52 protein-coding genes (1 of these 52 only partly in view) are annotated in these 57671 nt (G+C 65.4%); 30 read left to right on the top strand and 22 right to left on the bottom strand.

The features are described 5' to 3' along the window. From O5O53_RS09015 to O5O53_RS08960, 12 genes are all read right to left on the bottom strand, one after another. Positions 1-488 carry the 5' end (the start) of a pyridoxal phosphate-dependent aminotransferase gene (locus O5O53_RS09015; protein WP_269511489.1) on the bottom strand. Its footprint begins 754 nt before the window's first position, so the window shows 488 of its 1242 coding nt (coding positions 1-488); the start codon lies at positions 486-488; its stop codon lies beyond the left edge, outside the window. Positions 489-509: 21 nt separating this feature from the next. Next, the gene (locus tag O5O53_RS09010) at positions 510-1124 is read right to left on the bottom strand and encodes a DUF1707 SHOCT-like domain-containing protein (RefSeq protein WP_202032101.1); all 615 of its coding nucleotides are present in this window, start codon (positions 1122-1124) and stop codon (positions 510-512) included. Positions 1125-1179: 55 nt separating this feature from the next. Next, a complete protein-coding gene (locus O5O53_RS09005; RefSeq protein WP_269511486.1) occupies positions 1180-1377 on the bottom strand; it encodes a hypothetical protein in 198 nt (65 codons plus the stop codon). A gap of 20 nt (positions 1378-1397) precedes the next feature. Further along, positions 1398-3353, bottom strand: a complete 1956-nt coding sequence (locus O5O53_RS09000) for an ABC transporter ATP-binding protein (RefSeq protein WP_269511483.1) — start codon at positions 3351-3353, stop codon at positions 1398-1400. After that, positions 3350-5056 carry an ABC transporter ATP-binding protein gene (locus tag O5O53_RS08995; RefSeq protein WP_269511480.1) on the bottom strand — a complete coding sequence of 569 codons (1707 nt, stop codon included), beginning with the start codon at positions 5054-5056 and terminating at the stop codon, positions 3350-3352. The genes O5O53_RS09000 and O5O53_RS08995 overlap by 4 nt, the downstream gene beginning before the upstream one ends. Before the next feature lie 104 nt (positions 5057-5160). Beyond that, on the bottom strand, positions 5161-6399 hold the full coding sequence (locus O5O53_RS11770) for a DUF418 domain-containing protein (protein ID WP_194560601.1): 1239 nt from the start codon (positions 6397-6399) through the stop codon (positions 5161-5163). After that, positions 6396-7091 carry a hypothetical protein gene (locus O5O53_RS08985; RefSeq protein WP_194560602.1) on the bottom strand — a complete coding sequence of 232 codons (696 nt, stop codon included), beginning with the start codon at positions 7089-7091 and terminating at the stop codon, positions 6396-6398. Before O5O53_RS08985 ends, O5O53_RS11770 begins: the two co-directional genes overlap by 4 nt. A gap of 17 nt (positions 7092-7108) precedes the next feature. Beyond that, complete coding sequence (locus tag O5O53_RS08980) at positions 7109-7960, bottom strand: ATP-binding cassette domain-containing protein (protein WP_181889184.1); 852 nt, start codon at positions 7958-7960, stop codon at positions 7109-7111. Positions 7961-8042: 82 nt separating this feature from the next. Then, a complete protein-coding gene (locus tag O5O53_RS08975; RefSeq protein ID WP_038613169.1) occupies positions 8043-8705 on the bottom strand; it encodes a response regulator in 663 nt (220 codons plus the stop codon). Further along, complete coding sequence (locus O5O53_RS08970) at positions 8702-9838, bottom strand: histidine kinase (RefSeq protein ID WP_051952337.1); 1137 nt, start codon at positions 9836-9838, stop codon at positions 8702-8704. Before O5O53_RS08970 ends, O5O53_RS08975 begins: the two co-directional genes overlap by 4 nt. After that, entirely contained in the window at positions 9835-11001 is a 1167-nt protein-coding gene (locus tag O5O53_RS08965) for an alpha/beta hydrolase (RefSeq protein ID WP_038613168.1), read from the bottom strand. The genes O5O53_RS08970 and O5O53_RS08965 overlap by 4 nt, the downstream gene beginning before the upstream one ends. 19 nt (positions 11002-11020) lie before the next feature. Further along, positions 11021-12388, bottom strand: a complete 1368-nt coding sequence (locus O5O53_RS08960) for an FAD-dependent oxidoreductase (protein WP_269511477.1) — start codon at positions 12386-12388, stop codon at positions 11021-11023. 238 nt (positions 12389-12626) lie between these two features. Between O5O53_RS08960 and O5O53_RS08955 the strand changes: the two genes are divergently transcribed. Genes O5O53_RS08955 through O5O53_RS08920 form a run of 8 tightly spaced genes read left to right on the top strand, consistent with a single transcriptional unit; the run spans position 12627 to position 19708 of the window. Then, the gene (locus O5O53_RS08955; protein WP_269511474.1) at positions 12627-14291 is read left to right on the top strand and encodes a nitrite/sulfite reductase; all 1665 of its coding nucleotides are present in this window, start codon (positions 12627-12629) and stop codon (positions 14289-14291) included. Then, positions 14288-14548, top strand: coding sequence for a hypothetical protein (locus O5O53_RS08950; RefSeq protein ID WP_070472049.1), 261 nt, complete (start codon positions 14288-14290; stop codon positions 14546-14548). The genes O5O53_RS08955 and O5O53_RS08950 overlap by 4 nt, the downstream gene beginning before the upstream one ends. Beyond that, the gene (locus O5O53_RS08945; protein ID WP_269511471.1) at positions 14545-15324 is read left to right on the top strand and encodes a phosphoadenylyl-sulfate reductase; all 780 of its coding nucleotides are present in this window, start codon (positions 14545-14547) and stop codon (positions 15322-15324) included. The genes O5O53_RS08950 and O5O53_RS08945 overlap by 4 nt, the downstream gene beginning before the upstream one ends. A gap of 17 nt (positions 15325-15341) precedes the next feature. Beyond that, positions 15342-16256, top strand: coding sequence for a sulfate adenylyltransferase subunit CysD (gene cysD / locus O5O53_RS08940; RefSeq protein ID WP_070472052.1), 915 nt, complete (start codon positions 15342-15344; stop codon positions 16254-16256). After that, positions 16256-17551: a sulfate adenylyltransferase subunit 1 gene (locus O5O53_RS08935; RefSeq protein ID WP_269511468.1), complete on the top strand. Its 1296-nt coding sequence runs from the start codon at positions 16256-16258 to the stop codon at positions 17549-17551. The genes cysD and O5O53_RS08935 overlap by 1 nt, the downstream gene beginning before the upstream one ends. Positions 17552-17562: 11 nt before the next feature. Further along, positions 17563-18201 carry a sirohydrochlorin chelatase gene (locus O5O53_RS08930; RefSeq protein WP_269511465.1) on the top strand — a complete coding sequence of 213 codons (639 nt, stop codon included), beginning with the start codon at positions 17563-17565 and terminating at the stop codon, positions 18199-18201. 10 nt (positions 18202-18211) lie between these two features. Continuing rightward, entirely contained in the window at positions 18212-19135 is a 924-nt protein-coding gene (locus O5O53_RS08925) for a sulfite exporter TauE/SafE family protein (RefSeq protein ID WP_269511684.1), read from the top strand. A gap of 6 nt (positions 19136-19141) precedes the next feature. Then, entirely contained in the window at positions 19142-19708 is a 567-nt protein-coding gene (locus O5O53_RS08920; protein ID WP_181889176.1) for a nucleosidase, read from the top strand. A gap of 332 nt (positions 19709-20040) precedes the next feature. Here O5O53_RS08920 and O5O53_RS08915 read toward each other — a convergent pair whose 3' ends face one another. Continuing rightward, the gene (locus O5O53_RS08915) at positions 20041-20565 is read right to left on the bottom strand and encodes a type 1 glutamine amidotransferase domain-containing protein (protein WP_181889175.1); all 525 of its coding nucleotides are present in this window, start codon (positions 20563-20565) and stop codon (positions 20041-20043) included. Between the two features lie 45 nt (positions 20566-20610). Next, positions 20611-22014 (bottom strand): AI-2E family transporter, encoded by a 1404-nt coding sequence (locus O5O53_RS08910; protein WP_324196635.1) that lies wholly within the window; start codon positions 22012-22014, stop codon positions 20611-20613. Between the two features lie 142 nt (positions 22015-22156). On the opposite strand from O5O53_RS08910, the gene exaC reads away from it, so the two are divergent. The 5 genes from exaC (at position 22157) to O5O53_RS08885 (ending at position 28235) form a co-directional block, all read left to right on the top strand. After that, a complete protein-coding gene (exaC, locus tag O5O53_RS08905; RefSeq protein WP_269511462.1) occupies positions 22157-23677 on the top strand; it encodes an acetaldehyde dehydrogenase ExaC in 1521 nt (506 codons plus the stop codon). A gap of 245 nt (positions 23678-23922) precedes the next feature. Further along, positions 23923-25764 carry a molecular chaperone DnaK gene (dnaK, locus tag O5O53_RS08900; protein ID WP_181889173.1) on the top strand — a complete coding sequence of 614 codons (1842 nt, stop codon included), beginning with the start codon at positions 23923-23925 and terminating at the stop codon, positions 25762-25764. A 14-nt stretch (positions 25765-25778) separates the two neighbouring features. After that, entirely contained in the window at positions 25779-26474 is a 696-nt protein-coding gene (grpE, locus tag O5O53_RS08895) for a nucleotide exchange factor GrpE (RefSeq protein ID WP_269511459.1), read from the top strand. A 147-nt stretch (positions 26475-26621) separates the two neighbouring features. After that, a complete protein-coding gene (gene dnaJ / locus O5O53_RS08890) occupies positions 26622-27803 on the top strand; it encodes a molecular chaperone DnaJ (RefSeq protein WP_269511682.1) in 1182 nt (393 codons plus the stop codon). 21 nt (positions 27804-27824) lie between these two features. Next, positions 27825-28235, top strand: a complete 411-nt coding sequence (locus tag O5O53_RS08885) for a heat shock protein transcriptional repressor HspR (protein ID WP_239356038.1) — start codon at positions 27825-27827, stop codon at positions 28233-28235. 172 nt (positions 28236-28407) lie between these two features. On the opposite strand, the gene O5O53_RS08880 is transcribed toward O5O53_RS08885, so the two are convergent. Further along, the gene (locus tag O5O53_RS08880; protein ID WP_269511456.1) at positions 28408-28761 is read right to left on the bottom strand and encodes a hypothetical protein; all 354 of its coding nucleotides are present in this window, start codon (positions 28759-28761) and stop codon (positions 28408-28410) included. 282 nt (positions 28762-29043) lie between these two features. Here O5O53_RS08880 and O5O53_RS08875 point away from each other — a divergent pair, with 282 nt between their 5' ends. Further along, complete coding sequence (locus O5O53_RS08875; protein WP_269511453.1) at positions 29044-29463, top strand: hypothetical protein; 420 nt, start codon at positions 29044-29046, stop codon at positions 29461-29463. A gap of 25 nt (positions 29464-29488) precedes the next feature. Beyond that, complete coding sequence (locus O5O53_RS08870; protein ID WP_269511451.1) at positions 29489-29893, top strand: hypothetical protein; 405 nt, start codon at positions 29489-29491, stop codon at positions 29891-29893. A 154-nt stretch (positions 29894-30047) separates the two neighbouring features. On the opposite strand, the gene O5O53_RS08865 is transcribed toward O5O53_RS08870, so the two are convergent. The 3 genes from O5O53_RS08865 to O5O53_RS08855 are packed head-to-tail and all read right to left on the bottom strand — an operon-like array spanning position 30048 to position 33266. Further along, complete coding sequence (locus tag O5O53_RS08865; RefSeq protein WP_269511447.1) at positions 30048-31814, bottom strand: pyruvate dehydrogenase; 1767 nt, start codon at positions 31812-31814, stop codon at positions 30048-30050. Between the two features lie 58 nt (positions 31815-31872). After that, a complete protein-coding gene (locus tag O5O53_RS08860) occupies positions 31873-33018 on the bottom strand; it encodes an alpha/beta hydrolase (protein ID WP_269511444.1) in 1146 nt (381 codons plus the stop codon). Then, positions 33015-33266, bottom strand: a complete 252-nt coding sequence (locus O5O53_RS08855) for a hypothetical protein (protein WP_239356031.1) — start codon at positions 33264-33266, stop codon at positions 33015-33017. Before O5O53_RS08855 ends, O5O53_RS08860 begins: the two co-directional genes overlap by 4 nt. A gap of 91 nt (positions 33267-33357) precedes the next feature. Between O5O53_RS08855 and O5O53_RS08850 the strand changes: the two genes are divergently transcribed. Continuing rightward, positions 33358-34188, top strand: coding sequence for a carbon-nitrogen hydrolase family protein (locus tag O5O53_RS08850; protein ID WP_269511441.1), 831 nt, complete (start codon positions 33358-33360; stop codon positions 34186-34188). Here O5O53_RS08850 and O5O53_RS08845 read toward each other — a convergent pair. Continuing rightward, positions 34178-35191, bottom strand: a complete 1014-nt coding sequence (locus O5O53_RS08845) for a ferredoxin reductase domain-containing protein (RefSeq protein ID WP_269511438.1) — start codon at positions 35189-35191, stop codon at positions 34178-34180. The genes O5O53_RS08850 and O5O53_RS08845 overlap by 11 nt on opposite strands. 77 nt (positions 35192-35268) lie before the next feature. Here O5O53_RS08845 and O5O53_RS08840 point away from each other — a divergent pair, with 77 nt between their 5' ends. From O5O53_RS08840 to panC, 3 genes are all read left to right on the top strand, one after another. Further along, entirely contained in the window at positions 35269-36600 is a 1332-nt protein-coding gene (locus O5O53_RS08840) for a sodium/glutamate symporter (RefSeq protein WP_269511436.1), read from the top strand. A 1000-nt stretch (positions 36601-37600) separates the two neighbouring features. After that, on the top strand, positions 37601-40147 hold the full coding sequence (gene clpB, locus O5O53_RS08835) for an ATP-dependent chaperone ClpB (RefSeq protein ID WP_269511434.1): 2547 nt from the start codon (positions 37601-37603) through the stop codon (positions 40145-40147). A 415-nt stretch (positions 40148-40562) separates the two neighbouring features. Next, positions 40563-41357, top strand: a complete 795-nt coding sequence (panC, locus tag O5O53_RS08830; protein ID WP_269511431.1) for a pantoate--beta-alanine ligase — start codon at positions 40563-40565, stop codon at positions 41355-41357. A 23-nt stretch (positions 41358-41380) separates the two neighbouring features. Here the strand turns inward: panC and panB are convergent, their stop codons facing one another. Next, entirely contained in the window at positions 41381-42199 is an 819-nt protein-coding gene (gene panB / locus O5O53_RS08825; RefSeq protein WP_269511428.1) for a 3-methyl-2-oxobutanoate hydroxymethyltransferase, read from the bottom strand. A 70-nt stretch (positions 42200-42269) separates the two neighbouring features. Between panB and O5O53_RS08820 the strand changes: the two genes are divergently transcribed. From O5O53_RS08820 to O5O53_RS08785, 8 genes are all read left to right on the top strand, one after another. Further along, positions 42270-42692: a DUF4265 domain-containing protein gene (locus O5O53_RS08820; protein WP_035000158.1), complete on the top strand. Its 423-nt coding sequence runs from the start codon at positions 42270-42272 to the stop codon at positions 42690-42692. Positions 42693-42713: 21 nt separating this feature from the next. Further along, positions 42714-43556 (top strand): sulfurtransferase, encoded by an 843-nt coding sequence (locus tag O5O53_RS08815; protein ID WP_269511424.1) that lies wholly within the window; start codon positions 42714-42716, stop codon positions 43554-43556. A gap of 29 nt (positions 43557-43585) precedes the next feature. Next, positions 43586-44503 (top strand): TtfA family protein, encoded by a 918-nt coding sequence (locus O5O53_RS08810; RefSeq protein ID WP_269511421.1) that lies wholly within the window; start codon positions 43586-43588, stop codon positions 44501-44503. Positions 44504-44507: 4 nt separating this feature from the next. Next, positions 44508-45035: an orotate phosphoribosyltransferase gene (gene pyrE / locus O5O53_RS08805; protein WP_269511419.1), complete on the top strand. Its 528-nt coding sequence runs from the start codon at positions 44508-44510 to the stop codon at positions 45033-45035. Continuing rightward, positions 45028-45690 (top strand): TrmH family RNA methyltransferase, encoded by a 663-nt coding sequence (locus O5O53_RS08800; protein ID WP_269511416.1) that lies wholly within the window; start codon positions 45028-45030, stop codon positions 45688-45690. The genes pyrE and O5O53_RS08800 overlap by 8 nt, the downstream gene beginning before the upstream one ends. A gap of 259 nt (positions 45691-45949) precedes the next feature. Continuing rightward, positions 45950-47146, top strand: a complete 1197-nt coding sequence (locus O5O53_RS08795) for a glycoside hydrolase family 76 protein (protein ID WP_269511412.1) — start codon at positions 45950-45952, stop codon at positions 47144-47146. A 48-nt stretch (positions 47147-47194) separates the two neighbouring features. Further along, positions 47195-48229 (top strand): class II fructose-bisphosphate aldolase, encoded by a 1035-nt coding sequence (gene fbaA / locus O5O53_RS08790; RefSeq protein WP_269511409.1) that lies wholly within the window; start codon positions 47195-47197, stop codon positions 48227-48229. 91 nt (positions 48230-48320) lie between these two features. Then, positions 48321-49493 carry an FUSC family protein gene (locus O5O53_RS08785; RefSeq protein WP_269511407.1) on the top strand — a complete coding sequence of 391 codons (1173 nt, stop codon included), beginning with the start codon at positions 48321-48323 and terminating at the stop codon, positions 49491-49493. Positions 49494-49590: 97 nt separating this feature from the next. On the opposite strand, the gene O5O53_RS08780 is transcribed toward O5O53_RS08785, so the two are convergent. Together O5O53_RS08780 and O5O53_RS08775 are read right to left on the bottom strand one after the other, a co-directional pair. Beyond that, positions 49591-50469 carry a PRC and DUF2382 domain-containing protein gene (locus O5O53_RS08780; RefSeq protein WP_239356014.1) on the bottom strand — a complete coding sequence of 293 codons (879 nt, stop codon included), beginning with the start codon at positions 50467-50469 and terminating at the stop codon, positions 49591-49593. Between the two features lie 327 nt (positions 50470-50796). Next, positions 50797-51591, bottom strand: coding sequence for a hypothetical protein (locus tag O5O53_RS08775; protein WP_269511404.1), 795 nt, complete (start codon positions 51589-51591; stop codon positions 50797-50799). A 52-nt stretch (positions 51592-51643) separates the two neighbouring features. Here O5O53_RS08775 and O5O53_RS08770 point away from each other — a divergent pair, with 52 nt between their 5' ends. From O5O53_RS08770 to O5O53_RS08760, 3 genes are all read left to right on the top strand, one after another. Continuing rightward, the gene (locus tag O5O53_RS08770) at positions 51644-52933 is read left to right on the top strand and encodes an adenylosuccinate synthase (protein ID WP_269511402.1); all 1290 of its coding nucleotides are present in this window, start codon (positions 51644-51646) and stop codon (positions 52931-52933) included. A gap of 76 nt (positions 52934-53009) precedes the next feature. Continuing rightward, a complete protein-coding gene (locus O5O53_RS08765) occupies positions 53010-53396 on the top strand; it encodes a hypothetical protein (RefSeq protein ID WP_269511399.1) in 387 nt (128 codons plus the stop codon). Positions 53397-54845: 1449 nt separating this feature from the next. Then, positions 54846-57671: YPDG domain-containing protein (locus O5O53_RS08760; protein ID WP_269511396.1), on the top strand; the 2826-nt coding region annotated here is incomplete at its 3' end.

Here is a 57671-nt window from a genome sequence, read left to right as displayed (position 1 = left end):
TTCCAGTCATCCTCCTCGTCGCACATGTAGTGCACAACCTTGCCGCCGGCGAGGGTGGACGCGGCGGTCCACAGCGGGTAGTCGGGGGCGGGGATGAGGATCTCGTCGCCGTCGTTGAGCAGCGCCTGAGTGGTCATGCTGATCAGCTCGGACACGCCGTTGCCCAGGTAGACGTCGTCGATGTCGAAGGGCGGGAAGCCGTCGATCATCTCGTAGCGCGTGACCACCGCGCGGCGCGCCGAGGTGATGCCCTTGGAGGTGGTGTAGCCCTGGGAAGTGGGCAGGTTGGCAATCATGTCGCGCATGATCACGTCCGGCGCCTCAAAGCCGAAGACGGCCGGGTTACCGGTGTTGAGCTTCAAAATGGTGTGGCCGTCGCGCTCCATCTTCTCCGCGGTGGCGGTCACCGGCCCGCGGATGTCGTAGAAGACGTTCTTCAGTTTGTCCGCTTGGTCGAAATGGCGGTGCTTTTGCAGTGGCTCACTCATGCCACACCACTGTAGGCCTCTTTAGTTCTTGCGGAAGCGGTTTATCGTGTTTTGCGCGACATCGAGCGCATCCGAGGTCAGCTGGTTGAACTGATCCTTGCGCTGCACCCGCATCATGGCCTGCTGGTGCGCCTTGGCGGATTCGATCTCCAGCTGGCGGCGCTTGATCTCCTGGCGGCGCTGCTGCTCCAGCTGCCGCAGGCTGGGGGTGTACCAGGAGTCGGGGCCGACCTTCATCACGTACAGCAGGATGAACAGGGTGGGGATGATCAGCAGGAAAACCGGGTGCAAAGCGGTCAGCCCGAGCGCGCCGACCGTGCCCAGCCAGAAGACGCCTGCGCGCATGCGCTTGCCGGAGCGGCGCGCCTGCATGATCTCGCGGCCGCTGTAAAACACATCGCCCGAGTGCACTTCTTGCCTCTCGACGGCACCTCCGGCCGGCTGCGGCGGCAGATCCCCCAAAATCGGATCGAGGTCGGAGTGGACCTGTGCCTCGGCGACTTGCCGGCAACGGTCGTCGAACTCGCCCATGTTGAGCCGGCCCTCGCCGAGTGCGCGGCCGAGGGTGTCCATGGCGTCCATGCGCTCCTGGTCGCCGATTCTGAAGTTGCCGTATGGGGTGCTCACGCCGGACATACTAACGCCCCGGACGGCTGTCGTGCACGTCCGGGGCGCGGGGAGGGGATTGGGGTTAGTCCTGCGTGCGAGGCAGCTTGCCGTCGTTCCAGCGGGAGTCGTCCTCGTGGTTTTCGGCTTCCTCAACGGTGTGCACGCCTTCGCCGAGGGGCTTGGTGTCCATGTTCTGGTTCGGGTTGTCTGCGCCAGCGGCGGCTTTGTCGTCAGTTGGAGTCTCGATGTTGGTGTACAGACCTTCGTTTTCTGCAGTCATGCGCCCGATGCTACCCGCGTTTAGTCCCCGCTGAACTGGGATTTGTGCAGGCGCCAGTATGCACCTTGCTTTGCGACGAGCTCCGCCTGCGAACCTTGCTCCACAATCTGCCCGTTTTCCATCACCACGATCACGTCCGCGTCCCGGATGGTGGACAGGCGGTGCGCGATGACAAAGGAGGTGCGGTTGGAACGCAGCGCGTGCATGGCCTGCTGCACCATGACCTCGGTGCGGGTGTCCACCGACGAGGTCGCCTCGTCCAGGATCAGCAGGGCCGGCTGCGACAGGAACGCGCGCGCGATGGTGATCAACTGGCGCTCGCCGGCGGAGACGGACCCGCCGTCCTGGTCGACTTCCGTGTCGTAGCCGTCCGGCAGCGAACGCACGAAGCGGTCCACGTAGGTGGCCTTCGCAGCCTCGATGACCTCTTCGTCGGTGGCGTCGAGCCGGCCGTAGCGGATGTTGTCCATGATGGTGCCTTTGAACAGCACCGCGTCTTGGAGCACCATGCCGATCTGGCCGCGCAGGTCCTCGCGGGAGTAATCCCGGATGTCCACCCCGTCGAGGGTGATCGCGCCCGAATCGACGTCGTAGAAGCGCATGATCAGGTTCACCAGCGTGGTCTTGCCGGCGCCGGTGGGGCCGACGATGGCGGCGGTCTGGCCGGGCTCCACCCGCAGGTTCAGGTCCTGAATCAAAGGCTCGTCGGTGTAGGAGAAGGACACGTCGCGGAACTCCACCAGGCCTTCGGCGCGGCCGTCCATGCTGGCCTGGGAGCTGTCTGCGGGTTCTACTTCAGCGTCGAGAAGCTCGAAGACGCGCTCCGCGGAAGCGACACCGGATTGGAGCATCTGCATCATGCCGGCGATCTCGCCGAGCGGCTGGTTGAACTGGCGGGAGTACTGGATAAACGCGGTGGCGTCGCCGAGCGTGAGCTTGCCCGAGGCGACCTTCACCCCGCCGAGCACCGCGATGGCCACATACGACAGGTACGAGATGAACTGCATGGTCGGGTGCATCGAGTTGGCCAAAAACTGCGCTTTTTGCGCCGCGCCCGCAAGCTCGTTGTTGCGCTCGCCGAAGGTGCGGCGCAGCTCGTCGGTGCGGCCGAAGATGACGGCCACGTCGTGGCCGGAGAAGGATTCCTCCACGTGCCCGTTGACATCACCCGTGGCCTTCCACTGGGTGGTGAACTGTTTCTGGCTGCGCGTGCCCACCAGGCCCATGACCAGGCCTGTCAGCGGGATGGCCAGCAGCGCCACCAGGGCCAGCTGCCAGGAGATGGCGAACATCATCACCAGGATGCCCACCACCGTCAAAATCGCGTTGAACAGCGAGGACAGGGACTGCTGCAGGGCCTGCTGCACGTTGTCCACGTCGTTGGTGGTGCGCGACATCACGTCGCCGCGCTGGCGGGTGTCAAAGTAGCGCAGCGGCAGATTGTTGATCTTCGCCTCCACCCGCTCGCGCAGGTCGAACACCGCGCGCATGGTCAGCCGGTTCAAAATCGCGCCCTGGGCCCACATCAGCAACGACGCCGCCGCGTACAGCGCCACCACCACCACGATGAGCTGGCCGAGGCGGTCGAAGTCGATGCCGGATCCGGGGGTCAGTTCCATCGCCGAGGCCATGTCCGCGAACCGGTCCTGGCCCGCGGCGCGCAGGCCCTCGATCGCCTGTTCCTTGGTGGTGCCCGGCGGCATGTGCTTGGACATCACGCCGGAGAAAATCACGTCCATGGCCCGGCCCATCACGCGCGGGGCGTACACCGACAGGAACACGGACACCGCGTTCATGACGAACACGGCCACCAGCGCAACCTTGTACGGTGCGAGCAGCCCCAGCAGGCGCTTCGCGGACGGCCAGAACTGCTTGGCCTTGCGCGGCGCCTTGCTGGAGTAGTCGTCGCCCGCCATCTTCTCTTCGTATTCGGCGAGCTGGTCGTCGGTCAGCTCGGACCCGTTCTGGTTGCTCATGCGTCCACCTCCGCCTGGCTCGCCGCGATCTCCCGGTACGTCTCGCTGGCTTGCAGCAGCTCGTCGTGCGTGCCGCGCGCGACGATGCGCCCGGCCTCCATCACCAAAATTTGGTCCGCGTGCTTGATCGAGGACACTTTCTGCGCCACCACAATCACCGTGCGGTCCTGCACGATCTCGCGCATCGCCGCATTCAGGTTCGCTTCGGTGGTCGCGTCCAGCGCGCTGAACGAGTCGTCGAAGATGTACACCTTCGGGTCCGCCACCAGCATGCGCGCGATGCACAGGCGCTGGCGCTGCCCGCCGGAGACGTTGGTGCCGCCCTGGGCAATCGGCATGTCCAGATCCTCCACGAACCCGGCTTGCGCGACGCGCAGCGCCGCCCACAGCTCATCATCCGTGGCATCCGGGTTGCCGATTCGCAGGTTCGACGCCACCGTGCCGGAAAACAGCCACGGTTTCTGCGGCACCATCGCGACGGCCCCCACCAGGTCTTGGCGCGGGATGTGGGTGACCGGATGGCCGTCGATAAGCACGCGCCCCGAAGTCGGCGAGTACAGCCTGGGCAAGAGCCCCGCGAGCGTGGTCTTGCCGCTGCCCGTCGAGCCGATGATCGCCGTCGTCGTCCCCGGCGCCGCCTCAAACGAGATGTGCTCCAGCACCGGCTTCTCCGCGCCCGGGTAGGTGTAGGAGACATCCTCGAAGCGCACGGAGCCTTCGCCTATCGACGCCTCTCCGGTCGCCGACGCCTTCACCTCATGCCCGAGCACCTCCTCGATGCGGTCGGCGCAGACAATTGCGCGCGGCAGCATCATCAGCATGAACACGCCCATCATCACCGCCATGAGGATCTGCATCAGGTACTGCATGAACGCGGTGAGTGAGCCGACCTCCACCAGGCCCTCGTCCACGCGGTGGCCGCCGAACCACAGCACCGCGGCCGTGGCCAGGTTCAAAATCAGCATGATCACCGGGAACATGGTCACGAACACCCGGCCGATGTTCAGGCTCAGCCTGGTGATGTCGTGGTTCGCCTCCGTGAACCGCTCGGCCTCGTGGTCCTCACGGCCGAACGCGCGCACCACGCGGATACCCGCGATCTGCTCGCGCAACAGGCCGTTGATCGCGTCCAGCTTCTTCTGCATGCGCTTGAACAGCGGCATCAGAACCGCGGCGGTGATCCCCACCACGACCGCGAGAATGAGCACCGCGGTGACTACCAGCCACGACATGCCCGCGTCTTGGCGCAGAGCCATGATGATGCCGCCGATAGCCATGATGGGTGCCGCGACCATGAAGTTCATGAACAGCAGGAACGTCATCTGCACCTGCTGGACATCGTTCGTGCCGCGCGTGACCAGTGTGGCGGCGCCGAAATGAGCCATCTCCTCGCTGTCGAAATCGGACACCCGGTCGTACACGGCGGCCCTGATGTCCCGGCCGGTGTTCATGGCCACCTGGGAGGCGAACCACACCGCCGCGATCGCCGCCGCGATCTGCACCAGTGCCACCACCAACATCGTGCGGCCGGTGTGCCAGATGTACGGCACGTCCGCTTGGGCGACGCCGTTGTTGATGATGTCCGCGTTCAGGTCCGGCAAGTACAGCGTGGCCAGGGTGGTGATCAGCTGTAACACGATGACCAGCGCGATCTTGCCGGCGTAGGGTTTGCCGAAGCGCGCGGTAAGACGGATGAGATCCACGTATGCCCCTTCTTCTCGTTGCCCGGGGCAATCCTAGACTTCTGTCGCATCGCACACGGCTCGAGCGTGGGCACGGTGCCGTCCGGGCGCGTCTGCCCGGGCGCCTAACCGTTGTAGTGCTCAGGGAGGCCGTTTTTGCCGTACGACAGGCGACGGTGCAGCCATTCGAACGGCCCCGGCCTGCCAGCCCTCTCAAGTGCCCACGCACCAGCTACCGTGGCCAGCCAGATAAGCACCGCCCAGCCAAGCTTTCCGGAGATTGCTGCGTCGCGGGTCGCCCACCAGAACGCGGGCTGGGTTGTCAGGATGAAGAGGATCGTTTGCGCAAGGTAGCCGCTCATGGAACGTTTCCCCAGCGCCACGAGCGGTTGGGCTAGGTGCGGGAGGGAGCCGGAGGCGTTGATACGCGATTGCAACGGCCGGCACGCGAGGGAGATGGCAGCGAGGATGCCGGGGCCGGTGAGCATGCCGACGAGCTCGTTGGTGGCATTGAGCCCTGTAGCCCACCTGGGTTCGAGCGCGCCGATTTCCGCGCAGCCCCACGGGATGCCGACGGCCGCGATAACTACGGCTGCAAGAATCGCCCACCCGCGGAGCATCCGGGAGTTGCCGTCGACGTCGCCGAAGATACCGCGGCGGCCCCAGACGAACCCGACCACGACAAGCGGGAAGAAGGCGAGCATCTCGATCACGCCCATTGCCGGGTACACCCAGAAGTTGGTCAGGCCCGCGGCTATGCGGTCGCTGAGGTCGACGATGCGCGCGGGGCTGCCGTCTATTGGTTCCGCTGTCGACGAAAACGCGGCGAATACGCCAGGTGCCCGAAGCACCGCGTTCAGGGCGAACGCAGCACCTGCGAGGGCGTAGAGGGCCTTGTCGCTCCACCCGATGAACAAGCACAGGATGAGTGCCGCGATGCCGTAGGCCGTCATGATGTCGTTGGTGAAAAACAGCGTCTTATGCACCAGACCGAACAGAAACAGGAACCCGTAGCGGCGCGCGAGCACCATGCGCCGGGCGCGCAGCGGGTAGCCGCGCCGCTCGAGGCTGACAAAGATCATGCCGACGCCAACACCGAGCAGGGTGGCAAACATGGGCAAACCGCGCACGTGCACGAAGAGCGTCTCGAAGAAGACGAGCAGCTTCTCCAACACGGTGCCGTCACCGTTGTAGCCGCCGAGGCCCGCCGCGTGGTCGGCGCCCTCGGCAGGGTCCCAGTCAGTGACCATGTTGGCCATCGCGATGCCGACGAGAGCGAACCCGCGGGCGAGGTCGGGGGCCACGAACCGCTGGCGGGCCGCAGTGCGCTCACCGGTGTGTGTTGTGGTCCCTGTCGCGGTCACTTCACTGCCCTCCGCTGCACGGCAGCGTACGCGGCGGCGGCAAGGACCGCGACCCAGACCGCAAGAGTGACCACGCCGGCCGTGCCGTTCCCGGCCGCGCCGCCCGGCAGGAGCTTCTCCAGGGCCGCGGCCCACGGCTGGTTGATCGCGCCGAGGGCAGTCTCCACAATGAGCGACTCTACGACCCAGACGAAGAAGGACGCGGTGCCCGAACCGAGCAGTACGGCTGTCAGGGCCGCGAGGAGCGGGTACGCGATCCACAGCTCGGCCTGGCCGCGCACCATATCTGCGCTGTCGGCGCCTTCCAGAGCGACGCTGTCGACAAACACGTGCGCGCCGCCGAGCCCGATCGCCGAGGCGGCAAATGCCGTCAGTATGCAGGCGAGAGCTGCGATTCCGACGCGACATGCGAGCTCCCAACCGCGGTGGTTCGACGCGAGGTAGGCGTAGCCGATCGTGCCGCGCGAGTGCGCGCTGCCGGCGGGGAAAGCGCCCGCGGCGAACGCCACAGGGAGCATCAAAGCGGCCGGGATGAGCAGCATTGCAGGGTCTGCGGTGCTTGTACCGTTGGGGCCGAGGAGCATCGCGACGGCCATGGGCCCGAGAATGAGGGCGGCCGCGACAAACGCGAGCAGGATGCGCGTCGCGGGGCGGGAAAAGACTTCCCGAAGCGTTGCTTTCAGTGTGTGCATGGAAAACCTCCTACGTCCTATTTCGTCGACTCCAGGAACACTTCTTCGAGGCTTCGGCGGGATTCCTGGAGGGAGTACACCGTCACCCCGGCGCGCTGGGCGGCCTCGCCGACGTCTCGGGCGGTGGCGTCGTCGACGACAACGGAGTCGCCGATGACCTGGCCGCCGACGGCCTCAGCCAGCCGCGCCGGGTCGCTGCAGGTCGCCTCAACCCGGTTGGAGCCCAGGAAGTCTTCGAGCGGGCCCTCGCCGGCGAGGCGGCCGCGGTTGATCACCACAAGGCGGTCCGCGGTGAGCTGCATCTCGCTCATCAGGTGCGAAGAGACGACTACCGCACGGCCCTCGGCGGCCATCTCGCGGATGCGCCCCCGCATCCAGGCGACGCCCTGCGGGTCGAGACCGTTGACCGGCTCGTCCAGGATGACGTTGGATGGGTCCGCGATCAGCGCGCTGGCCACGCCGAGGCGCTGGCGCATGCCGAGGGAGTAGTTTTTCACTTGCCGTTTTGCTGCTTCCGCGAGCCCGAACGCCTCAAGCGCCTCGTCGGCGCGGGATTCCGGCACGCCGGCGTAATCGGCGACCATCTTCAGGTGGCCGCGCCCAGTCATGTGCGGGGCGATCCATTCCGGGTTGAGCAGTGCCCCGACGGCGCGTGCGGGCTGGTCGAGGGATCGGAAAGTGGAGCCGTCGATAAGCGCCTCGCCCTCGTCTGGGGTTTCTAGCCCGACGATCATGCGCATGGTCGTGGACTTGCCGGAGCCGTTCGGGCCCAAGAAGCCTGTGACGTCGCCGTCCGGCGCGGTGAACGACAGCGCGTTGACGGCGGTGGAGCTTGAATACCGTTTGGTCAGGTTGTGAACTTCGATCATGGTTCCCACAATCGCGCGTGGCGCAGGCGAAATCGTCCGCCCGCGGGTGTAAATCGGCGCGTACACCCTGGGGTGTAGGCGGCTAGTGGCCCAGCAACTCGCCGGTGCCCACCAAGCCCGCGCGGAACGCGAAGAGGACGGCGTGGACGCGGTCGCGGGAGTCAGTCTTGAACAGAATGCGGTGCACGTGCGTCTTCACCGTCGCGGGGGAGAGTGTCTCGGCCTCGGCGATCTCCTCGTTTGAGTAGCCGAGCGCCACCAAGCGAAGGACCTCCACCTCGCGCGGGGTAAGGCGCTCGAGCATCGCCTCGTTGCGTGCCGCCTCCTGATGCTCCGGGGCCTGCGCCGCGCCGATGACGTGGCGGGTCACCTTCGGCGCGAGCACCGCGTCGCCGCCGTCGACGGCGCGGATCGCGCTGAGCAGCTCGTCGGGGTCGGCGTCCTTGAGCAGGAAGCCGGAGGCGCCGGCATCGAGCGCGTCGAGCACCAGCTCCTGGTCGTCGAAAGTGGTGAGCATGATGACCCGGGTGTCGGGGTGCTCCGCAAGCAGCGCACGGGTGGCTTCGATGCCACCGACGCTGGGCATACGGATGTCCATGAGCACCACGTCCGCGGCCTCTCGGCCCGGCACCTCATCGCCGTCGCCGGCCTGCCACGCCACCTCCATGTCGCCCTGCGAGCCAACCAGCATGGAAAACCCAGCGCGCACGAGCGGTTGGTCGTCCACAAGCGCAACCGTGATCATCGAGGTACCTCCGCCGTCAGCACAAACTTGCCACCGTCGCGCTCGAAGCGTACCCGCCCGCTGACCGCGGCCACCCGCTCCTCGATGCCCACCAGCCCGAAGCCCCCCGTCGAGCTTTTGCTTTTTGATGCCGCGTTTTCCGCCTCCACCACAATCGAGTGGGCACCCACCACAAACCGGATCACGCCGGCGGGGGAGGACGCGTGCCGCAGCATGTTGGTCACTGCCTCCTGGCAAACGCGATAGAGCGTGAACTGCGTGAGCGCGGGCAGGTCGGCGGGCAGGTCGTCGAGGCCCTCGACGGTCAGGTCGGTCCCGCGGCGGCGGGCGTCGTCGAAAAGCGCCTCGAAGTCGTGCCGGCTCGGCGCGGTGCCGGCGGGGCGCTCGGTCTCGTCGCTGCGCAGCACGCTGAGCAGCCCGCGTATCTGGCCGAGCGCCGTGCGCGACTCCCGGCTGATGGTCTCCAGCGCCTCCTCCGCTACCTCCGGGTTGGACTTGGCGGCGTAGCGGGCGCCGTCGGCAAGCGCGGTGATGCCCGCGAGCGTGTGCGCGACGATGTCGTGCATCTCCCGGGCGATCTGCGTGCGCTCGCGCACGTGCGCGAACTCCACCTGCTGCTCTAGCTCCGAGATGCGCTCGCGGCGCTGGCGCGCCTGGGTGCCCAGCAGGTAGAAGAAGCCCAGCGCCAGCCAGCACAGCACGGTCGCGCCGACCCCGGCCTCCACCGCCTCGGTGGTGGTCATGCCGCTGGGCCACTCGGCGTCGAAGAACAGGTGGTGGGCGTAGAGGCCGGCGGTGGAGACCCCCAGCACCCACGCCACGAGCCAGGGCCGCTGCCTGCGCGGGGCGGACAGGCCCAGCAGGTAGGAGGCGAACGCCAGCGGCGGGGCCCAGTAGAGGAAGACGCTGAGGCTCTGCAGCGCCAGGGCGAGGGTGGCGCACGCGGCGATGCCGGGGACCCACAGCGCGGCGCAGGAGGCGGTCGCGCCCGCCAGGATGGCGGCCCCGGCCAGCTTTGCCGCCGCGCCGACCGGCGACTGCACTGTCACCCAGTCGACGATGAAGAGCGCGCCGAGCAGGATCGAGGCCACCGCCGCGCCGGTGCGGGCGCGCCCGGTCAGCTGGCCGCTCACGCGTCCGCCCCGTGCTCCGCGAAGAACGTCGTCATGGAGTCGAGCAGGTGCTGGTTCCACACTCCGTGGGCGCTCAGCGCGGAGGCGTGGTCGGCGTGCGGGCGTACCTGCTCGGTGAGCTCGACGCCGCTCGCCGCCGCGGCGGCGTGGAAACCCTCGTAGCTGCCGGGCGGGACGAGGCGGTCGTCCGCGCTGCGCACGATCATCGTCGGCTGCGAGCGGTCCGTGACGTGGTTCGCCGAGGTCACCGCGTCGGCGCGCGCCGGGTATTCGCCCGGGGTGCCGCCCAGGTACTTTTCCACCGTCTCGCGCGCGCCGCGGCCGGCGTACGGGTCGTCGCCGCCCCACACGGCCCGGGCGTCGAGAGCGGGGGAGTCGGCATAGACGGCGCGGGGGACGGCGGCGCGGCCGCCGCAGTCGGAGGTAAGCGTGCCGGCGGCGGCATCGTAGGAGGCGTCGAGAAGCAACTGCCCTCCGGCGGACTCGCCGTAGGTGAAGAACCTCGCCGGGTCCCCACCGTAGTCGGCGGCGTGCGCGCCCACCCACGTAAATGCGCAGCCAACCTCGCCGGCGGCGACGTCCCAGGTGGGCTGCTCACGGCTAGACAACGTGTAATCCATCGACACCACAACGTAGCCGCGGTCAGCCATCTGCCGCATGTTGTAGGCCTGGGAACGCTTATTGAGCTGGTCCCAGCCGCCGCCGTGCGTGTAGAGGAGGACGGGGCGCGGGCCGCCCTCCCGCGGGAGGTAGACGTCCATGTCCAGCTCGTCGGTCCCGAAGAGGTCGAACGGGACGGTCGCGTCGGGCCCCTGGGCGGTCTTGTCCAACCCCGCCCAGCTCAGCGCGGCCCACGCGTCGGCATCGGTGCCAAGCGCGCGGGCGGCGTGCAGCTGGCCGCCGAAAAGCGCCGCGGCGGCCGCGGTGGCCACCACCCCGAGGGCCGCCGGCAGAAGGTTCGCCCGCGAGGCGCGGGCGAGTGCGGCAGACGCCGCCGCCACGCCCAGCGAAATGAGCAGGAGCGGGCCCGCGTACTGCGGGCTGACCAGCGATGCCGCGCCCCAGTACGCGACGTGCGGGGTGAACGGCGCGAGCGCCAGCCAGGCAGCCAGCGCCGCGATCATCGCGAGCGGGGCGGCGAGGATGCGTGCGGGCCACTGCATGCTGTTGTTGCACTTGCTACTACTGCGCGCGGGAGTGGCCCAGCATCTCGTCCCACTCCACGATCTTCTTGCGCTCGCGCGGGAAGGTGGCGTCGGCGGCGCCGAGTGCGCGCTCGGCCTCGTCGAGCTTGTACCAGCCTTCCCAGGTGGCGTAGTCCACGCCGCGCTCGCGCAGCAGGTCGAAGATGTCGTCGGCGCCGGTGTGGGTCGGCGTGGCGAGCTTGCCGGCGTCGGCGTCGGCGATGAGCATGTCGGTGGTTTCCTTGGCGTCGGACTTGGTGTTGCCGATCAGGCCAACGGGTCCGCGCTTGATCCAGCCGGTGACGTAGAGCTTGTCCTCCGGTGCGGCGCCTTCCTCGGCGGTGACCAGGACGTGGCCGCCGTCGTTGGGGATGACGTGGCGCTCGAGGTCGAAGGGCACGCCCTCGACTGGCTCGGAGCGGTAGCCCACGGCGTGGTAGACCTGCTGGACCGGCCAGTCGGTGAACTTGCCGGTGCCGCGGATGCCGCCGTTGCCGTCGAGCTCCTGGCGCTCGGTGCGGATGCCGGTCACGGCACCGGAGTCGTCGGTGAGCACCTCCACCGGCTCCTCGAAGAAGTGGATGTGGATCTTGTGCGGGGCGTCGTCCGGCTCGCGCATGGCGTACTGCTCCAGCACCTGGCAGTTCAGGTCGATGGACTTGTCGGAGCGGCGGACCTGCTCGGACAGCTCGTCGTAGTCGATGTCCTCGGGGTCCACGAGCACCTGAATGGTGTCGGACTCGTCGAGCTCGCGCAGCTCCTTCGGCGTGAACTTCGCCTGGGCGGGCCCGCGGCGGCCGAACATGTGCACGGTCTCGGCCTTGTTGTTCTTCAGGGACTCGTAGACGTTGTCCGGGATTTCGGTGACCGTGAGCTCGTCGCCGGTCTTGGCCAGGATGCGGGAGATATCGAGTGCCACGTTGCCCACGCCGACGACGGCGACTTCCTTGGCCTCGAGGTTCCAGTTGCGCTCGAAGCGCGGGTTGCCGTCGTAGAAGCCGACGAACTCGCCGGCGCCGATGGACTTGTCGCCGCCCGGGATGAGCAGCTCGCGGTCGCGCACGGCGCCGGTGGAGATGACCACGGCGTCGTAGTAGTCGCGCAGGTCGTCGATAGTGATGTCGCGGCCGACGGTGACGTTGGCGATCAGGCGCAGCTTGTCCTTGTCCAGCACGTTGTGCAGGGACTTCACAATGCCCTTGATTCGCGGGTGGTCGGGTGCCACGCCGTATCGGATCAGGCCGAAGGGGGCGGGCATCTGCTCGAAGAGGTCGACGTGGATGTCGTGCTCTTCGTTGCGGATTAGCAGGTCGGAGGCGTAAATGCCGGCTGGGCCGGCTCCAACTACGGCGACGCGCAGGCTCATAAGTTTGTTGTCCTTTCGCAAAAGGGTGTGTTGATGTTGGACACTATAGCGTATAGACCGAGTGGTCTTAAACCTGCAAATATTTTCATTCGCAACCCCCGGAAATCCTTTACATTCACGGCATTAACCGGCACTTTCGATAGTCCGGTTGTTTCAGACCGAGCAGTCCGGCACTATTGGCCAGCAACAGCTCCGGGCCGCCCGGATGCGTACAGAGTTGTCTAGTTAGGGAGAGCAGATGAGCGCACCTACTAAGCCCAGGACACGCGCCAAAAAGCCGGAGGGGCAGTGGCTTATCGACGGCTCCACGCCGCTGAACCACGACGAGGAGATCAAGCAGGAGTCCCCGGTCCTGGACGTCAAGCAGCGCGTGATCGACGTCTACTCCAAGGGCGGCTTCGACTCCATCGACCGCGAGGACTTGTACCCGCGCTTTAAGTGGCTCGGCCTGTACACCCAGCGCAAGCAGAACTTGGGCGGGGAGTTCACCGGCGAGGACAACAGCGTGCTCGAAGACAAGTACTTCATGATGCGCATCCGCTTCGACGGCGGCATCTGCTCCACCGCGCAGGCCCGCGCCGTCGGCGAGCTCTCCCGCGACTACGCGCGCTCCACCGTGGATCTGACGGACCGCCAGAACATCCAATTCCACTGGGTGCGCATCGAGGACGTCCCCGTGATCTGGGAGAAGCTCGAGGCAAACGGACTGAACACCTGGGACGCCTGCGGCGACGTGCCGCGCGTGATCCTGGGCTCCCCGGTCGCCGGCATCGCCAAGGACGAGATCATCGACGCAACGCCGGCGATCCGCAAGATCCAGAAGATCGTCACCGACGACGAGTTCCAGAACCTGCCGCGCAAATTCAAGACCGCGATTTCCGGCAACGCCCGCCAGGACGTCGTCCACGAGATCAACGACCTCGCCTTCATCGGCGTTGAGCACCCGGAGCTCGGCCCCGGCTTCGAGTGCTACGTCGGCGGCGGCCTGTCCACCAACCCGATGCTCGCGCAGTCCCTCGGCGCATTCGTCACCCTCGAGCAGGTGCCGGACGTGTGGGCGAACGTGGTGCGGATCTTCCGCGACTACGGCTACCGCCGCCTACGCAACCGCGCGCGCCTGAAGTTCCTGGTCAAGGAGTGGGGCGTGGCGAAGTTCCGCCAGATCCTCGAAGAGGACTACTTGGGCTACAAGCTTGCGGACGGCCCAAAGGCCCCCAACAACCTGGTCGACCGCGACCACATCGGCGTGCACGAGCAGAAGGACGGCAACGTCTACATCGGTGTGAAGCCGACGCTGGGGCACATGTCCGGCGAGCAGCTCATTGCCCTGGCCGACCTCGCCGAACGCTACGGCGTGACCGACCTGCGCTTCACCCCGTTCAAGGAGGTGCTGCTGCTCGGGGTCGCACCGGAGGACGTCGAGAAGCTGCAGGCTGATTTGGAAGAGATGGGCCTGTACTCCAAGCCCTCCGAATTCCGCCGCGGCCTGCTCAGCTGCACCGGCCTGGAGTACTGCAAGCTCGCGCACGTGACCACCAAGTCCCGCGCGATCGAGCTGGCGGATGAGCTGGAGGAGCGCTTCGGCGACCTGGATTCCCCGATCACGATTTCGCTGAACGGCTGCCCGAACGCGTGCGCGCGCCACCAAGTCTCCGACATCGGCCTGAAAGGCCAGATGGTGGCGAACGACAACGGCGAAAAGGTCGAGGGCTTCCAGGTGCACCTGGGCGGCACCATCGGCGAAGGCGCGAATTTCGGCCGCAAGCTGCGCGGCCACAAGGTGCTGTCCACCGAACTGACGGATTACGTCACGCGCGTGGTGCAGCATTACGTGGACAAGCGCGAGGACGGCGAAACATTCCGTCAGTGGGTCGCCCGCGCGGACGAGGACGACCTGCGATGAGCTTTCGCCGAGCCCCGAATCCGAACCGCAATTTCCCCTCGTTTTGCCCTTATTGTGGCGGCGAGGACCTCTGGCCCAACGAGGAGACGGATTTTGCCTGGAAATGCGGGGAATGCCTGCGAATTTTCGAGGTGAAATACCACGGCCAGGACGATCCGGACACCCCGCACGCGCCCGCGCCGTCGACGGAGGAGGCGCTGCAGGCCTCCCTGGCGCGGCACGGGCATACCGCAGTAGTGAAGGAAGAGAAGCGATGACCAACCTGCTCAACCAGCCGGGAGGAAACTTCCGCGACCCCGAGATCAGCCCGGAGGGGCCGAAGGAGACGGCGGCGTTGCCGGAGGACGTCGCGAAGCAAAACGCCCAGTTAGTCGAGGAGTGGGCACCCAAGCTTTACGACGCATCCGCCGCCGACATCTTGAGCTGGGCCCACGAGCACGCCCCTGGCAAGCTCGTGGTGACCCTGTCCATGGAAAACACCGTGCTGGCGGAGCTGGCCGAGCGCCACCTGCCCGACGCCGACTTCCTGTTCCTGGACACCGAGTACCACTTCCCGGAGACGTTGGAGGTGGCCGACGCCGTGGAGGCGCGCTACCCGACGCACACGCTGGTGCGCGCGAAAGCCCAGCTCACCCGCCCGGAGCAGGACGAGGTGTACGGCCCGAACCTGTACCTGCGCAACCCCGGCGCGTGCTGCCGGATGCGCAAGGTGGAGCCGCTGGCGGTGCACATGAGCCCGTACGCCGGATGGATCACCGGCCTGCGCCGCGCCGACGGCCCCACCCGCGCTGAGGCACCCGCGCTGAGCCTGGATGGAACCGGCCGGTTGAAGATCTCCCCGCTGGTGACCTGGTCGCTGGAGGACACTGAGGCCTTCGAGGAGGACAACGACCTGATCATCCACCCGCTGACCCGCCAGGGCTACCCCTCCATCGGCTGCGCCACCTGCACCATGCCGGTGGCCGAGGGGGAGGACCCGCGCGCCGGACGCTGGGCGTTCGCATCCAAGACCGAGTGCGGCCTGCACGAATAAAAGGAGTGTTAGAGAAGATGACGCAAGCAACGACAACTGAGCTGTCGCCGCACCTGAAGGACTTGGAAAACGAGTCCATCCACATCATCCGCGAGGTGGCCGGGCAGTTCGACAAGATCGGCCTGCTGTTTTCCGGCGGCAAGGACTCGTGCGTGGTGCTCGAGCTGGCGCGCCGGGCGTTCGCGCCGGCGGCCATGCCGATTGAGCTGCTGCACGTGGACACCGGACACAACTTCCCGGAAGTGATCCAGTTCCGGGACGAGCTCGTGGAGAAGCATGGCCTGCGCTTGCGCGTGGCCGAGGTGCAGGACTGGATTGACCGCGGCGACCTGCAGGAACGTCCCGACGGCACCCGCAACCCGCTGCAGACCGTGCCGCTGGTGGAGACCATCGCAGAGGTCGGCTACAACGCAGTGCTTGGCGGCGCGCGCCGCGACGAGGAACGCGCCCGCGCCAAGGAGCGCGTGTTCTCCGTGCGCGATTCCTTCGGCGGCTGGGACCCGCGCCGCCAGCGCCCCGAGCTGTGGGACCTGTACAACGGCGCGACGCTGCCGGGCGAGAACGTGCGCGTGTTCCCCATCTCCAACTGGACCGAGGCGGACGTGTGGGAGTACATCGGCGCGCGCGGGATTGCCCTGCCGTCGATCTACTTCGCGCACGACCGCGAGGTGTTCGGCCGCGACGGCATGTGGCTGACCCCGGGCGAGTGGGGCGGCCCGCGCGAGGGCGAGCAGCTTGAGACCCGCCGGGTGCGCTACCGCACCGTGGGCGACATGTCCTGCACGGGCGCGGTTGATTCGGACGCGTCCACGATCGACGAGGTGCTCGTCGAGATTGCCAACTCCACCCTGACCGAGCGCGGCGCGACGCGCGCCGACGACCGTCTGAGCGAATCCGCCATGGAAGACCGCAAGAAGGAAGGCTACTTCTGATGACTACGACTACCGCTCCAGCCGCCTCCGCCGCAGCCGCTTTGGCGGACCGCGAAACGCTGCGCCTGTGCACCGCCGGCTCCGTCGACGACGGCAAGTCCACCTTCGTCGGCCGCCTCCTGCACGACACGAAGTCCGTCCTCGCCGACCAGCTCGCCTCCGTGAAGCGCACCTCCGCGGACCGCGGCTTCGAGGGCCTCGACCTTTCCTTGCTTGTCGACGGGCTTCGCGCCGAACGCGAACAGGGCATCACCATCGACGTGGCCTACCGCTACTTCGCTACCGACAAGCGCACCTTCATCCTCGCCGACACACCGGGCCACGTGCAGTACACGCGCAACACCGTGACCGGCATGTCCACCTCCCAGGTGGTCGTGCTGCTGGTGGACGCCCGCAACGGCGTGGTGGAGCAGACCATCCGCCACCTCACCGTGGCCAAGCTTTTGGGCGTGCGCACCGTGATCCTGGCGGTGAACAAGATCGACCTGGTCGGCTACTCCGAGGAGACCTTCAACGAGATTAAGGTGGCATTCGACGCCAAGGCCGCCGAGCTGGGCATCGAGGACCCGCACGTGGTGCCGATCTCCGCGCTCAAGGGCGACAACGTCGCGGAGCACAGCGAAGCGACCCCCTGGTACACCGGCCCGACCGTGCTGGAGCTGCTGGAGACCATCCCGGTCAACCACGGCCGCGCTGATGACCTGGACTTCCGCTTCAACATCCAGTACGTGCTTCGCGAGCACGCCACCGATTACCGCGCCTACGCCGGCCGCGTCAACGCCGGTTCCGTCTCCGTCGGCGACGAAATCCTCGCCCCGCACGGCCGCACCACCACCGTGGCCGGCATCGACTCCACCGACGGCCCGGTGGAGACCGCCCACGCCGGCGACTCGGTCGCCCTGCGCTTGGCCGACGAGATCGACCTGACCCGCGGCGACCTTCTGGCCTCGCAATCTCGGCCGGAGGACGTGCGCGAGTTCGCTGCCACCGTGGTGGGGCTGACCGAGAAGGAGCTGCGCGCCGGGCAGGCCGTGAAGCTGCGCATCGGCACCGCGTTCGTGCGCGCCCGGGTGGCCAGCGTGGACCGCGTCCTCGACATTGACAGCGCCGCCGGCGACAACACCTCGCCCGAGGCTGTCGCACTCAACGAGATCGCGCACGTGACCATCCAGACCGCCGACGAGCTGCCGGTCGAGCCCTACGCCGCCCGCGGCGCGGTGGGCAACTTCCTGCTCGTGGACCAGTCTTCCGGCAACACGCTGGCCGCGGGTCTCGTCGGAAAGCGCCTGCGCTAGGAGCACCCGCCATGACCGCGCTGATCACCCTCTCCCACGGCTCGCGCCACCCGCGCGCCAAGGAGGGCATCCGCGCGCTCACCGAAGCGGCGGCCGAAACGCTCGGGGTGGAGTGGGCGGACGCGCACCTCGAGTTCGACCGCCCCACCCTCGCCGAAGCAGCCGCCGCGCTGGACAGCCCGCGCGCTGTCGTCGTGCCGCTGCTGTTCACCCGCGCGTTCCACGCGAAAGTGGACGTGCCGGCCCACCTGGCCGAGGCGCGGGCCCACTGCGACCTCACCCTCGCCGAGCCGCTGGGCACCGGCCCCGACATCGCCGAGGTCCTGCACAAGCGTTTGCTTATCGACGCCCCTTCGGCGCCCCACGCCGCCCTCTTCCCCGTCGGCACATCAGATACCGAACAGGCGGCGAACTACACCCGCCTGGCTGATGACCTGGCACGTTTGGCCGGGATCGAGGTGTCGGTGGTGCAGGCGACTGGGGGCGACCGGAGGTTCGTCGATAGGCAAACGCACGTGCTGCCGCTGTTTGTCACCCACGGAACTTTGCTGGACCGGATCCCGGAGTACCTGTCAGCCTCCGGGCCACTGACCACTGACCTTGCGGAGGTTGTTGCCAACCGATTCCGCGTCGCCGAAAAGGACGCCTGAAATGTACAAGATTGAGACGCTGCTGCTCATCGCCGTGGCCGGCCTGGCCGCCCAACTTGTCGACGGCGGCCTCGGCATGGGCTTCGGCGCCACCTCATCCACCATGCTCATCGCGCTGGCCGGGCTCACGCCCGCCGCCGCGTCCGCCGTCGTGCACACCGCCGAGCTGGGCACCACGCTGGCCTCCGGCGTGGCGCACACCCGCTTCGGCAACGTGGACTGGCGCACCGCGTTCGCCATCGGCATCCCCGGCGCGATCGGCGCTTTCCTCGGCGCGACCGTGCTGGTGCGGCTGTCCACCGAAGCGGCACGGCCGGTGATGTCGCTGATCCTCGCGCTGATCGGGCTGAACCTGATGCTGCGCTTCGCGCGCGGGCTGACGCAGCGCAAGCTGGCTGAAAAGCCGCACTCGCGCGGGTTCCTGGCCGGGCTGGGCCTGTTCGGCGGCTTCGTGGACGCCACCGGCGGCGGGGGCTGGGGGCCCGTGACCACCTCGACGCTGCTGACCGCGGGGCGCTCCGAGCCGCGCCGCATCGTCGGCACCGTCAACACCGCGGAGTTCCTGGTCACCCTGGCAGCCACCCTCGGGTTTGCGGTGGGCATGTGGAACGACCTGATGGCCAACCTCGCCGGAGTGCTCGCGCTGTTGGCAGGCGGAGTCATCGCCGCGCCGATCGGCGCGTGGGTGGTCACCCGCATGAACCCCATCGCCCTCGGCGGGGTGGTGGGCACCCTGATTGTGTTCTTGAACCTGCCGGTGGTGCTGAAGTTCCTCGGCGTGGACTCCGGACTGTGGGCCGTGCGCGTTGCCGTCCTGATCGTGGGCGCGGCGCTATCCGTGCGCGGCGTGCTCAAGGCGCGCGAGAATTCCAAGGCGGCGGGGGAGCGCGAGGGCGCGACAGTGGTCGACCCGGAGCCAGCGCGCCTACGATAAGCAACCATGTCTGACTTGCTTATCGTCGCAGCCATGAAGGAAGAAGCCGCGGACATCATGTCCGGAGGCGACCACGAGGTGCTCATCACCGGCATCGGCACCCTGCCCGCCGCAATCGCGCTGACCCGCCGCCTATCCGAAGGCCCTCTGCCGTCGCGCGTGATCAACGTCGGCACCGCCGGCGCCCTGGTGGACTTGGAGCCCGGCGTCTACGAGGTTTCCGACGCCGTCAAGCACGACTTCAAAGTCGGCGGCACCTCCGAGATCACCGACTTTGTCTACCCGCGCTGGTTCTCGTTCGACCCGCTGACGGAGCTGCCCAAGGCCAAGCTCGCCACCGGCGACGCCTTTGTGAACCGCTCCGACCTGCGCGACGAGCTCGCCCGCGAATGCCAGCTCGTGGACATGGAGGGCTACGCCCTGGCAGCGGTGTGCTCCACCTTCGGCGTGCCGCTGACCCTGCTCAAGCAGGTCTCCGACTCCGCCGATGAGTCCGCCTCCGAGGTGTGGGAGGCAGCCCTGGAACGCGCCCGCGTCGAGCTGGAGCAGGCGTTGCGCGACCACCTGCGGTAATCCAATCACTTCGACGGACTCACCTATTTTTCAATCGCTGGCGCCGGCTTCCGATGGGCCTTTCCAGACTCGACTCCGTTGAGAATGCGGATCGTCTAGTAGCCCACCCAACGCTGCTAGACGATCAGCCAAGTCGGGTGGTGTTTCCACAGGTGATGTTGAAAACGATTGCCGGTATTGGCCTAATCGTCTAGCGTTTCGCTGAGGTTGCTAGACGATTCGAACTTTCGACAGCACTGAACCGGAGAATCGGTCCGCGCTGAAGCCAACTCCCACATCAGGCAAAGAAAACGCCCGCCGGGGCAAACCCAGCGGGCGGAGGGAACAGGGCCCTACTTCGCGAACTCCTCCACGATCGTGGCGTTGAACGCCGGCAGGTCGTCCGGGGTGCGAGAGGAGATGAAGCCGGAGTCGACCACAACTTCCTCGTCGACCCAGTTGGCGCCGGCGTTGGCCAGGTCGGTCTTGACGTTGGCTACGGAGGTGAGCTTGACGCCCTTGAGCAGGTCGGCATCGGCAAGGATCCAGCCGCCGTGGCAGATCACACCGATCGGCTTGCCGGCATCCTTGAACGCCTTGACCAGGGCGACGGCGTCGGCGTCGGTGCGGATGGTGTCGGCGTTAATGGTGCCGCCGGGCAGGATAAGCGCGTCGAACTCGTCGACGGAGGCGTCGGCAGTCTTGGCGTCGACAGCTACCTTCGCGCCCTTCTTGCCCTCGATCTCACCGGTCTCGGTGGAGACGACCTTGGTGGTCGCACCGGCGGACTCTACGGCCTCCTTCGGGGAGGTCAGCTCCGAATCCTCAAAGCCGTTGGTGGCGATGATCGCGATGTTCTTGCCGTTGAGGTCGGCCATGGTTTTCGTCCTTTCGTCGATGAGTAAGTGCGGCGCCCACCGTACCTATTCTTCGTCGTTGATGGCGTGGGTGCGGCCCGGGACGTCGGGCTCTCCCTCGGTATCGCCAAGCGGCACGCGGGTGGAGCCGAGGCCTTCCTTGACGGGGACTTTGGTGTTGGACTTTTCGCGTTTTGCCATGCGCATCATGTGGTTGCGCACGGCGAGGAAGGATTCCTTGGAGTCCATCGTCTGCGTTTGTTGTGTGGCCATGGCTATCTCGTCTGCGGTGATTTCGCCGGAGCGCAGCGAGACCATCTCGGCCCAGTAGCGCAGCCACACCGCGGCTACGGCGGCGACCGGCACGGCGAGGAACGCGCCGACGATGCCGAACAGCGTGCCTCCCACCGCGACGGCGAGCAGGACCACGGCGGCGTGCAGGCCCATGGCCTGGGACTGCAGGATCGGGGAGAGGACGTTGCCCTCCAGCTGCTGCACGGCGATGATGAGGATGAGCACGAACACGGCGTTCATGAACCCGTTGGACACCAGCGCGATGATCACGGCCAGGGCGCCTGCGGAGATCGCACCGACGATGGGGATGAAGCCGGCGAAGAAGGTCACCACAGCCAGCACGGGCCACAGCGGCACGCCCAGGAAGAGCAGGCCCAAACCGATGAAGACGGCATCCACCAAAGAAACGATGGCCTGGGTGCGGATGAAGCCGGACAGGGTGTTCCAGGAGCGCATGCACACCTCGGTGAGGTGCCAGCCGGCGCGCACGCCGGTGTACTTGCGGACCCAGGGCAGGAAACGGTCGCCGTCTTTGAGGAAGAAGAACAGCAGCACGAGTGTCAACGCGAGCGTCGTGCCTACCGACGTAATCGCGCCGATGCCGGAGAACACCCCGGAGGCGATGTTTGACGCCTGGCCCTTCACAAACGCGGTGGCCTGGTCCACGGCCTGCTGGATGCGTTCCGGCTCGAGGAAGGTGAAGTTCTGTTCCTTCAGCCAGGCGATGATCTGGTTGATGCCCTGTTCCGCCTGGTGGCCGAGCTCGGTGCCCTGCGACTTCACGGTCGGCGCCATCGCGGCGATGATGCCCCCGAGAATGCCGAAGGTGCCGATCAGCGTGATGAACACGGCGAGGGCGGCGGGGATCTTGTGGTTTCGCATCCAGCGCACCGGAGGCCACAGCACGGTGGCAAGGATCAGGGCGAGCAGGATGGGAAGAAGGCCCATCCAGACCCATTTGAGCAGGTAAAGCAGGATCGCGGTGGCGGCGACGATGATAATGAAGCGCAGTGCCCAGGCGGCGGCGGTGCGGCCGTCGGCGGCGATGATGTCGCCGCGGTCCACGGGCTCCTTGGAGAGCTCCTGGGCCGCGTCTGCCGGAGTGGGCAGCATCCGGACATCGTCGACGGCGGTGTCGAGCGCGCCGACGTAGTCGTTGTTTTCATGTGTAGTCACGCGCTCATTGTGCCAGAGATGCTGGTTAATGCATATGTCGTGGGAGCCGGATGGGCGTCGCAAAGCAAAATGCTCTAGACCACACTCGGAGATAAGTGTAGCGTGGGCCACAACCTGACCTCGATGTAAGAAAGGCCTGGAAATGACCATCTACCCGAACCCCGGAACTGAAGGCTCGAACGTCAAGTACCGCGAGCGTTACGACAACTACATCGGCGGCGACTGGGTCGCCCCGGTGGACGGCGAGTACTTCGACAACATCACCCCCGTCACCGGCGAGGTGTTCTGCCAGGTGGCGCGCGGCAAGGAAGCTGACATCAACCTCGCGCTCGACGCCGCGCATAAGGCCACGCCCGCCTGGGGCAAAACCTCCCCGGCGGAGCGCGCGATGGTGCTGCTGAAGATCGCGGACCGCATGGAGGAGCACCTCGAGGAGCTCGCGGTGGCGGAGACCTGGGAAAACGGCAAGGCGGTGCGTGAGACGCTCGCCGCCGATATCCCGCTGGCCGTCGACCACTTCCGCTACTACGCGGGTGCGCTGCGCGCGCAGGAGGGCCGCCTGAGCCAGATCGACGAGGACACCGTCGCCTACCACTTCAACGAGCCGCTCGGCGTGGTCGGCCAGATCATCCCGTGGAACTTCCCGCTGCTCATGGCGGCCTGGAAGCTTGCCCCGGCACTGGCTGCGGGCAACGCGATCGTGCTCAAGCCGGCGGAGCAGACTCCGGCGTCGATCCTGTACCTGATGGATTTGGTCGGCGACCTGATCCCGGCGGGAGTGCTGAACATTGTCAACGGCATGGGCGACGAGGCGGGTGCTGCGCTGTCCGGCTCCGACCGTATTGCCAAGATCGCCTTCACCGGCTCGACCGAGGTGGGCAAGATCATCAACAAGGCCGCGGCGGACAAGATCATCCCGGTCACGCTCGAGCTCGGCGGCAAGTCCCCGGCGCTGTTCTTCGAGGACATCTTTGAAAAGGACGACGACTTTAAGAAGAAGGCCGTCGAAGGCTTCGCCATGTTCGCGCTGAACCAGGGCGAGGTGTGCACCTGCCCGTCGCGCGCGCTGGTGCACGAGTCCATCGCAGACGAGTTCCTGGAACTCGGCGTGCAGCGCGTCAAGCAGATCAAGACGGGCAACCCGCTGGACACCGACACCATGATGGGCGCGCAGGCCTCCACCGAGCAGATGAACAAGATCCAGTCCTACCTGGAGCTTGGGCCCCAGGAGGGCGCGGAGGTGCTCACCGGCGGCGGCGTGAACACAATCGACGGCCTGGAAAACGGCCTCTACATCGAGCCGACCGTCTTCAAGGGCACCAACGACATGCGCATCTTCCAGGAGGAGATCTTCGGCCCGGTGATGTCCGTGACCACCTTCAAGGACTTCGACGAGGCCATCTCCATCGCCAACGACACCATCTACGGCCTGGGCGCGGGCGTGTGGGCGCGCTCCGGCACCACGGCGTACAAGGCCGGCCGCGCCATTCAGGCTGGTCGCGTGTGGGTGAACCAGTACCACACCTACCCGGCGCACGCGGCGTTCGGCGGCTACAAGCAGTCCGGCATCGGCCGCGAGACGCACCTGATGATGCTGGACCACTACCAGCAGACCAAGAACCTCCTGGTGTCCTACTCCGAGCAGGAGACTGGCCTGTTCTAAGCAGTTACTTCTCGACGTTTACGCCTCCGGTTGCCCTCGCGACCGGAGGCTTTTTCTTTGCGTTGAACTGCGGAAACAAAGAAAGTTGCGCGGGGTGGGAACAACTTTGCAGCGCGTGCGGTTGTTACCTATGAGTGCGACAGACTCAAGAACGTCGCCGCCGGTGTTATAGTGGTGGCCGTCAAGTTGAGTCGGAGCACATCAACTTACTGATAGACCACTTCTCAACAGGAGGAATAACTCTTATGGCACGTGCAGTTGGTATTGACCTTGGCACCACGAACTCGGTCGTCTCCGTCCTCGAGGGCGGCGAGCCGGTTGTAATCGCTAACGCGGAGGGCTCCCGCACCACCCCGTCCGTCGTCGCTTTCGCGAAGAACGGCGAGGTCCTGGTTGGCCAGTCCGCGAAGAACCAGGCTGTGACCAACGTCGACCGCACCATCCGCTCCGTCAAGCGCCACATGGGCGAGGACTGGACCGTGGAGATCGACGACAAGAAGTACACCCCGCAGGAGATCTCCGCCCGTACCCTGCAGAAGCTGAAGCGCGATGCGGAGGCGTACCTCGGTGAGGAAGTCACCGAGGCTGTTATTACCGTCCCGGCGTACTTCGAGGATGCTCAGCGTCAGGCCACCAAGGAGGCCGGCCAGATCGCGGGCCTGGACGTGCTGCGCATTGTGAACGAGCCGACCGCGGCTGCCCTGGCTTACGGCCTGGACAAGAACGAGAAGGAAGAGACCATCCTGGTCTTCGACCTTGGCGGCGGCACCTTCGACGTGTCCCTGCTGGAGATCGGCGACGGTGTCGTCGAGGTGCTGGCCACCGCCGGCGACAACGAGCTCGGCGGCGACGACTGGGACAACCGCATCGTTGAGTGGCTCGTGGACAAGTTCAAGTCCCAGAACGGCGTTGACCTGTCCAAGGACAAGATGGCGATGCAGCGTCTGCGCGAGGCTGCGGAGAAGGCCAAGATTGAGCTGTCCTCCGCGCAGCAGGCCTCCATCAACCTGCCGTACATCACCGTGGACTCCGAGAAGAACCCGCTGTTCCTGGATGAGACGCTGACCCGCACCGAGTTCCAGAAGATCACCTCCGACCTGCTGGACCGCACCAAGAGCCCGTTCAACCAGGTGGTCAAGGATGCCGGCATGTCCGTCGGCGACATTGACCACGTGGTCCTGGTCGGCGGCTCCACCCGTATGCCGGCCGTGTCCGAGCTGGTCAAGGAACTGACCGGCAAGGAGCCGAACAAGTCCGTCAACCCGGACGAGGTTGTGGCGCTGGGCGCTGCTCTGCAGGCTGGCGTGCTGCGTGGCGACGTCAAGGACGTGCTGCTTCTCGACGTCACTCCGCTTTCCCTCGGCATCGAGACCAAGGGCGGCGTAATGACCAAGCTCATCGAGCGCAACACCACCATCCCGACGAAGCGTTCGGAGACCTTCACCACGGCTGAGGACAACCAGCCGTCCGTGCAGATCCAGGTCTTCCAGGGCGAGCGCGAGATCGCGTCCGCGAACAAGCTGCTCGGCTCCTTCGAGCTGGCAGGCATCGCACCGGCTCCGCGCGGTGTGCCGCAGATCGAAGTCACCTTCGACATCGACGCCAACGGCATCGTGTCCGTGTCCGCGAAGGACAAGGCCACCGGCAAGGAGAACACGATCAAGATCCAGGACGGCTCCGGTCTGTCCGACGAAGAGATCGATCGCATGATCAAGGACGCCGAGGCTCACGCCGACGAGGACAAGAAGCGCCGCGAGGAGCAGGAGACCCGCAACAACGCGGAGACCATGGCCTACCAGACCCGCAAGTTCATGGATGAAAACGGCGAGAAGCTGCCGGAGGACATCAAGGGCCGCGTGACCGAGGCTGCCGACGCTGTGGACGAGGCGCTCAAGGGCGAGGACCTGGATGCCATCAAGTCCGCCGTGGAGAAGCTCAACACCGAGTCCCAGGCAATGGGCACCGCGCTCTACGAGGCTCAGGCGAACGAGGGCGCAACCCAGGCTGACGCCGCCGCAGGCGACGACAACGTGGTCGACGCTGAGGTTGTCGAGGACGACGACGCAACCGATTCCGACAATAAGTAGGGAGGCGACGTCTGATGACGAATCCGCAGAACGAGCAGATGCCGGACAACCCGGGCGCTCCGGAGGCCACGGACCCTGAGTACGTGTCCCCCGACCAGGCGGAAACGCTCGCCGACGAGGCCGCTGAGTCCGAGGCGCTTGCCACGGACGAGGACCCCCTCTTAGCCGCGGACGCCGAGCTCGAGGACGCCGCGAAGATCGCGGAGAACGAGATCGACCCGGACGCTGACGGCGACGGCGCAGTCAGCGACATTGAACTGCAGCTGGCGGAGCGCACCGAGTCGCTCCAGCGAGTCAGCGCGGAGTACGCGAACTACCGCCGTCGCACCGAGCGCGAGCGCGGCGAGCTGGCCAACACCGCGAAGGCGAAGTTTGCCACCCAGCTGCTGCCGCTTCTGGACGACCTGGATCTGGCCGAGCAGCACGGCGACTTGGAGCAGGGCCCGCTGAAGGCGTTTGCCGACAAGTTCCGCGCGATCGTCGCCGGCCAGGGCATCAAGGAGTTCGGCGCCGAGGGCGACGCGTTCAACCCGGAGATCCACGAGGCAGTGCAAGACCTGTCCCAGGGCGATACCAAGGCCGTGGGCACGGTGCTGCGCAAGGGCTACATGATCGGGGACCGCCTGGTGCGAAACGCCATGGTGATCATTGCGGATCCCGCCGATCCCGCCGAGCCGGCCGGCGAGCCAGAAGCCGACACCGCCGAGTAGCGAAAACGCTCGGATGCCAGGGCCGGGGAATGAGGTAGCGCGGAGACCCACGCGGCCTCGTCCCCGGCCTTTGTACTTAGATAAATTAGAGAACAAACTTTAGCGAGACAGACTCAACACTCTTTGTAGGAGAAAGGAGGGTGCGAGATAGCTATGCAGCAAGAATGGGCAGATAAGGATTATTACGGCGACTTGGGCGTGAGCTCGTCGGCAAGTGCTGCCGATATTAAGAAGGCATACCGCAAGCTCGCACGCGAAAACCACCCCGACTCGAACCCCGGCGACAAGAAGGCGGAGGAGAAGTTCAAGCGGGTGGCCGAGGCGTACGACGTCGTCGGCGACGAGCAGAAGCGCAAGGAATACGACCAGCTGAAATCCATGATCAGCTCGGGCGGCTTCGGCCGGTTCGGGCGGGGAGGAGGGTCCGGATTTCCGGGCGGGTTTCGCGGCACGGAAGCGGAATTCGACCTCTCCGACATCTTCGGATCAGCCGCTGGTGGACAAGCTGGAGACAGCGGCCTTGGTGATATCTTCGGTGGCTTCTTTGGCGGCCGCGGCGGTGCTGGCAGGAACGCTCGGCCGTCGCGGGGGGCCGACGTCGAAACGGAAATAACCCTCGACTTCCGCGAGGCAGCCAAGGGCACGACCATCCCGGTCGAGCTCACCGGCGACGCGCCGTGCACCACCTGCCACGGCTTCGGCTCCAAGGACGGCAAGACTCACACCTGCCAGATGTGTTCCGGTTCCGGCTTCATCCGTGAGAACTCCGGCGCCTTCGGCATGGCACGCCCATGCACGAACTGTGGCGGCACCGGCGAGATCATCGAAGACCCCTGCGCCACCTGCGGCGGCACCGGCACCGTGCGGCGCACCCGCTCGATCACCGTGCGCATCCCCGCCGGCGTGATCGACGGGCAGAAGGTGCGCCTGGCGGGCCAGGGCGAGGCGGGCCCGAACGGCACGCCCGCCGGCGACCTGTTTGTCACCGTGCACGTGCGAGGCGACGAGGTGTTCACCCGCTCCGGCGACGACCTAGAAGTCACCGTCCCGGTCGCGTTCTCCGAGGTCGCCCTCGGCGCAACCATAACGGTGCCCACCCTGGACAACCCGGTGAAGGTGAAGGTCCCGGCTGGCACCCCGAACGGGCGCACCCTGCGAGTGAAGGGCCGCGGTATCCCGAAGCGCTCCGGCGCCGGCGACCTGATGGTCACCGTCGAAGTGAAGGTGCCAAAGGATTTGGATCCGTCCGCCACCTCCGCGCTGCGCGCCTACGCCCAGGCTGAGAAGGACTCCGGCTTCGACCCGCGCGCCGGGTGGGCCGGGCTCTAGCCCAGGAAGGAGGTGTAGACAATGGATGAGAACCAGGAGTACTTTGTCATCTCCGTCGCCGCCGAGCTGACCGGCATGCACGCGCAGACCCTGCGCACCTACGACCGGCTCGGCCTGGTCACGCCGATGCGCACCAAGGGCGGCGGCCGCCGCTACTCGCGCCGCGACATCTCCATGCTGCGCCGCATCCAGCACCTCTCCCAGGAGGAGGGCGTCAACCTCGCCGGCATTAAGACGATCATCGAGCTGTCCCAACAGATCGAGGACCTCCAGGACGAGCTGGAAACCCAGCGCGGACACAACGAGGAGCTGCGCCAGAAGCTGCAGTCCGGTGGGCGCCGGGGCGGCGAGCTCGTGCACGTACCCCGCTCAACAGCGGTAGTCACGTGGGAGCCAGCTGCTTCTCGACGCCGCCGGCGCAGCGCACGGTAGGTGATACTCCTTACGGGCGTTGTGCTTGGAGCTCATCAACGCGTGATTGTCTGGTGTAAAGGCTTAAGGACAGTGGAGTAACTACATCTGCGTAGAAATCAAGCCTTAGGAAACTGCAAAAAGGGCGAGGACTTCAATAGTTCCTCGCCCTTTTTCGCTTAGCAAGCTCCCCCTACATCCTATCCATTTGCTTGTCGGTATCAGTACGCAAATCCGTTTCATTCACCGATCGGTACCCGTTGGCGAAACCCTTCAGAATTTTAGCTACCCACCAAATCACCGCAATTACGATGAAAGCCAGGATCGCATAGACGAGAAATTCCTGCATCGAGAAATTAATTGTCGGTCTCCTATCAGGTACAGCAATTACAACAAATTCACCGCAATGGTAAGGCGGCCAGTTATTTGATGCAGGACTGAGAAATCGTTTGTATCCAATCTGATACGTAGCGATCGGCACAAAGCCCCCAATGTCCCTTGACGCCAGGGTGGTCGTGAACGGCGAACCGTAGGAGGTTTGTTTCACGACCGATTCACAGTTGCTTCAGTTGGTGCCGTCGGCGTTGACGTCGGCTGCGGCCGTTGATGCCTTGGTGGCCACCAGAATAGTCAAGCCTAAGACGTCGCGCGAGGGGGTCGAGGAGGTCCCCTGTATACTCTCTCCCGAAAGCCCCGGAACGATCCCTGCGAAAGCACATCGCCGGGGTTACTGAATTTCCTTCTTCAGCGGTGGTCACGTGGGAGCCAGCTGCTTCTCGACGTCGCCGGCGCAGCGCGCAGTAGCGGTCGGGGTTTTAAACTCGGCCGCATGACGACTCAGGCTGGCGCTCCGCCGCTGCTCAAAGAGACCGGTCCGTGGCGGTTCCGTTTCCCGGAAGTCATCCTGTTGGTTGCGGCGTTGGCGTGGATGGTGGTTGAGGATGCGAACGCCGAAATCAGCGCCGGTTTTGGGTTTGCATTGTTTTTCGTCGCTCCGATGTTGCTGGGTGTCTTGCTGATGTGCATGGTGCTGGGCATTCCGCTGCAGCGCCAGCCGGTGAACAGGTTTTGGGGAGATGCCGCCTACGTCGTGGTGGGCGTTCTCGTCGCCGTCATTCTGGCCAAGAGCGACAATCCGTACGGCGCGCTGCCGGCCATCATGCCGTACGTTGCCGCAGCCATAATTTTGGCTGGGGTCTCCGCGGCGCTGCGGCGCGCAATTGCGCTCCTGGCGTGGAAGAGGAGGTGACGTACACGCTCGTATACTCGGCCGCATGGTGACAGGTGTCAGTGAGCCGCCGCTGCTGAAGGACACGCGACCGTGGGGTTTTCGCATCCCCGAGTTTCTGCTGCTCGCGATTCTGTGTGTCGCGTTTCCAGGCGTGGCGGCATTCGGCGGCTACATTGTCGTCCCCCTGCTGGGGATGCTCGCCGCAGCGCTGCTCATCGGGCTTCCCCTGCAGAACCGCCGGGTGAACGACTTCGTCGTTGACGCTGGCTACCTGGGTGTCGCGTACGTTGCCGGTCTCGTGCTGAGGCTGACCGGGTTTCCCTACGAGGATCAGTTTTGGCTCAACGCCACATTTGGAGCGGCGTCCATTGTGCTGCAGGTCGTCGGGTGGTCGGCGTTGATCCGGCGGGCGCTGGGGTATCGGCAGTGGAAATCGAATGCGGAATGACAAAACGCCCGCGCAATGAACACGTGAGCGCGGGCGTTTGTGATGTAAAAATTCGAAACGCTTCCTAGCCATGGAGGGCTAGGGGCTTTTTGAAGCCTCCACAACACTACATACGCCGATGTGTTTCCGCATTGAGGAGGCTACCGAGCCGGACTTAACCGCCGAACTCGATGGCCGCGGCACCGCCGATGTGGCGGAGGTTGGACTTGGCCAGGTTGAACAGGCGGCCGACGCCGCCCTCGAGGAAGGCGGTGCGGGCGCCGGACTTGGTGAAGCCCTTCATCATGTCCCAGGTGATTCCCGGCGGCAGGGAGAGTGCCTCCGGGTCGGTGACAATGTCCACGAGCACCGGGCCGTCGTAGGCCAGGGCCTCCTTGAGCACCGGCTCGAGGTCGTCCGGGTCCTCGATGCGGAAGGACTTAATGCCCACACCCTTGGCAATCTCGGCGTAGTTGGCCTGCTCGTGGTCGGTGCCGAAGTACGGCATGCCGGCCACCATCATCTCCAGCTTCACCATGCCCAGCGAGGAGTTGTTGAAGCAGATCACCTTCACCGGCAGCTGGTGCAGCTTGATGGTGAGCAGCTCGCCCATGAGCATGCCCAGCCCGCCGTCGCCGGACCAGGAGATGACCTGGCGGTCCGGGAACGCGGCCTGCACGCCGATCGCCATCGGCAGCGCATTCGCCATGGTGCCGTGAAGGAACGATGCAGCCTCGTCGCGCTTGCCGTTCGGGGTGAGGTAACGCGAGGACCACACGTTGCACATGCCGGTGTCGACGGTGAAGTACGCGTCGTCGTCCGCGAGCTTGTCCAGCACGGATGCGGCGAGCTCCGGGTGGATCGGCTTCTTGGACTCGAAAGCCTTGGAGGTGTAGCTCTTCACCACATGGTCCAGCAGCTGGTAGTGGCGCTTGAGCATTTTGTCCAGGAACTTGCGGTCGGACTTCTCCTCGATGTGCGGGAGGATGTTTTCGATGACGCTCTTCACGTCGCCGACGACCGGGTAGTCCACCTTGGTGCGGCGGCCGATGTGGGTGCCGTCGATGTCGATCTGGGCGACGTTCTCGTCCGGCAGCCAGTCGGTGTACGGGAAGTCGGTGCCCACCATGATGAACAGGTCGGACTCTTCCATCGCGTCCAGGCAAGCGCCGTAGCCGAGCAGGCCGGACATGCCGACGTCGTACGGGTTGTCGTACTCGAAGTACATCTTGCCGCGGAAGGAGTGGCCGATGGGGGACTTGATCTTCTCCGCCAGGGCGAAGACCTCGTCGCGTGCGTCGCGCGCGCCGTAGCCGCAGAACAGGGTGACCTTGTCGGCCTTGTTAATCGCCTCCACCAGGCGGGCAGCCTCGTGCGGGTCCGGGTAGACGCGCTTGTTGGCGCCGGTGGCGTATACGGAGTCCGCGGTGTGCGGGCCCTCGGCGGTGTCGGCGGCGAAGACGTCGCCAGGCACGATCATCACGGACACACCGTTGCCAGCGAGGGTGTTCTGCAGGGCGTTGTGCAACACACGCATGCCCTGGTCCGCCTCGTGGACAACCTCGCAGTAGGAGGAGCACTCCTGGAAGAGCAGCTCCGGGTGGGTCTCCTGGAAGAAGGCGGAGCCGATTTCCATGGTGGGGATGTGGGACGCGATGGCCAGCACCTTCGCGCCGTTGCGGTGGGACTCAAACAGGCCCTGCACGAAGTGGGTGTTACCCGGGCCGCAAGAGGCGCCGCACACGGCGAGCTCATCGGCGGCGAGGGAATCGGCGCCAGCGGCAAACGCTGCGGCCTCCTCGTTGCGTACGTGGACCCACTCGATATCGCTTTGACGCACGGCGTCGGACAGCGGGTTGAGCGAATCGCCCACCAGGCCGTAAATGCGCTTAATGCCTTGATCCTCTAGGCGCTTGACTACTTGTTCTGCAAAGTTGGGCATTGTCTACCTAATTCTCCTTATAGGTGGTTTCATTCAACGTGCGCCATGGTAACGACATTTACGCAGGCGGGTCGGCGCGCTGTTGCAAAGCAGACAAGAACGCGGGGTCTGTGAAGTAGTCGGTGTGGTCGCCTCTCACACCCAGCACACGCTCGCCGCCCCACCCGATGTACGACGGCGACGAGCCGAGCGCCGCCGTCGGCCCGGAGCGCAGCAGCAGGATCGGGTCTTCGGGGGAATCCACCACGTGCACCGTCGCCTCCGGCCCTGCGAGCGTCAGCTTTGAGACGTGCTCGCCAGACACGCCAGCGCTGCCCAGGATCCACAGGTCGTCCGCGAGCAACCCGTGCTGGTGCGCCGCCTTCGTGGCCAAAAGCGTGCCGTAGCTGTGGGACACCACGGTCTTTTGCGCGTCAGGGAAGCGCTCCTCCAGCGCGGCTTGGAACATGGCGAGGTCGTCCGCGCCGGCGTGGGCGCGGTGGGGTGAGGCAGCGTCCGTGAGTAGCGGGGGAGGGGCGTAGCCCTGCCACACCACCACCGCGGCCCCGGTTTTCTCCGAGAGCATCCGGGCCTTTTCCAGCTCGCCCGGCAGCTGTGAGGGTTTGCCGGTGGTGGCGCCGGCGACCATGGTGATCACGCGCGCCGGGTCCACCGCGTCGCCGACGAGCACCGTGCTCGCCGTCGGCCCGGCCTCCAGGAGCACACCGCCGGCGTCCTCCACCGCGCGCAGCGTGGAGGCCGGCACCGTCTGCGCGTGCCGGGCGTGCAGCGATTCGAAGGACTCGTCCGGGTGGTCGAACAGCGGGTCGTAGTCCTGCTCCTTGCCGGATGCGCCCAGCAGGGTCCGGGACAGCCGCAGGTCCAGCATCATGGACATGCCGTTGAGCCACAGCACGACGCGGGAATGGGAGTACATGCCGATGAACTGGGCGGCCTCGTCAAACTGCTGCTGCAGGGCGGCGGCGGCGACCAAAGCCACCGAGGCTTGCTCCAGCCGCTCCGCGCTGGCGCTTAGCGACGAGCCGTAGTCCGCAAACCTGGCCGCAGAGACCTCGAACGCGGGGCCGCGGAACCCGGAATCCGCAATCACAGCGGCTGAAAACGGCGCGTGTTCCGCGCGTTCCCGCGTACCCTCAGCGGCCAATCTGGTGGCGGCGGCCGCGGCGAACAATTCGGATGCGATCAGTGCTGGTTTGTATGTCATGGCGTTAGCTCCTTGCCGAATCGGGCATCTGCCTGCTCCACTTCGGACGCAAACGCGGCGACATCGTGGAGGTGGGTGTCAAGGCGGGACGTGGTGTCGTCGACAAGCAAATGCTCCGTGTCCTGCAACGTTGCGAGCGCGGATGCGGAGCGCGACGGGCTTAAGTGGGCGGTGGGAAGGGTGCCGAAGCTGCGGATGCAGCTGCGGGCGGCACGTGCGGTCTCTGTGGTCAATTGAAGAAATGTCATGCAACGAACCATCCGCGAACGCAACAAGCGACGCAATACCCCTTTTCAAATCTGTGGATAACTCCCTTGAGGCGCACCTAGAGTTATCCACATGAAGATCGCGCTATTGCAAATCGCCACCGGCAGCGACAAGATGGAAAATTTGGCCGCCATCGAACCACAGGTCCGCGACGCCGCCGCCCAAGGCGCAACGCTGATCGTCCTGCCCGAGGCCGCCAGCCAGGCGTTCGGGCAGGGGAGGCTGGATACGCAGGCAGAAGAGCTGGACGGTCCGTTCGCCACAGGGCTCAAAAAGCTTAGTGACGAGCTCCGCGTCACCATCGCCGCCGGCATGTTCCGCCCCGCAGACACCAACACCGTGGACGGCAAGGAACTCAACCGCGTCTACAACACCGCGCTGATCACCGGCGGCGGGGTGCATAAGGGATACGACAAGATCCACACCTACGACGCCTTTAATTACAGGGAATCGGACACGGTGCGCGCAGGTGGTGAGCTGGTCACGTTCGTCCACGACGGCGTGACGGTGGGGGTGGCCACCTGCTTTGACATCCGCTTCCCGGAGCAGTTCCAACAGCTTGCCCAACGCGGCGCAAAAGTGGTTGTGGTGCCCACGAGCTGGGCCGACGGGCCCGGGAAGGTGGAGCAGTGGCACATCCTCACCGCCGCGCGTGCGCTGGACGCCGGGGTGTTCATCGCGGCCGCCGACCAGGCCCGCCCGGACTACGAGACCAAGGCCGGCGAGCCCTCAGGCCCCACGGGCGCGGGGCATTCGGTGGTGGTGGACCCGTTTGGCAAGCGCCTCGCGGAGGTCGGCTACGGCCCGGAAACCCTGGTGGTTGAGATCGACCCAGCGGACGCCGCCGAGGCGCGCAAGCAGCTGCCGCTGGCGGCGATCCGGGAGCACAGCGTTATGCACTAAACCACTCCGGCGCCGCATCGGGGGCGACGGTCTGCACGTCCCGCGCCCCGGCCACCTCCAGCGCCGCGGCCAGGCTCGCCGCGCGCTCCTCATTCGCGCACACGATCACCTCGCGGCCCCACCACATGCCGGCGCCGGAAACCACCTGCTCCAGCGGCGCACCCACCCGCGACTGCGCAATCCACGCCACGTCCAGCCAGTCCTGCGCCGCGGCCAGCGCGTCCAGCGCCGCCGTGTCGTAGAACCCCTCCGGCCCGCTCGCGCCGACCACGAGGTGCACCTCCGGCGGATCGGTCTGCTCCAAATAGTGGAAGACCAGCGCCTTCGCCGCCGCGAACCCACCCTCGGCGGCAACCAGGAGCAATTGCCTATCGACGTCCCCGTGCACCCCGCCCCGCGCCGCCCCCAACGTCAACCAGTCGCCCGGCTGCAACTGCATCTCGTCGGGAACGTGGAACTCCAGCTGCCCGAGCTGGTTGGACGGCAGCGCGGGGACCAGGCCGGTCCACTCGCCGGGGCGATTCGGCGACATCACCGGGATGACCTGTCCGGGGGCGTAGGGCACCGGCGTGCCGGCCTCCAGGCGCACGACCTGCACCCCGCCGCGGCGCTCCACGCTGGTCACCTGCGCGGCGGTGGCGGCAGGCACGCCAGCAACGTCCGCCTGTGAGGCGGCATTGCGCATGAGCTCCGCCGCCTGGATCAGTTCGGGCGCGTCGGCCCCGGCTTCGTCGATAAGCATCTGCACAGCGTTGGGGTACTCCTCGGCCGGAAACCCTGTGCGGCGCAGATCCAGCGCCAAGGCCTTCAGCTCGTCGCGGACCTCCACTGCGGGGCGCTCGAGCACGGCGAGGGCGGCGCGCATGAGAATGGGCGGCATCTCCTCGCCAGGCGGCAGCATCATCTCTGCCTGCGGGTACGCCTCGGAAAAGCGGGTACGCCACGCGCGGCTGACCTGCGGGCCGCGGGTGCGCAATATCTCGGCAAAGTGGGCGGAAGGCATAAAAACAGGTTACCTAGCGGCTGTGGGCTAAAGTTGCACCCGGCTTGAATGTGATAAGTGGATAGAAAAGAGGTGCTGTGGCGGAATTCACCCCGTATACGTTGCTCACGGACATCGGCTGGATTTCGGTCCTGCTCATCGTCGGCAACATTTTGCGCAACCGGCTGAAGGTGCTGCAGGCGCTGCTGCTGCCTGCCCCGATCACCGCGGGGCTGCTCGGCCTGCTGCTCGGTGACGAGGTCCTGGGCGTCATCCACTGGTCCGATCAGGTGGGCACCTACACCACGCTGCTCATCGCGGTGGTGTTCGCGTCCATGGCCTACTCGATGGAGCTCGGCGGCTCCGTCGCCTCCGGCGCCCGCAACATGTGGGGCTACTCCACCGCCATGTTCATGGGCCAATGGGGCCTGTTCGTGCTGCTCGGCGTGTACCTGTTCGCGCCGGTGTTCGGCACTGAACCGTGGTTCGGCATGATGCTGCCGGTCGGCTTCGTCGGCGGCTTCGGCACCGCGGCGGCCGTGGGCTCCGCGCTCGAGGAGATCGGCGTGGAGGGCGCGTCCTCCATCGGCTTCACTTCCGCCACCGTGGGCACCCTGGTGGCCATCGTGGGTGGTGTGATCATGGCCAACTGGGGTATCCGCAAGGGCAAGGCCTCCCAGCTCGCCGGCACGCTTCCCGACGACCTGCGCACCGGCTACATCCACAACGAAGACGAGCGCCCCTCCATCGGCAAGGCCACCACCAACCCGTCGTCCATCGAGCCGCTGGCGCTGCACGCCGGCTTCATCGTCTTCACCGTGCTCATCGCCTACATGGTCAACAGCGTGATCAAGGGCCAGTGGCCGAACGTGTCCATCCCGCTGTTCGCCATGGCGTTCGTCATCGGGCTCATCGGCCGCCTGCTGCTCAAACTCGCGGGCCGCCCGAACTACTTGGACAGCTCCACCATCAACTCTGTTTCCGGCGCCGCCACGGACTACATGATCGCCTTCGGCATCGCCTCCATCGTGCCCGCAGCGCTCGCCGGCTACTGGCAGGCGCTCGTGCTCATCTTCGTGCTGGGCACCCTGTTCTGCGTGGTGTGGATGTTCTGGGCCGGCCCGACCTTCTTCGGCGACAAGTGGCTCGAGCGCGGCCTGTTCGGCTGGGGCTGGGCCACCGCCGCAGTGGCCACCGGCATCGCGCTTTTGAAGATGGTGGACCCGAAGCTCAAGTCCGGCACGCTCAACGAGTACGGCGTGGCCTACGTCGGTTTCGCCCCGTTCGAAATCGGCACCACCATCATTGCGCCGATCGCGGTCATCGCGGGCTTTACCGCCGTCTTCGGCTGGATCGCCTTCGCCATCGCGGTCGGGGTGGTCGTGCTTGCTTACGCGATGAAGTGGATACCGGTCGCGAGATCGTCGTAAAGCTTGGTGCTTAGAACGGCCGGCGGCGCAAAGCGGCAGGGATATACTGCTGGCCGGCTAACCAAGACGCTGCCGCAGGATTCATCGAGTTCATTAGGCGGAGACAGACTTTGTGGTACCGCATGAGCTCGGTTGGCTCCAAAAGCGGTTCCAAGTGGCTCGCTCGATTGCGGGCGAATCGCACGGTGCTCGCCCACTTATAGATCACGGCGTGGCTCGCATGTTGGAACGAAGATCCCTGCTTAGGGGCAAATGCCGAACTGAGAGCCTCGTTCCAAATCCTCATCCTGGGGTTCTGGGAGGAAGTTACTTCGGGGCGTGGCAGAAGGAACAACCAGGATCCGAACGGCAGGGCTGCCACAAGATCGTCATGCGTTGGGTTGGGCTTTGTTGGGTTGCCGTCTTCGCCCAGAAGGGCGGGTTCAGCCTTCTTCCACATGGGTGGCCGGTTGGCGGGCGAGATAATCTGCCGGAGCCGCGGCGCAGGATCTTTAAGCCATCCGCGGGGATACGGTTCTGATCGACCGGGCTCGTTTACGGGCTCGTTCTCGTTCCACCCTTGAAGTAGAGCGTCGATACTGTTGCGCAGCTGCACCTCGACCATTCCGGTGGTCGCAGCGACGGCACCGGCCGCCCCAATATTCCATAAATAGAGTTCAAGTGCCTTCGCGTCGGAGCCCCCAGCGACGGTCCGGTATGTATCGAAGCGGGCGTCCGACAAGGCTTTGGTGATAGCCAAGGTGGTTTGCGTTTGCACGAACTCATATTTACACTGGCAACTACAAGACGGGTTAAAATCCGGTATCAATAAGAATCCCCGCTAGGTTTCGCGCCTAGCGGGTTTCTTTGTTGAAGGGGGTATCCCCCGCGTGTGATCTGGTGCGATGCTACTTTGAGCCAACCCCGCGCAACTTTTTTGCCGTTGACAGGAACAGACTCAACTTCTTGTGCGTTACACCTAGTGCGAAACAAACATTAGGCAAGAAAGGACCATGGAATCATGGCGAATAAATACACGCAGAAGACACAGGAGGCCCTGCAGCAGGCGCAGATGCGCGCCTCTGCCGCCGGCAACCCGGAGATGCGCCCGGCGCACGTGCTGGAAGCGCTTTTGAAGCAGGAGGACGGCATCGCCCCCCCGGTGCTCAAGGCCACGGGCGTGGACCCAGACACCGTCGCGCGCGAGGCCAGCGAGCTGATTAGCACCTACCCCAGCGCGCAGGGGCAGAACATGGCCAACCCGGGCATCAACCGGGACCTGCAGACGGCACTGCAACACGCGCAGGATCTCGCGGGCGAGCTTGGCGACGAGTTCGTGTCCGCCGACGTCCTTTTGGCCAGCATCGCAAAGGGAGGAGACGACGCCGCTGAGCTGCTGACGAAGCGCGGCGCCACCTTCGAGGCGCTCAAGGAAGCCTTCTCCTCGGTGCGCGGCGGCAAGACCGTCACCTCGGACAATCCAGAAGATCAGTTCCAGGCGCTGCAGAAGTACTCCACGGACCTGACCGCGCGTGCGCGCGAGGGCAAGATCGACCCGGTGATCGGGCGCGATTCGGAGATCCGCCGCGTGGTGCAGGTGCTTTCCCGTCGCACGAAGAACAACCCGGTGCTCATCGGTGAGCCGGGCGTCGGTAAGACTGCGATTGTGGAGGGCCTGGCCCGCCGCATCGTGGCTGGCGACGTGCCGGAATCGCTCAAGGGCAAGACGCTGATCTCGCTGGATCTGGGCTCCATGGTCGCGGGCGCGAAGTACCGGGGCGAGTTCGAGGAACGTCTCAAGGCTGTGCTGGACGAGATCAAGGAGTCCAACGGGCAGATCATCACCTTTATCGACGAGCTGCACACCATCGTTGGCGCCGGTGCCTCCGGGGACTCCGCGATGGACGCCGGCAACATGATCAAGCCGCTGCTCGCCCGCGGTGAGCTGCGCCTGGTCGGCGCGACCACGCTGGACGAGTACCGCCAGTACATCGAGAAGGACGCCGCCCTGGAGCGCCGCTTCCAGCAGGTCTACGTGGGCGAGCCGACGGTGGAGGACACCATCGGCATCCTGCGCGGCCTGAAGGAGCGCTACGAGGTGCACCACGGCGTGCGCATCCAGGACTCGGCGCTGGTGTCGGCGGCGGAGCTGTCCAACCGCTACATCACCAACCGCTTCCTGCCGGACAAGGCCATCGACCTGGTCGACGAGGCCGGCTCGCGCCTGCGCATGCAGATCGACTCCTCCCCGCAGGAGATCGACGAGCTCGAGCGCATCGTGCGCCGCCTGGAGATCGAAGAGATCGCCCTGCAGAAAGAGTCCGACGCCGCCTCCGCGCAGCGCCTCGAGCACCTGCGCGAAGAGCTCGCGGACCAGCGTGAGCGCCTCGGCGAGATGAAAGCGCGCTGGGAGAACGAGAAGGCGGAGGTGAACAAGGTCCAGTCCGCGAAGGAGGAGCTCGAGCGCCTGCGCAACGAGTCCGAGATCGCGGAGCGCGAGGGCGACTACGCCAAGGTCTCCGAGCTGCGCTACGGCCGCATCCCGGAGCTTGAGGCTGAGGTAGCCAAGGTGGAGTCCGAAGCCAGCAACAAGACCATGCTGGAAGAGGAGGTCACCCCGGACATCATCGCGGACGTCGTGTCCTCCTGGACCGGCATCCCGGCCGGCAAGATGATGCAGGGTGAGACAGAGAAGCTGCTGAACATGGAGTCCGTGCTCGGCGAGCGCGTCGTGGGCCAGAAGGAAGCCGTGGTCGCGGTCTCGGACGCGGTGCGCCGCTCCCGCGCCGGTGTGGCGGACCCGAACCGCCCGATCGGCTCCTTCCTCTTCCTCGGCCCCACCGGCGTGGGTAAGACGGAGCTGGCCAAGGCGCTGTCGGAGTTCCTCTTCGACGACGAATCGGCCATGATCCGCATCGACATGTCCGAGTACGGCGAGAAGCACTCCGTCGCCCGCCTGGTCGGCGCCCCTCCGGGATACGTCGGCTTCGACGCCGGCGGTCAGCTCACCGAGGCCGTGCGCCGTCGTCCGTACTCGCTCGTGCTTTTCGACGAGGTCGAGAAGGCGCACCCGGATGTCTTCGACGTGCTTCTGCAGGTCCTGGATGAAGGTCGCCTCACCGACGGCCAGGGTAGGACGGTGGATTTCCGCAACACCGTGGTCATCCTCACCTCCAACCTGGGCGCCGGTGGCAACCGCGAGCAGATCATGGACGCGGTGAAGCACCACTTCAAGCCGGAGTTCATCAACCGCCTCGACGACGTGGTGGTCTTCGACCCGCTGAGCCAGGACCAGCTCGTCGGCATCGTGGACATCCAGCTCGACGGCCTGGCCGAGCGCCTCGCCGCCCGTCGCCTGACCCTCGACGTGTCGGATTCCGCGAAGTCCTGGTTGGCCGAGCGCGGCTACGACCCGGCCTACGGCGCCCGCCCGCTGCGTCGCCTGATCCAGCAGGCCATCGGCGACCGCCTGGCCAAGAAGCTGCTGGCGGGTGAGATCGTCGACGGCGACACGGTCCACGTGGACGTCGCCGACGGCGGCGAGGGCTTGGACGTCACCGCGAGGTAGTCCAGACCTACTGTGCTAGATCAAGTCGGTTGTCTGCCTGGCGCGGCTAACCAGATCAAGTCGGGCGTATTTGATGAAAGGCCAGCCTGACGGCCACTGCCCCGAACCGAGGTGAAGAATCTCGGTCGGGGTTTTGTGCGTCCGGAGGTCATCTTTCGGGCTGAGGAGGTAGATGACGTAGCGGCCGCCCGTGTCGTATCCGTTGCCGAGGCCGTAGCGCGTCGCCGCCGCAACTTTCTTGACCCGCTGGTCCCCGTTTGCCAGTCGATTGCAGTGTCCCCAATGAGCTGATACTTTAACAGCCAGACCGTCGAACGACCTTGTCTTCGGCGGTGAGGACTCTGTTGAAGCAGATTGAATGCTTGCAGGGTCCTCTATTCGTTTGAGTGGATATGCAGAGGTAGATAATGGGTGCATGACTCAACTCGTGCACACCCCGGAAGCGCTGGACAGAGCGCTTCCGGACGGCCCCGTCTCACTCGTCCCCACCATGGGCGCGCTGCATAGCGGCCACCTCGCCCTCGTCCGCTCAGCCAAGGCACTGGGCAACCCCGTGGTAGTGAGCATCTTCGTCAACCCGCTGCAGTTCGCGCCGGGCGAGGATTTAGAGAAGTATCCGCGGACGTTGGCTGAGGACGTCGAGAAGCTTGAGGCTCTCGGCGTCGACGCCGTTTTCGCGCCGGCGCCGGAGACGATGTACCCGCACGGACCGCGCACGACGATCCAGCCCGGCCCGCTCGGCGCGGTGCTGGAGGGCGCGACGAGGCCGACGCATTTCGCGGGCGTGCTCACGGTGGTGGCGAAGCTGTTCGCGCTGACCGGCGCAGCGGACGCGTTCTTCGGCGAGAAAGACTACCAGCAGCTCGCGCTGATCCGGCAAATGGTGGATGACCTGCACCTTCCCGTGCGCATCCACGGCTGCCCGATCGTGCGCGACACCGACGGCCTCGCGCTATCCTCGCGCAACCGCTACCTCTCCGCCGAGGAGCGCGAGATTGCCCTTGCCATCCCGCGGGCGCTGGCCACCGGTAGTCTCACCGAAGCGCAGTCGCTTCTCGACGCCACCAAAGGCCTCCACCTCGACTACCTCGTCGCCACCGCCCCCGACATGTCAGATCTGCCGGAGGGGTACACGGGTCCGGCGCGTCTGCTCGTGGCGGCGAAGGTCGGCGCGACCCGTCTGCTGGACAACGCCCCGATCGAGCTCTAGCGCTGCAAGCGACCCGCGCCCTCCTAGAACGTGTGCTCGTCGGCCGGGAACTCCCCGGTGTGCACGGCGCGCTTGTAGTCCGCGGCCGCGGCAGCCAGGTCCGCGCCGACGGTTCCGAAACGGCGCACGAATTTCGCGCGGTGGTCGCCGGCGGGCATGTCCGCCATGTCGTGCCAGACCAGCACCTGGGCGTCGGTGCCTGCACCCGCGCCGATGCCGACGGTCGGGACCGGGCACGAGGCGGTAAGTTCCGCCGCCAAATCCGCGGGCACCATTTCGAAGACCACCATGTCGGCGCCGGCTTGGACGACTGCGTGGACGTCGTCACGCAATTGCTCCGCTCCAGCGTCGCGGCCTTGGACCTTGAACCCGCTCAAGTTGTCCACGGACTGCGGGGTGAACCCCACGTGGGCGCATACCGCAAGACCTGCGTTTTTCAGCGCCCGGATGCGCGGGGCGATCCGCACGCCGCCCTCCAGCTTCACCATGTGGGCGCCGGTGCGGCGCACCAGGTCGGTGGCGGTGCGGACGCATTGCTCGTCGCTCGCCTCGTAGCTCCCGAACGGCAGGTCCATGATCACCAGCGCATTCCCAGCGCCGCGCACGACGGCCGCGCCGAGGAACGCCATCTCGTCCACGGAGACCTGGCTGGTGGTGTCGTAGCCGTAGACCACGTTGGCAGCGGAATCGCCGACCAGGAGACACTCGATGCCGGCTTCGGCGAAGACGCGGGCGGTGGCGTAGTCGTACGCGGTGAGCATCGCCCACTTCTCGCCGTCGGCCTTCTTGCGCGCGAAGTCCGCCACGCGCACTTTCTTGGTGGGGGCTAAGTATCCAGTCACGCATGCAGTCTAGGCCAGCAGCAACCGTAAAAATCCCAAATCGGCGGCGGAAGGGTTTAGACTGCCGTGCATGCAGGCAACCACCACGATCCTCACCCGCGTTGCAATCCCGGGCGTTGAGAGCGAGCAGCTGCAGGCGCACCAGATTGGGCAGAATCATTTTGTGGTGGCGAGCGTTCCGTTCGTGGATACGACGCTCGCGATGGGCGACATCGTGGAGTGCGTGACGGTGGGCGGCGCGTTCCACGTGGATCGCGTGGTGGTGCGCGGCGGCGCGTCGACGGTGCGCGTGCTGCCGGAAGACCCCGAGGGCCTGGACCCGGACGAGATCGCCGGCACGCTGCTGGCGTTCGGGTGCCGGGTGGAGCTCGGCCCGGGCGGCATGCTCGCGGCGAGCATCGGCGCGGATTGCCCGCGCGAGGGGATCACCGAGTGGCTCAGCGGCTTGGAGGAGCAGGGCACGATCCAGCTCGCTCCCGGGTACATGGCGTAAAACACCGTTACACTTGCGTCCATGAGCGTCTTTGTCTCCGCCGCTGAACTCAACGAGCGAATCCAGACTGGCCAAAAACAGACCATCATCGCCGCGCTGTGGGAGCCGAAAGCAGGCAAAGCGTGGTCCAAATTCCAATCTGAGCACATCCCGACGGCGCTGTACTGCGACCCGTCGGTGCAGCTCGCCGGCATGCCCGGCCGCTCGGCTGGCCGCAACCCGCTGCCCAGCATCGACGTGGTGCGTAAAGCCGCCGCGGGCTGGGGCATCGAGGACGGCCGCCCGGTGTACATCTACGACGGCGGCAACGGCCTGTTCGCCGCCCGCGCGTGGTGGATCCTGCGCTGGGCGGGCGTGACGGATGTGCACATCCTCGACGGCGGCTTCGCCACCTGGGACGGCGAAGGCTTCCCCACAGTCGCGGGCCCGGGCGGCATCGTCGTCCCGCGCGACGTCGAACTCACCGAGGGCAGCTTGCCGTCCGCAACCATGGAGGACGTCAGGGCATTTGAGGGATTGCTTATCGACGCCAGAGGTGCCCGCCGTTTCCAGGGCCTCCGCGAGATCCTGGATTTGCGCGCCGGGCACATCCCGGGTGCCCGCAACCTGCCGGTCAACGACCTGTTCGACACGGAGACCCACAAGGTGAAGGACACCGACACGATCCGCGACCGCTTCTCCCAGCTAGGCGTTACCCAGAACACAGACCCGGCCAGCGTGATCACCTACTCCGGCTCCGGCAACCACTCCGCCCTGCTGCTGGCCGCGATGGAGCACGCCGGCCTGCCGCTGCTCACCCATTACGTGGGCGGCTGGTCCCAGTGGAGCGCGAACCGCGACAACCCGGTGGCGACGGACATTTAGTGTCGGGCCGCGCGGTAGCATAGTCCGCGATGGTCATCCTGCTGTTCGTTCTCGCACTCGCGGCGCTGCTCGCCGCCGTGGCGCTGTTCGCATCCGACGCCCGCGAGCGCAGCACACAACCCGAAAAGCCCGAAAAGCCCGCTAGACCGGCCAAGCCCAGCAAGCGCGCCCGCCGCGCCTGGGCCCGCGAGCACGGCTACGCCTTCGCGTCCAGCGACGACATGCTGGCCAGCGAGTGGTCCCGCGGCGCCGCCGCCGGGGGAGCCTCCGCCCGAAACGTGGCCACAGGCGCCGCCTACGGGCACGACGCGCACGTGGCGGATCTGGGCGAGGCCACCGTCATCGCCATGGGCACCGGCGCGGAAACCAACGCGGTGGTGGACTTCCGCCGCACCGATTTCGCGGCGGAAGGCTCCGACGACCTGGTGGAGCTGGACACGCACCATGGGTTCACGTGTTTTGCTACGCAGGCGGGGGCGGGCCGGAGGTTCGTCGATAGGCGAGTGCTCACCGCACTCGAACAACTGCCCGCCGCCGTGCAGGCCGTCTGGTTCGAGGGCGCGTGGGCGATCGCGCAGCTGAGCCGCGACGCCACCCCGCAGGACTGGGACGCCACCCTTGCGCCCCTGGCGCTGCTCGCGGACGCGGCCCGGACGCTCCCGCCTCTCGACGATGCTCCGCTCACCCTCCCATTCCCCACCCGCGACATCCCGGGCCAGGCCCCCGCGGCAGAGCCTGAGGCCGAGGATGAGCCGGTGATGCAGCGCCCCGAGGACCCCGTGGAGCTGCCCACCCGCACCACCGGCGGCGAGCGCGGCGAGGTGGCCGACCACACCATCGGCGGCGACGACGTGGAAGCCATCGCCGGCGACGAGCGCCGCGTGGTGGACCTGACCCGGGTGCGCCGCATGCAGGGCCCGAGCTCAATTTTCGACGACAAGGAGTAAAACGATGAAGGAAAAACTCGCTGAGCTGGTCAAAGAGCTGGCAGTGGTGCACGGCAAAGTGACCCTGTCCTCGGGCAAGGAGGCGGACTACTACGTGGATCTGCGCCGCGCGACGCTGCACCACGAGGCCAGCCCGCTGATCGGCATGCTGCTGCGCGAGCTCACCGACGACTTGGACTTCGACGCCGTCGGCGGCCTCACCCTGGGCGCCGACCCGGTGGCCACCTCGATCATGCACGCCCCCGGCCGCCCGATCGACTCCTTCGTGGTGCGCAAGGAGGCGAAGAAGCACGGCATGCAGCGCCGCATCGAGGGCCCGTCCATCAAGGGCAAGCGCGTGCTGGTGGTCGAGGACACGACCACCACCGGCAACTCGCCGCTGACCGCCGTCGAAGCCTGCCGTGAGGAGGGTGCCGAGGTGGTCGCCGTGGCCACCGTCGTCGACCGCGCGACCGGCGCCGATAAGGTGCTCCACGACGCTGGCCTGGAGTACCGCTTCCTCCTCGGACTCGAAGACCTCGGCCTTGCCTAACTCGTCTGACGGGGAGCTCCGCGGCCCCACCGAATGGAACGAAGGCCGCCACGGCGTCGGCCCCTGGGAAGGGCAGTGGCCTGACGACCCCCGCCTGGACCCGGAGTTCCTCCGCGACGGCGACCGCCGCAACGTCGTCGACGCGTACCGCTACTGGTCGCTGGATGCGGTCGTGGCCGACCTGGACCAGCGCCGGCACCCGTTCCACGTGGCCATCGAGAACTTCGAAAACGACATGAACATCGGCACCGTAGTGCGCACCGCCAACGCGTTTTTGGCCCGTGAGGTGCATATCGTCGGGCGGAAGCGGTGGAACCGGCGCGGCGCGATGGTCACGGACCGCTACCAGCACATCCGCCACCACGAAACGGTCGCTGACCTCATGGAATGGGCCGCCACGGAGGGCATCCCGGTCGTTGCCATCGACAACACCCCCGGCTCCGTTCCGTTGGAGACCGCCGAGCTGCCCCGCGAGTGCGTCCTGCTGTTCGGCCAGGAGGGCCCCGGCGTGACCGAAGCGGCCCAGGAGGCGTCGGTGATGACCTGCTCGATCGCCCAGTTCGGCTCCACCCGCTCCATCAACGCTGGTGTGGCGGCCGGCATCGCGATGCACGCCTGGGTCCGTCAGCACGCGGACCTCTCCCAGGCGTGGTAGCCGAGGGGCGGCCGGCCCCGGTTTTGTACGAATTTACATGCACCAAAACTTATAATCTTCTGACCTGCACGTTCGAAATTGAACAACCGTCCCAATTGTCGATTTGTGCATGTTTCGTTTAGCTGGCCCGCCGCCAGGCCCGCTACCAGACCCGCCGCCAGACCCAACCGAACCCCCTAAAACCCGCCAGAACCGGTGAAACGAATCCGGCCACTCTGGCAATATAGGTACGAACCGTTTGAACTTGAGGAGTCCCCCTGTGCCGGAAACGTGGGCGCACCGCGCCGACCTGGCTGAATCTGCCGTAAATGAACGCCACGCGCAAAAGCTTTGGGGCCTGCCCAAGACGAATCTGGCGGTGGTGGCGTGGCCGCCGGGCCCGAAGGACCGCCTGTTTTGGCACTGGCACTACTGGTGGCAGGCCCAGTACCTGGACTGCCAGGTCGACGCCGCCGCCCGCCGCGAAACCAAATCGCGCCGCCGCCGGATCGCGGACACGCTGCGCGGGGTGCAGCGCCGCAACCGGGGCAAGCTGCTGACCAACGTCCACTACGACGACAAGGCGTGGCTGGCCCTGGCATGGAACCGCGCGACCCGCATCGGCGGGATCAGGCGCAACCGACACCTGGATGACCTGGAGTTTGACCTGCTCGCGGGCATCGACCCGGTGACGGGCGTGCTGCCGTGGCGGAGCGGCGAGACGTTCTACAACGTGCCGTCGAACGCCACCGCGGCGCTGCTGTTCGCCCGCACGGGCCGCCTGGACAAGGCACGCGAGATTGTGGACTGGATCTTCGACAACCTGGTGCGTGAGGACGGTCTGCTTGATGACGGCATCCGGATGCGCATGAGCGGACCGGAGGTCGTCGATAAGGTGTACACCTACAACCAGGGCACCGCACTCGGAGCGAGCCTCGAGATCGCGCTTGCGCTGCGTGAGGACGTCGGCCTGGCGCACGACGAGCAGATCGATTCCTTCGTTTACTCGGAGCGCGCGGACGCGTCGATGTTCTACATCACCCACATCCGCGCGATCGTGCAGGCGATTGCGCTGCAGATGGCCACTCCGCAGGGCGTGTTGCTGAGCCCGCCGGAGGAGTCCGGGGAGGGCGACGGCGGCCTGTTCAAGGGCATCCTCGCGCGCTACCTGGCGGAGGTCGCCCTTCGGCTGCCGGAGGATTCGAAGGAAAACGTCGCCACGCGCAAGATCGCGGCGCGGCTGGTCATGCAGTCGGCGGAGTCGCTCTGGTCGCACCGCCTGGAGGTCGACGGCCTGCCGGTGTTTGCCGCGGAGTGGACCCAGGATGCGAAGTTGCCGCACAACTACGGGCTCGGGCCTTCGTCGATAAGCGAGGCGGTGGGGCTCGTGCGTATCGACGAGCGCGACCTGTCCGTCCAACTTTCCGGCTGGATGCTGCTTGAGGCGGCGGCGAGGGTGGCTGCAGCGCAGGCGTAAAACGGGCATACTGGGGGCGTAACTGCAACCCCTAGCAGGAGGATTTCCATGCCCATCGCAACCCCCGAGGTTTACAACCAGATGCTGGACACCGCCAAGAAGGGCGGCTTCGCGTTCCCGGCGATCAACTGCACCTCGTCGGAGACCATTAACGCGGCTATCAAGGGTTTCGCCGAGGCGGAGTCTGACGGCATCATCCAGTTCTCCACCGGCGGCGCCGAGTTCGGCTCCGGCCTGGGCGTGAAGAACAAGGTTGCGGGCGCGAAGGCGCTGGCGTCGTTCGCGCACGAGGTGGCGCAGCACTACGACGTCAACATCGCCCTGCACACGGACCACTGCCAGAAGGAAGTGCTGGACGATTACGTCCGTCCGCTCATCGCCATCTCCCAGGAGCGCGTGAACCGCGGCGAGCTGCCACTGTTCCAGTCCCACATGTGGGACGGCTCCGCTGTGCCGATCGACGAGAACCTCGAGATCGCCCAGGAACTCCTGGCCAAGGCGCACGCGGCGAACATCATCCTCGAGGTGGAGATTGGCGTCGTCGGTGGCGAGGAGGACGGCGTTGAGGCTCGCGCTGGCTCGAACCTGTACACCAACGAAGCCGATTTTGAGAAGACCGTCGATGCCCTTGGCACCGGCGAGAACGGCCGCTACCTGCTGGCCGCCACCTTCGGCAACGTCCACGGCGTGTACAAGCCGGGCAATGTGAAGCTGCGCCCGGAGGTGCTGGACATGGGCCAGAAGGTCGCCGCCCGCAAGCTCGGCCTGGACGAGGGGGCGCAGCCGTTCGACTTCGTCTTCCACGGCGGCTCCGGCTCCGAGAAGGAGAAGATCGAGGAGGCCCTGCGCTACGGCGTGATCAAGATGAACGTGGACACCGACACCCAGTACGCGTTCACCCGCCCGGTTGCGGCCCACATGTTCTCCAACTACGACGGTGTGCTCAAGATCGACGGCGAGGTGGGCAACAAGAAGACCTACGACCCGCGTTCCTACCTGAAGAAGGCTGAGCAGGCCATGTCCGAGCGCGTCATCGAGGCATGCCAGGACCTCCACTCCGTGGGCAAGTCCGTGTCCAAGTAAGCACTCTTCGCTTATCGACGAAACCTCCGGCCCTCCCCGGAGGTTTTCCTTTTGCCCAGACCGTGTTCTTTCCCGCCTAAACTGTCTAACCATGGCGAAGCAGAGGATGGGTACGCGGGAGCGTCTTCAGCTGGTGGACAAATCGGTGCAGGCGCGCCTGAAACGCGTGCGCAAGCGTCTGCTCCCGATCCTGCAGATCGGCCTCGCGGCCGGACTGGCGTACTTCCTGGCACGCGACGTCGCCGGACACCCGCGCCCGTTTTTTGCCCCGATCAGCGTGGTCATCATTATCGGCATGACGGGCGGGGACCGCGTCTCTAAATCTGTGGATATGGCGCTCGGCTGCATCCTTGGCGTGCTGGTCGGTGACCTCATCTTTTACCGGCTCGGCGACGGCGGCTGGCAGATAGCGGTCATCGTCGCTGGTTCGCTGCTTATCGCGTCGTTTTTCTCCAGTTCGATCCTGGTGAACAACCAGGCCGCGATCGGCGCCATCCTGATCGCCACGATCATGCCGCCGGGCGCGGAGGTCACGGGCATCGACCGCACCGTGGACGCGATCATCGGCTGTCTGGTCGCCCTGGCCACTATCGCGCTGATCCCGCAGGCGCCGATGCAGTCGGCCCGCGCGGAGGTGTCCAAGGTGCTGGGCATCATGTCGTCGGTGCTCGACGACGTCTCCGACGGACTGCGCGACAACGACCCCGCGAGCATCGACGAAGCGCTCGACCTGATCCGCGGCACCCAGACCGGCATCGACGACCTCGCCGCCGCCATCAAGGCCGGCCAGGAGACGTCGCGGGTCTCGCCGTTTCTGTGGGGCACGCGCCGTTACATTAATTCGCTCGCGCGCGTGATCCCGCCCGTCGATAATGCGGTGCGCACGACTCGAGTCCTGGCGCGCAGGGCGGGCGTGCTTGCCGACGACAACGATTCCGCCACCCCCGCCCAGATCCAACTCCTGGACACCCTTTCCCAGGTCTGCCTGGAGCTTTCCGAGGTCTACGACGTCAACTCCCGTGTCGCCCAGGCCACCGTGATCCCGCAGTGCGTGAACGAGCTGCGCCAGGCCGCCCAGGAGGCCGGCATGGACGTCATCCCGGAAAACGGTGTGCTGTCCGCGTACGCCATCTTGGCGCAGACCCGCTCGCTGATCGTGGACCTGCTGATGGTGTGCGGGATGTCCCACGAGTCGGCGCTCGCGGCGCTTGCACCCACCTCGCAGACGCCGAAGGTCGAACCGGAATCGTTCGACTTCGACTAGCGGGCGTTGGGTTTGGCAGCCCAAACCAACCCGCACAGCGAAAACCCCGGCTGGGAGGATATCCCAGCCGGGGTTTGAGGCGTCTAGCGCTTAGTGTTTAGCGCTTGTTGATGTCGCCCTCGACATCGCCCTCGACGACGCCGTCGGTCTCGAAGCGCTCCTTGCGGACCTCCTCGGAGACACGCTCGGTGTCGCGGACGGTGTCCTTCTCCAGGGAGACCTTCTCCACCGGGACGGACTCCTTGGAAACGTTCACGCGGTCCTCGGAGAGGGTGACGGAAGCTTCCTGCTCGCCGATGTTGCCGTCGTAGTTGGCGCGGTCAGCGTCGGTGATCGGCTCGCGGACAACGCGGACCTCTTCGCGCTCAACCGGAACCTCGACGGTCTCGGTCTCGTTGACCACGTACTTGCGCAGGCGGACCTGGCCGGTCTCAACGCGGTCCTTGGAGACGTTCAGCTGCTCCTCGGAGCGGATGATCTCGCCGTTGTCTGCGACGTCGCGACGGTCAGCGTCGGCAACGTCGCGGCGCTCGGTGTCAACATCGGTCTCGACGTTGCGCTCGCCGGCAGCGTAGCCAGCACCTGCAGCACCTGCTGCGCCCGCACCAGCAGCGCCGGTCTCTGCGAAGCGGTTACCAGTCTCGTAGGTGGTCACGTCCTGGGTGTTCTCCAGGCCGTAGTGGCGGTAGAACGCGTCCTGGTCCTCGGTGGTGAGGTGGCCGTTCTCGTCCAGGTCCGGTGCGTCCTCGATGCGCTCCTTCGGGAATGCGAGGTGCAGCTCGCCGTCGCGCAGGGTGTGGCCACGCAGCGGGACGATGGAGTCGCCGCCACCGAAGAGACCGTGGTTGACGGAAACGAAGTCCGGCTGGCCGGTGGTGTCGTTGACGTAAACGTCCTTGACGCCGCCAACCTTGTCGCCGTCGACGTCGTATGCGGTTGCGTTTGCGAGGTCCTCGATGCGGTTGAAGTCAGCCATGATTTCTCCTTAAAGGTTTTGGCTAGTAAATTTATTTTGCTACCGCGGTTTCCGTCTGGAGCGGTCCTTGCGGGAACAAAAACGAATGTAGGGAAGAGTTCCACGGCGCGTTTGGACGTCCGTTCAAAACCGCGGTTAGAACAAAAATTCGAGCGACAAACCCGCCCACTTCAGGTAGCCCTAGTCACACCCCTTTGACGTGGGCCTTTGCCTATCGACGCCACGTAAACCGCCAAAACCTACAACAAGGCTCAATACCGGCGAGGTAACGAAACGCTAACCAAACGCCACAAAATTCCCACTGTGAGATAAATCACGTTCGAGAATTTAGCCCTCGCGGACGCTCTGAATGTCGCGCAGATGGCGGTAGAACGTGACGCGGGAGACTGTGCGTGGGCGACGGATGCCGTCGATAAGCACGGCGATTTCCTCGCCCCCTGATTGCAGCGCGCGGCCCGCGAGCACCCGGGAGGCGTCGGTGCGGCGCACGGGCTGTCGCCGCAGGAAGCGGCGCGTGGGCACGAGCGGGCTGACAAACGGCACCGCGACCAGCCCGGGCGCGTCTACGGTGGGTACGAGCCGCGCCCCGAACTCGCTGCCGCCGACGAGCACCTCGGAGTCCACGACAATTTCGCCCACGTACGGCGCGGAGCCGTCGCCAGTAAATAGCTCGGCGGACCCCGCGACCACCTCGCCGAAGTCCGTGCGCACGCAGGGCATCGGCCGCACCGCCCCCTCGACCGCGAGCGCCGCATCGCCGGCGCCCCACATCACGGCTGCGGGCGATTGCCTATCGACGGGCACGTACCCGACCTCCACCCACATCACATCCGCCCGCATCAGGCGGGTGAGCACGAGTCCCAGGGCGCGGTCGTCGCCGGAGACCACCACGCGCACCGGCTCGGAGGGCTGCTGCGGCGCAAACGACGGTTCGCCCAGGTGGGAGACGTTGGGGCTGGCCTGGATCTCGTCCAGAGACGGGGTGGGGTCCTCCGGCAGCACCTCGCTCGCGATGTCCACCAAAAACTTCAGGTCCCGCTGGCTGGGGTGCTGCGGAAGGTCGAAGCGCTGGGCGCCGGGGATGACGGGCGCGTCGCCGCACGCGCAGTGGATGAGCCGCATGGCGCTCACGCTACAATATGGCCGTTATTGCGCCATATATAAGGAGTGTGCGATGTCCGCCATCATCATTGTGGGCGCCCAGTGGGGCGACGAGGGCAAAGGCAAAGCGACCGACATCCTCGGCGGCAAAGTCGATTACGTGGTTAAACCCAACGGCGGCAACAACGCGGGCCACACCGTTGTGGTGGGTGGGGAGAAGTACGAGCTGAAGCTGTTGCCCGCCGGCGTGCTCAGCGAGAACGCCACCCCGATCCTGGGCAACGGCGTGGTGGTGAACCTGGAGGCGCTGTTCGAGGAGATCGACGGCTTGGAGGCCCGCGGCGCCAACGCGTCCCGGCTTAAGGTGTCCGCCAACGCGCACCTGGTGGCCCCGTACCACCAGCAGCTGGACCGCGTGCAGGAGCGCTTCCTGGGCAAGCGCGCCATCGGCACCACCGGCCGCGGCATCGGCCCCACCTACGCCGACAAGGTCGCGCGCGTGGGCCTGCGCGTGCAGGACATTTTTGACGAGTCCATCCTGCGCCAGAAGATCGAGTCCGCCCTGGACGTGAAGAACCAGATGCTGGTGAAGATGTACAACCGTCGCGCGATCTCCGTGGAGGAGACCATGGACTACTTCGGCCGCTACGCCGAGCGTCTCGCGCCCATGGTCATCGATGCGGAGCGTGTGCTTAACGACGCCCTCTCACGCGGCGAGCACGTCCTCATGGAAGGCGGCCAAGCCACGATGCTGGACGTGGACCACGGCACCTACCCGTTTGTCACGTCCTCCAACCCCACCGCCGGCGGCGCCTGCGTCGGCTCGGGCATCGGCCCGACCCGCATCACCGGTGTGCTGGGCATTGTCAAGGCCTATACCACCCGCGTCGGCGCAGGTCCATTCCCCACGGAGCTGTTTGACAAGTGGGGCGAGTTCCTCCAGGTCACCGGCGGTGAGGTGGGCGTGAACACCGGTCGCGTGCGCCGCACCGGCTGGTACGACAGCGTGATCGCGCGCTACGCCTCCCGCGTCAACGGCTTTACAGACCTGTTTTTGACCAAGCTGGACGTGCTCACCGGCATCGGGGAGATCCCCATCTGTGTGGCGTACGACGTGGACGGCAAGCGTTTCGACGAAATGCCGCTAACGCAGACCGACTTCCACCACGCCGAGCCGATCTACGAAACCATGCCGGCCTGGGACGAGGACATCACCGAGTGCCGGGAGTTTGAGGACCTGCCGCAGAAGGCGCAGGACTACGTGCTGCGCCTCGAGGAGCTTTCCGGCGCGCCGATCTCCTACATCGGCGTCGGCCCGGGCCGTGACCAGACCATCGTGCGCCACGACATCATGCAGCGGTAGCGGGGTTCAGCGCCGTTGGCGGGTAAACGCAAGAGTCTCAACATTTTCTCAGCGCAACCGCTGCGTCGCCACCTCTGTGGGCTTCGGTCTGCCGCTGATCGCGCTGCTGCCACTTGGTCTGGCTACGCAGATCGAGCTGCCGGGTCTGTCCAACCTGGTTGGCCAGGTGGATGTGCGCATCCAGGAGGCAAACACGGCTATCCAGCAGCGTAAGGGCGTGTTCAACCCGGAGGTCGCTATCCAGATCGACGCCATTAACAAAAAGCTGGGCCAGTACGGCACGGGCATCGCCACGGTTGCTGGCGGTCTGGCGCTGCTGGCAGCTGGCTTGCTCGCCGACACGATCGTGTACGACAACTGCACCCCCGGCGGTGCGAGCAGCTCCGTGAAGAACCTCGAGCTGAAGGGTTCTTCCGGCAACACCTATGCAAAGCTGGACAAGCAGGAGGTTGAGAAGAAGTAGTCTTCTCGACCTCTGGCTAGCAGTCGCCCCTCCGACCCAAAGCGGTTGGAGGGGCGACTTGCGTATCGACGCTCCTCCGGTCACCCCCGTACGGGTGAAAATTGCAGCGTTGCGTCACATTCTTACGTGAAATTAAGGACCGTCTCGCTCCGCCTTGCCGACTAGAGCTTCTTTAGTCCATTTTTGTACAGTTACCTCCCAGAAAGTTTTGTGCTTCAAACTTTCTAGCTGGGTGTTCTGTGCATGGGGAGGTCTCCCTTGGTCTGACCGGACGGGGGTATATATGTCTCTGTCGCCACTCAGCAGTCTGTTAAGAACGGCGTTTTCCGTACGCTGACCAACTTGTGATGCTTTGTTTTTTTCGTCGGGGCTGATGCGGCGTTGTGTCCAGTTTGTGCTGGGCATATGTCAATTTAGTCAACTTCAAGCACCGTCTGACATGCGTAAATGTGCATAAGAACGTCATTGCAGCGCCCTTGGAGCGTCCGTACGCTTGCCCATGTTGGCCCTTATGGACAGTTGCCTAGCTGTACACATGTCTCGGGCTCAGCGTTCTGTTGTTTCAGAGATTCCTCGAAAGGGACTTTTATGAAGAAGAACTACATCGCTCGTCGCCGCGGAACGTCCGTGGCTGCAGCGGCACTGTCGTTTGCATTGGTTGCGCCGTTCGCGCAGCCGGTGGCTGTTGCTCAGGAAACTCCTGCTGCTGTCGCTGACCAGGCTGCAGATGCTCCCGCGGCTGATGACCAGAACGAGATTATTGACGCTGACATGATCGCTAGCGGTCGAGTCACTAAGGCTGCGAACCTGACCGATGCACACGGTGTCGGTAAGGGTCTGATCTCGGGTCACGTGTATCTAACGGGGCCGAAAGGTAATCCGGGTTCGACCATCGATAATGGCAATATTCCGCTCGATGGTGTCACTGTCTATGCACAGTTCCAGGACAAAGATGGCTCCTATTCGCCGATCTTCAGCGCTAAGACCCACACCCTGCCGAATGTGGTCGGTGGTAACGGTGGTCAGGGCACGTTCGCTTTCGGAACCGAGGATAAGGGCATTACCTGGACTGACAAGCTGGGTGTCGAGCACACCTGGGCTGCTCGTACAGATCAAAAGCACCGCATTTGGGTTGAGCCGTATACCAACGACCGTGGCAACAAGGTCGTAATGTTCCGTCAGGCAAACGGCTTCGTCCCGGGGTCCTTCAATGGTCTAGTTGAAGGTCCCCTTGGTTCGTTCGCTGCTGCGGATGGCAACATCCAGTTGACGGCCGCGTTCTACCAAGAGGTTCCGCCGAACCACGAAACCAGCTGGATGGCAGCTAAGGGTGACAAGCTCGTTGAAGACCCAGAGGGCCCGATCAATTTGGCTTCGACGCAAACAGACGTGCCAAACACTATTTCGGGAACTGTTTGGTTGGAGACCGGTGGCCCTGATAAGGGAATCGTGGCGACTGGCCCAGCGTTCAACAGTGTCGACGAAGCCGCTGACGGCTACACCGTATACGCATCTACCTTGACCAAGGATGGTGCCGCAGCGAACGAAAAGCTGCATGAGCAGTACAAGGACGATCCGAATAAGCTAGCCGAAGAGACGAAGAAGATGCTCGAGGATCACCCCGAGTACATTCTCAAAACCGTCTACGGCAAGACCAATAATAAAGGCGAATACACTCTTCGATTCGGTGAGTACGAGAAGGGACAAATCCGCGAGGACATCCTTAACCCGAACCACGTGTTTGTGTGGGTGGAAGACAAGGACGGTGTAGTTCAGAACGGTTACACCGGCTTCCACACCCCAGTTTTCCAGCGATTTAACGATGGCGGTAACTTCCGCGCTTCCGCCATTCCTGGTGAAAATCAGCTGCCGATCAACTTCAACGGTCTTCCGTTCCAGAACCTGAACTCGCTCTACAACGTCAACTACGCGGTCATGCCGTACACCCCGGTTTCGATTGTTGCTGACTACAACGCCACAGATAAGCCGGCTGCCCCTGGCACGACGGTGACTCCGGAGTTTTCCGGGGACCTGTCACCGCTGGAGTCGAAGGTCGAGTGGCGCGACCAGAAGGGCAAGGTTCTCAAGACCTGCGAGCTTGACCAGTCCAAGGGTATTAAGGCTCAGGTCGCTGCCTGCACCTTCGACATCCCGGAGGATGCAGAGAAGGGCGACTACTTCAACGTAGTCCTGGTTTCTGGTGGTAACGACGTTTCCGCGTGGACCGTCCTGGTCACCAAGGACTCGGACGAGTACGCGCCTGCGTACGAGGACAAGCTTGTAGTCCCGGGCGAAGAGACGAAGTCTTCCCCGGCCTTCACCAAGACTGGTGAGGATGAGGAAGGTAACCCGACTGAAGAGAAGGTCGAGGCTCCTGAGGGTTCGAAGTTCGCGATTTCGGAGGACTTCGAGGTTCCAGAGGGCTACGAGGTCACGATTGAGGAGAACACCGGCGAGATCACGGTGACGTTCCCGGACAAGTCCAAGCTGAGTGCGGATACCGTTGAGGAGTTCGAGGTTCCGGTGACGGTGACGTACCCGGATGGTTCCACGGACGACGCTGAGGCGAAGTTCCAGCTGGACACCGATGGCGACGGCAAGTCTGACATTGAGGACACCGACGACGACGGTGACGGCATCCCGGACGACAAGGAAAAGGAAGGCGGCACTAACCCGAAGTCGCCAAACCAGAATCTGGACTTCGAGCCTGTGTACGAGGATGGATCTGGTAAGCCGGGCGAAGATGTGACCGTTCCGGCTCCGACGTTCAATGACAAGGACGGCAACGACACCACGGCGCCGGAGGGCACGAAGTTCGCCCCGGGTGAGGGTGCTCCGGAGGGCGTAACGGTTGATTCGAACACTGGTGAGATCACCGTTCCGGTGCCGAAGGACGCGAACCCGGGTGACAAGATCACGGTTCCAGTTGTGGTGACTTACCCGGACGGCACGAAGGACACCGTTGATGCCACGGTGACGGTCACCGAGAAGGATGACGCAATTTATGACCCGGCCTACGAGGACAAGCTTGTTGTCCCGGGTGAGGAGACGAAGTCGACGCCGACCTTCACTGACAAGGAAGGTAAGGACGTAGCGGCTCCTGAGGATTCGAAGTTTGCGATTTCGGAGGATTTCGAGGCTCCGGAGGGCTACGAGGTCACGATTGAGGAGAACACCGGCGAGATCACGGTGACGTTCCCGGACAAGTCCAAGCTGAGTGCGGATACCGTTGAGGAGTTCGAGGTTCCGGTGACGGTGACGTACCCGGATGGTTCCACGGACGACGCTGAGGCGAAGTTCCAGCTGGACACCGATGGCGACGGCAAGTCTGACATTGAGGACACCGACGACGACGGTGACGGCATCCCGGACGACAAGGAAAAGGAAGACGGCACTAACCCGAAGTCGCCAAACCAGAATCTGGACTTCGAGCCTGTGTACGAGGATGGATCTGGTAAGCCGGGCGATGATGTGACGGTTCCGGCTCCGACGTTCAATGACAAGGACGGCAACGACACCTCGGCGCCTGAGGACACGAAGTTCGCCCCGGGTGAGGGTGCTCCGGATGGTGTGAAGGTTGACGAGACCACTGGTGAGGTCACTGTTCCGGTGCCGGAGGGCGCGAAGCCGGGTGACAAGATCACGGTTCCGGTGGATGTGACTTACCCGGATGGTTCGAAGGACACGGTTGATGTCACTGTCACCGTCGACGAGCCGGATACTCCGGCTCCGGTCGAGAAGGACAAGGACAAGTTCGAGCCTGAGTATGAGGATGGCAACGGTAAGCCGGGCGATGATGTGACGGTTCCGGCTCCGACGTTCAATGACAAGGACGGCAACGACACCTCGGCGCCTGAGGACACGAAGTTCACTCCGGGTGAGGGTGCTCCGGATGGTGTGAAGGTTGACGAGACCACTGGTGAGGTCACTGTTCCGGTGTCGGAGGATGCGAAGCCGGGTGACAAGATCACGGTTCCGGTGGATGTGACTTACCCGGATGGTTCGAAGGACACGGTTGATGTCACTGTCACCGTCGACGAGCCGGATACTCCGGCTCCGGTCGAGAAGGACAAGGACAAGTTCGAGCCTGAGTATGAGGATGGCAACGGTAAGCCGGGCGATGATGTGACGGTTCCGGCTCCGACCTTCAAGGACAAGGACGGCAACGACACCTCGGCGCCTGAGGACACGAAGTTCACTCCGGGTGAGGGTGCTCCGGATGGTGTGAAGGTTGACGAGACCACTGGTGAGGTCACTGTTCCGGTGCCGGAGGGT

The sequence above is a fragment of the Corynebacterium faecium genome (assembly GCF_027257105.1).
GTDB classification, from domain to species: domain Bacteria; phylum Actinomycetota; class Actinomycetes; order Mycobacteriales; family Mycobacteriaceae; genus Corynebacterium; species Corynebacterium lehmanniae.
Note: the sequence above shows the minus strand (reverse complement) of the source record. Positions and strands in the feature narration are given on the sequence as shown.

Bases quoted from the DNA above. Each gene is read 5' to 3' on its own strand.
- O5O53_RS08870 (WP_269511451.1), top strand. From the start codon at position 29,489: ATGGTGACAGGTGTCAGTGAGCCGCCGCTGCTGAAGGACACGCGACCG.
- O5O53_RS08780 (WP_239356014.1), bottom strand. From the start codon at position 50,469: ATGGCTGACTTCAACCGCATCGAGGACCTCGCAAACGCAACCGCATAC.
- O5O53_RS08855 (WP_239356031.1), bottom strand. From the start codon at position 33,266: ATGACATTTCTTCAATTGACCACAGAGACCGCACGTGCCGCCCGCAGC.
- O5O53_RS08985 (WP_194560602.1), bottom strand. From the start codon at position 7,091: ATGCACACACTGAAAGCAACGCTTCGGGAAGTCTTTTCCCGCCCCGCG.
- O5O53_RS08885 (WP_239356038.1), top strand. From the start codon at position 27,825: ATGGATGAGAACCAGGAGTACTTTGTCATCTCCGTCGCCGCCGAGCTG.
- O5O53_RS08850 (WP_269511441.1), top strand. From the start codon at position 33,358: ATGAAGATCGCGCTATTGCAAATCGCCACCGGCAGCGACAAGATGGAA.
- O5O53_RS08810 (WP_269511421.1), top strand. From the start codon at position 43,586: ATGGTCATCCTGCTGTTCGTTCTCGCACTCGCGGCGCTGCTCGCCGCC.
- fbaA (WP_269511409.1), top strand. From the start codon at position 47,195: ATGCCCATCGCAACCCCCGAGGTTTACAACCAGATGCTGGACACCGCC.
- O5O53_RS08865 (WP_269511447.1), bottom strand. From the start codon at position 31,814: ATGCCCAACTTTGCAGAACAAGTAGTCAAGCGCCTAGAGGATCAAGGC.
- O5O53_RS08785 (WP_269511407.1), top strand. From the start codon at position 48,321: ATGGCGAAGCAGAGGATGGGTACGCGGGAGCGTCTTCAGCTGGTGGAC.
- exaC (WP_269511462.1), top strand. From the start codon at position 22,157: ATGACCATCTACCCGAACCCCGGAACTGAAGGCTCGAACGTCAAGTAC.
- panC (WP_269511431.1), top strand. From the start codon at position 40,563: ATGACTCAACTCGTGCACACCCCGGAAGCGCTGGACAGAGCGCTTCCG.
- O5O53_RS09010 (WP_202032101.1), bottom strand. From the start codon at position 1,124: ATGTCCGGCGTGAGCACCCCATACGGCAACTTCAGAATCGGCGACCAG.
- O5O53_RS08930 (WP_269511465.1), top strand. From the start codon at position 17,563: ATGACCGCGCTGATCACCCTCTCCCACGGCTCGCGCCACCCGCGCGCC.
- clpB (WP_269511434.1), top strand. From the start codon at position 37,601: ATGGCGAATAAATACACGCAGAAGACACAGGAGGCCCTGCAGCAGGCG.
- O5O53_RS08980 (WP_181889184.1), bottom strand. From the start codon at position 7,960: ATGATCGAAGTTCACAACCTGACCAAACGGTATTCAAGCTCCACCGCC.
- O5O53_RS08935 (WP_269511468.1), top strand. From the start codon at position 16,256: ATGACTACGACTACCGCTCCAGCCGCCTCCGCCGCAGCCGCTTTGGCG.
- O5O53_RS08770 (WP_269511402.1), top strand. From the start codon at position 51,644: ATGTCCGCCATCATCATTGTGGGCGCCCAGTGGGGCGACGAGGGCAAA.
- O5O53_RS08955 (WP_269511474.1), top strand. From the start codon at position 12,627: ATGAGCGCACCTACTAAGCCCAGGACACGCGCCAAAAAGCCGGAGGGG.
- O5O53_RS09000 (WP_269511483.1), bottom strand. From the start codon at position 3,353: ATGAGCAACCAGAACGGGTCCGAGCTGACCGACGACCAGCTCGCCGAA.
- O5O53_RS08965 (WP_038613168.1), bottom strand. From the start codon at position 11,001: ATGCAGTGGCCCGCACGCATCCTCGCCGCCCCGCTCGCGATGATCGCG.
- O5O53_RS08920 (WP_181889176.1), top strand. From the start codon at position 19,142: ATGTCTGACTTGCTTATCGTCGCAGCCATGAAGGAAGAAGCCGCGGAC.
- dnaK (WP_181889173.1), top strand. From the start codon at position 23,923: ATGGCACGTGCAGTTGGTATTGACCTTGGCACCACGAACTCGGTCGTC.
- O5O53_RS08960 (WP_269511477.1), bottom strand. From the start codon at position 12,388: ATGAGCCTGCGCGTCGCCGTAGTTGGAGCCGGCCCAGCCGGCATTTAC.
- pyrE (WP_269511419.1), top strand. From the start codon at position 44,508: ATGAAGGAAAAACTCGCTGAGCTGGTCAAAGAGCTGGCAGTGGTGCAC.
- O5O53_RS08860 (WP_269511444.1), bottom strand. From the start codon at position 33,018: ATGACATACAAACCAGCACTGATCGCATCCGAATTGTTCGCCGCGGCC.
- cysD (WP_070472052.1), top strand. From the start codon at position 15,342: ATGACGCAAGCAACGACAACTGAGCTGTCGCCGCACCTGAAGGACTTG.
- O5O53_RS08820 (WP_035000158.1), top strand. From the start codon at position 42,270: ATGCAGGCAACCACCACGATCCTCACCCGCGTTGCAATCCCGGGCGTT.
- O5O53_RS08845 (WP_269511438.1), bottom strand. From the start codon at position 35,191: ATGCCTTCCGCCCACTTTGCCGAGATATTGCGCACCCGCGGCCCGCAG.
- O5O53_RS08915 (WP_181889175.1), bottom strand. From the start codon at position 20,565: ATGGCCGACCTCAACGGCAAGAACATCGCGATCATCGCCACCAACGGC.
- O5O53_RS08950 (WP_070472049.1), top strand. From the start codon at position 14,288: ATGAGCTTTCGCCGAGCCCCGAATCCGAACCGCAATTTCCCCTCGTTT.
- O5O53_RS08875 (WP_269511453.1), top strand. From the start codon at position 29,044: ATGACGACTCAGGCTGGCGCTCCGCCGCTGCTCAAAGAGACCGGTCCG.
- O5O53_RS08975 (WP_038613169.1), bottom strand. From the start codon at position 8,705: ATGATCACGGTTGCGCTTGTGGACGACCAACCGCTCGTGCGCGCTGGG.
- O5O53_RS09005 (WP_269511486.1), bottom strand. From the start codon at position 1,377: ATGACTGCAGAAAACGAAGGTCTGTACACCAACATCGAGACTCCAACT.
- grpE (WP_269511459.1), top strand. From the start codon at position 25,779: ATGACGAATCCGCAGAACGAGCAGATGCCGGACAACCCGGGCGCTCCG.
- O5O53_RS08945 (WP_269511471.1), top strand. From the start codon at position 14,545: ATGACCAACCTGCTCAACCAGCCGGGAGGAAACTTCCGCGACCCCGAG.
- O5O53_RS08815 (WP_269511424.1), top strand. From the start codon at position 42,714: ATGAGCGTCTTTGTCTCCGCCGCTGAACTCAACGAGCGAATCCAGACT.
- O5O53_RS08775 (WP_269511404.1), bottom strand. From the start codon at position 51,591: ATGCGGCTCATCCACTGCGCGTGCGGCGACGCGCCCGTCATCCCCGGC.